We start from the raw sequence: 56,962 nt of genomic DNA, 5'->3' as shown, positions 1-56,962 counted from the left end.
TAGATCACCTTGAGGGTGCCATGGTCGTCCGGCAGGTTCTCGACCACGTTGCCGGGGACGGTGCGCATGATCAGGTCGCCGTAGCCGTCCTTGTCGACGTCGCCGATCGTGGTGGTGGCGGCGTCGGTGAGCTTGGTGGGCGTCTTTCCGAGCCCGTCCGTGCCACCCTTCCAGACGAGGGTGTCCTCGGACATCTCCTCGAAGGCGTGGGTGCTGACGAGTTCGTCCTTGCCGTCGCCGTTGAGGTCGCCCGCGGTCAGGCTGGTCGGCCGGTCGATCTTGTCGGTGTCGACGGTGGCACTGCCCGCCGCCTCGCCCGCGCGGTCGAACGGTCCGAACCGGACGCGCAGCCCGGTCCTCTCGTCGAAGTCCGAGCCCTTGTTGACGATGACCTGATCGACCAGGTCGGCGTGGCCGTCGCCGTTGAAGTCGCCACCGGCGATGATGCTGGAGCCGAAGTTGTCGCCGTCGCCCTCGGGCAGCTGGGTGCCGCCGGTCAGGCCGTTCGCCGAGCCCCACAGGACGGTGATGGCCGCTTTGTCGCCGGTCTCGCTGGCCAGGTCGGTGTAGCCGTCGCCGTCCAGGTCGCGGGCGACGGTCCGGGCTCCGAAGTACGCCGAGGCGGCGGGGTCACCGGGGACGCCCTCGGTGGCCTGGCTGACGATCTGCCGGTGGGCGGTGTCCGTACCGGAGGCCGATCCGTAGACGACGGCGACATAACCGGCCTTGGCCTTGCCGCCCACGGTGCCGGTCGGCGCGGAGATGGCGAGGTCGGCGTATCCGTCCTTGTTGAAGTCGGCCCGCGGCGCGGAAGCCGCGGCGGCGGGGCGGGCCTCGGCGGCACCCGCGGAGGGGGCGACGAGTAAGGCGGGGGTGGTCACGAGCGCGACGACCGTCGCGCAGCGCGCGACGGTGGAAAGGGAACGGGGCCGCACATATCCTCCAGCTCGCTGGTGAGCGTTGATGAGCGTTTACCTCTTGTACACCCACCAGGACACCCGGAGTCGCCGAAGGGTTGCGCACCCCGGCAGAGGAAATCCCCTAGACAGAGGAACCGTCGGCGCGCGTGGCCGCCGGGTCGCGTTGCGGCCAGGAGGTACCGAGATCCCGGCGCATGGCCGTCTGCGCGGTCTCGGCCGCCGCGAGGTAGTCGCGAAGATGATTCCCGAAGGCGGGATCCCGCGTGGTGGCGCCGGTTGCCACCAGGTCACGGAGGTCGCGAACCTTCCAGAAGACCTGGTTGGCCGGTTCCATCACTTCCCAGGGAGCGATCAGCGCCAGCTCATAGCGCAGCGGATACAGCTTGCTGGACGTGAACGCGTCGTGGGCCGCCCGCTCCGCCTCCGGTGCCGGGCCTCCCTCGCGAGCGACCGCGTGGAGGCGCGTGTACACCTCCGAGAGGGCGGCCATGAACGACGCGTACGCCTGCCGACGCGTGTCCTGGCGGAGCGCTTCACGGTCACGGCGCCAGCGGAGCCGGTCGGCGAGGAGGGTCGCTCCGACGCCGACCCCCGCGCCGATCAGCGTGTTCACCGGCCCCAACCAGTCCATGACGTGGACCCTATGGTGATCCGATGCGGCGGTAAAGTCCGCCAACCGCGCTCAGGGAAGGATGGAGTCGACGTAACCGCCGTCGACGCGCACGGCGCCGCCCGTGGTGGCGGAGGCGTACGGCGAGGCGAGGTAGACGACGAGGTTGGCGATCTCCTCGGGCTCGATGAGGCGCTGGATCAGTGACTGCGGGCGGTGCTTGAACATGAACTCGTGCTGCGCCTCCTCCCAGGGCAGCTCGTCGCCGACCAGCTCGCGGACGAATCCTTCGACGCCGCCGGTGTGAGTCGGTCCGGCGATCACGGAGTTGACGGTGACACCGGTACCGGCGGCGTCCTTGGCGAACCCGCGGCTGACGGCGAGCAGCGAGGTCTTCGTCATGCCGTAGTGGATCATCTCCGCCGGGATCACCACGGCCGAGTCGCTGGCGAGGCTGAGCACGCGCCCCCAGCCCTGCTCCTTCATGCCGGGCAGGTAGGCGCGGATGAGGCGTACGGCGGAGAGGACGTTGACCTCGAAGTAGCGACGCCACTCGGCGTCGTCGATCTCCAGCGGGGGCGCGGAGCCGAAGATGCCGAGGTTGTTGACGAGGATGTCCACCCGGGGGACGGCGTCGAGGACGGCGCGGGTGCCGTCCTCGGTCGCCAGGTCCCCCACGGCGCCCGTGACGTGCCCGTTGCCGGTCTCGGTGCGGATGGCCCGGATCGTCTGCTCGACCCGCTCCTCGCTGCGGCCGTTGACGACGACGTGGGCGCCGGAGCGGGCGAGGCCGGTGGCGATGGCCGCTCCGATGCCCTGGGTGGAGCCGGTGACCAGGGCGGTCCGGCCGGAGAGATCGATCTGCATGGGGTGACGGCCCTTCTCGGTGCGGGTCTTGAGGGTTGCGAGAAGCAAAAGTCGCCGCAGGGCGACTACACGCTTGGACAATAATTGCACACGCTCGTTAATTGCAAGCGCGGGTACAGTGGGCCCGACGACAAGGGCAGGTGGCCCCGGCCCGACACCTCAGAGCCCGACATCCCAGAGCCCGACATCCGGAAAGAGAGCGACGCTGATCATGACTGCCACCGATCCGGCGATGACCGCCCTGGCGCACAGCTGGTCGGCCCTGTCGCTGCTGCACGGCCGCATCGAAGGGCGCGTCGAGCGCGCCCTGCTGGCCTCCCACGGCCTCAGCGCGCGCGAGTACTCCCTGCTGGACGTGCTCAGCCGCCAGCACGACGGGGAGGGCGGGCATCTGCAGATGCGCCAGGTCGCCGAATCCGTCGTCCTCAGCCAGAGCGCGACCACGCGGCTGGTGACCCGGCTGGAGGACCGCGGTCTGCTCTCTCGCTACCTCTGCCCCACCGACCGCCGCGGCATCTACGTCGACGTCAGCGACAAGGGACTGCGTCTGCTCGAAGAGGCCCGCCCCACCCACAACACCGCCCTGCGCGAAGCCCTCGACCAGGCATCCTCCGTAGCGGAGCTGGCACCCCTCGTTCAGGCCGTCAAGCAGCTTCAGGGCACTACCCCGACGACGTGAGCGCCCCCTCGCGCCTCAGGTGTCCATCGGGGCGGCGTAGTGCCGGAAGTCGCCGCGCCGCTGGTGGATGGCCCACAGGGTGTCGGCGAGGATGACGGGGTCGGTGTGCGGATCGCCGGGCGTGATGGCACCGGGGACGACCAGCTGGGCGACATGGATACCGTCACTCGCGAGCGTGTCGTGGAGCATGCGGCCCCAGGCGCCTTCGGCGGCGAACGCGATCGAGGTACCCGCCCGCTCGGGATGCGGCTGGACGGCACTGCCGCCGTTGACCAGCAGCACGGTGCCCCGGCCCTGTCGGCGCATGTCCGGCAGCACCCGTTCGAGGGCCGTCATCGGCCCGAACAGCGAGAACTCCAGCGGGCCACGCACGTCGTCCACTCCGGTCCCGAGGACGGGCTTCATGAAGTCCTGGTGGGGGACGGGGCTGTACTGCAGCACCTCGATCGGCCCGAGCGAGGAAGCGGCGGCGTCCAGCGCCGCGGCCAGCGCCTGCCGGTCACGGACATCGGCGGCGAACCCGCGTGCGTTCAGTCCCTCCTTTCCCAGTTCGGCGGCGAGGGTATCCAGGCGCTCGGGGCTACGGGAGATCAGGGCGATGTCCAGGCCCTCCCGGCCGAAGCGGCGGGCGACAGCCGCGCCCAGGCCGGGCCCGGCACCGATGATGGCGATGGTGGTCATGAGAGAGGCTCCGATGGGGGCTGAGGATGAGTGACGGCCGAGGGTATTACCGCTGCGGGGCAAGCCGCGGTGTGCTGTCCGGATACTTCCCCTTCGCTCCGGTCCAAAGTGGGACGTGGTGCGGGGCCGACCGGGTGGACCTCGGCGGGGGCGCGCCATGACCGGCCCGGGGTGATGCGGCCGGACAGGGCCCGGTCGATCAGGTCGGGCAGGAACTCCCGGACGGGGGCCGGGCCGCCGCGGACACCGACGTGCGAGAAGAACAGCTCACCGCCGTCGATCCGCACACCGTGGGGGACGCCGACGAAGCCGACGCTGCCGCCGGGTCCAGCCGCAGAGCGTTCGCGACGGAGGCCGGAACGGCGTCCGAAGGCCGTATCGTGAGCGCATGGAGCAGCGCATCACGTTGGTCACGCTGGGCGTTTCCGATCTCGCCCGCGCCAAGGTCTTCTACGAGGCCCTGGGCTGGCGGGGGCAGGAAGTCGAGGAGACCGTGTTCTTCCAGGCAGGCGGCCTGGGGGTGGTCCTGTGGGACCGCGACAAGCTCGCGCGGGACTGCGGGCTGGAGCCCGGGCCCGCGGCCGGGTTCGGCGGGATCGCCCTGGCGCACAACGTTCGGTCCGAGGCGGAGGTCGACGCTCTGCTCGCGGCGGCCGAGCGGGCCGGTGGGACGATCACCAAGCCCGCGGCCGTGAACGCGATCGGCTTCTACTCCAGCGCCTTCGTCGACCCCGACGGTCACGCCTGGGAGGTCGCGTACAACCCCGGGTTCCCCCTCGCCGAGGACGGCTCGGTCACCCTTCCCGATTTCGGGAGCCGGTAGCCGCGCTCACGCCTGGCCGGGCGCGCCCTGCTCCGCCGCCTGGTCCACGTAGCGCAGCACCCCCATCATGTGCCGCTCGTCGGCCTCCTCCGGGCCGGTCGCGACGCAGTCGGTCAGCCGCTTGGTGAGGGTGTCGGCGTCGATGCCAGTGCCGATCATCACCAGCTGGGTGGTGCGGGGTTCCCCGCGCTCCCAGGGCACCGGCTCGAACCGGAGGTACGCGCCGACGGTGTGCAGTCCGTATTTCCGCTGCGGGTCGGCGCCCGCGAAGTGGACGAAGCCCTTGAGGCGGTAGAGGCCCGCGGGCCGGGCGTCGAGGAATTCCATGAAGCGGCGCGGGTCCAGCGGCTCGGCCGAGGTGAACTCGACGCTCTCGTACGCGGCGTGGAGATGGCGGCCGTGGTCGTGCTCGTCGGCGCACACATCGGCGAACGAGAGCTGCTGGAAGCGCGCTTCGGGAGTCTCCCGGGGCTCGTGGTCGAAGAGGAGGCCGGGGTCGACGCGGCCGTGTTCGGCGGTGAGGACGGGCAGGCCCGGGGCGATCTCGGCGACGGTTTCCGCCACGCGCCACCGTTCGTCCTCCCCCACCCGGTCGGTCTTGTTGAGCACGATCAGATCGGCGTCGCGCACATGGCGGTCCAGCTCGGGATGGCGGTCGCGGGTGCTCGCGAACTCGGCGGCGTCCACGACCTCCACCAGTCCCCCGTAGCGGATGCGCTCGTTGCCGCTGGACAGCAGCGTGCGGATCATGCTCTGCGGTTCGGCCAGGCCGCTCGCCTCGATCACGATGACGTCGATGCGCAGCTCGGGATCGGTGAGCCGGTCGAGCATCTCGTCCATCTCGGAGGCGTCCGCGGCGCAGCACAGACAGCCGTTCTCGATGGGGATCATCGAGTCGACCTGTCCGGCGACGGCCATGGCGTCGATGTTGATGCTGCCGAAGTCGTTGACGATGACCCCGATCCGGGTGTCCACGCTGTCGCGCATCAGATGGTTGAGCATCGTGGTTTTTCCGGAACCCAGGAAACCCGTGAGGAGAACGACCGGGATCCGTTGTGTGGCCAAGGCTGTCGTCTCCGTGCGGCGGTGTGTGGGCGGTACGGGCGGGCCGTTCATGCTATCCGGGCGGCGGCCCGGGGCGGATCTCGGCCATCGGCGAATGGGCTGACGTACTGTCAGTTTCGGTGGCGCCGCCCCGCTTCGGCCGCTACCAGGTTCGGCATCAAGGCCACAAGGCATACTTTTCCGCGCGGGCGCACTCTAGTGGGATCCTGGCCAACTTGCGCCCGTCGCCCGTCTTCCGTGCGCACCGCACAGGTCCTTAAGCTCTCAAGCAAGCGAGATGGCTGGTGACCACGTGCCACACGATACGCATGTGAACCGGTCGGCGGCGGCCTGATCTCCTCGCCGCAGTGCCACCACCGCACCTCATACGGCTCATCACTTTCACCCTTCACCCCCGCACTGGGCTCCTTCATGCCCGCACCCGGCTCCACCAGCCGAACGATGACCGACTTGTCGAACGAGAGTGGGCGACATATGCGGATACACACCATGCTTCATGACGCACGACCGGCCGATCCCCTCCGGCATCTCTCCGGCACGGACCGGCGGCTGTTCCAGCGGTTCGGCCAGGGGCCGGTGGCCACCCTGCCCTGTGCCCTGATCCACCGGGCCGTCGAGCGGCACGCCGCCGCGTCCCCGCGCGCCGTCGCGGCCGAGCACCTCGGCGAGACGATCACGTACGGGGAGCTGGACCGGCAGGCCGGGCGGCTGGCGGCCCGCCTCGCCCACCTGGGCGTACGCCCCGGTGACAGCGTCGCGCTGTTCGTCCGGCGCTCCATCCCCATGCTCGTCGGCCTGCTGGCCACTCTGAAGGCGGGTGCGGCCTATGTGCCGCAGGACGCGGGGCTGGCGCCCCCGGCCCAGCTCGGCCATGTCATCCGCACGGCGTCGACCCGGGTGATCCTGACGACGTCCGGCTACGCGGACCGCATACCGGCGCCACCCGGCCACACCGTCGTCCCGCTCGACACCGCGATGGCCGAACCCTTCAACGCCGGGGCGGGCGAACCGCCCTTCGTCCCCGCCCGGCCCGTGACACCGGACGACGGCTGCTATGTGCTCTTCACCTCCGGCACCACGGGGGCGCCCAACGGGGTCACCGTCACCCATCGCAATGTGTGCAACCTCCTGCTCACCGAGCCGGGGAACTTGGGGATGCGGCCCGGGATGCGCGTGTCCCAGATCCTCAACGTGGCCTTCGACATGGCCGCGTGGGAGATCCTCGGCTGCCTGAGCCACGGCGCCACCCTCGTCATCCGCGGCGCCGACATCGCCGAGACCGTACGCCGGGTGGACGTGGTCATCGCGACCCCCACCGTGCTCAGCGCGGTCGACCCGGAGCTATGCGGACGGATCAAGGTCGCGGCCGTCGCCGGGGAGCCATGTCCGCGCCCGCTCGCCGACCGCTGGGCCCGGGTCTGCGCCTTCTACAACGCGTGCGGGCCGACCGAGACCACCATCGTCAACACCATGCAGCGCCATGACCCGGCGGCGCTGCGGCTGACCATCGGACGGCCGACGCCCAACAACACCGTGTACGTCCTGGACGCCGAGCGGCGCCCGTGCGCCATCGGCGAGACCGGCGAGATGTGGGCCGGTGGCGACTGTGTGTCGGCGGGCTATCTGCACAATCCGCGGCTCACCGCGGAGCGGTACGCGCCCGACCCGTTCCTCGGCGGCGGGCGGCTGATGTTCCGTACCCGCGACCTGGGCCGCTGGACGCCCGACGGCGAGCTGGAACATCTGGGCCGCACCGACGACCAGGTCAAGGTGCGGGGCTTCCGGGTCGAACTGGACTCGGTGTCGGCCGTCCTCGAAGCGGTCCCCGGCTGCGTCCGCGCGGTCACGCTCAAGCTGGACGACCGGAGCCTGGTGTCCTTCGCCGCCCCGCTGCGGGTCGACCCCGAGGCGGCGCGGCAGGCCGTGGCCCGAGCGCTCCCCTACTACTGCGTGCCGGTCGCCGTCCACACCCTCCCCGCGCTGCCGCTCACCAGCCGCGGCAAGGTCGACAAATCGGCCCTGCTGTCGCTGGCCGCCGAGCGCCGCACGGCCGGTGAGGTGGCGTCGTGACCACACCTCGCATCGTGACCACACCCCGCGCCGAAGCACCGCCGCGCACCGCGGAGCTGCCACTGCCGCCCCGGACACCGGGGGTGCGCGGGCTGCTGAAGCATCCGCGCCTGATGCACTACAACCGTCTCATCGCCCTGGTCCTGGCGGTCAACCTGGCCTTCCTGCTGTCCCGTTCGGGCGAGGATCTCCCGCCTCGTACGCTCTCCGACGCGGCGCTCGTCAACTTCGCGGTCGCCATCGTCATCCGCCAGCAGTACGTCATCAATCTGCTCTTCCGCATCGCCACCGCGCCGCCCGTCAACTGGCCGCTGAGGATCCGGTGGTCGCTGGCGAAGGTCTACCACTTCGGCGGGGTGCACGTCGGCGGGGCCGTCGCGGGCACGCTCTGGTTCCTCGCCCTGGTGGGCTCGCTGACCCGGCACGCCACCCCGGCCGCGACACTCGCCGTCTCGTACGCCCTGGTCGTCCTGCTGCTGGGGATCACGGCCACGGCGCTGCCGCCCTTCCGGGCGCGGTTCCACGACCGCTTCGAGAGGGTGCACCGCTTCGGCGGCTGGGCGGCGCTCGCGCTCTTCTGGGCGCAGACCGTGCTGACCACGCTCGACGGGCGGGGCGAGGAGTCCGCCGCCGGGCGGCTGCTGACGGCGCCGGGCGTCTGGGTGCTGGCCGTGATCACCTTCAGTGTCGCGCTGCCGTGGCTGCGGCTGCGCCGGGTGACGGTGGCCGTCGAACGGCCGTCCCCTCATGTGGCGCTCGCCCGTTTCCACCACGGGGTGACGCCGTTCGCCGGATCCTCGACGGCGATCAGCCGCAGCCCGCTGCGGGAATGGCACTCGTTCGCCAATGTGCCCGCGCCCGGTGAGCCGGGGTTCCGGCTCACCATCTCCCGCGCCGGGGACTGGACCGGGAAGTTCATCGACGACGCCCCGTCCCGGGTGTGGGTGAAGGGCATCACCACCGCGGGCGTGGCCAACATCGAGACGCTGTTCCGCAAGGTGATCTACGTGGCCACCGGCAGCGGCATCGGTCCGTGTCTACCCCATCTGCTGGCCCAGGAGGTCCCGGCGCGGCTGGTGTGGGCGACCCGCACGCCCCGTACGACCTACGGCGACGCCCTGGTGGACGAGATCCTGGCCGTCCAGCCCGACGCCGTCATCTGGGACACCTCCGAACACGGCAAGCCCGACATGGTCCGGCTCGCCTACGCCGCGTACGCGGACTTCGGGGCCGAGGCCGTCATCTGCATCTCCAACAAGAAGCTCACCTGGCAGGTGGTCCACGGCATGGAGTGCCGCGGGATCCCCGCGTACGGCGCCATCTGGGACTCGTAGAGCGATCACTTCCGAAAGCGAGGCACCGTGAACTTCATCAAGATCGAGCGACACGACCGGGTCGTCACCGTGACGCTGCACCGCCCCGAGGTGCTGAACGCGCTCAGCAGCAGGCTACTGGCCGAACTGGTCGAGGCGCTGCGGCCGCTGGACCGCGATCCCGGGACCGGCTGCTTCGTGATCCGCGGCTCGGAGCGGGCGTTCGCGGCGGGCGCCGACATCAAGGAGATGGAGCCCAAGACCTCCGTCGAGATGTTCGCCGAGGACTACTTCGCGGGCTGGGACGCCTTCGCCGCGCTGCGCACCCCCAAGATCGCGGCGGTCTCCGGCTACGCGCTGGGCGGCGGCTGCGAGCTGGCGATGATGTGCGACATCATCCTGGCCGCCGAATCGGCCACCTTCGGTCAGCCAGAGATCAAATTAGGTGTCATACCGGGCATCGGCGGCACCCAGCGGCTGACGAAACTGGTCGGAAAGGCCAAGGCCATGGACCTGATCCTGACCGGGCGCACCATGGGCGCGCAGGAGGCGGAGCGCGCCGGGCTGGTCTCCCGGGTGGTCCCCGACGACCGGCTGACGGCGGAGGCGGCGGCCGTGGCCGCGACGGTCGCCGCCTACGGCAAACCGGCCGTCATGGCGGCGCGCGAGGCGGTGGAACGGGCGCTCGAGGTGGGGCTGCGCGAGGGGCTGCTGTTCGAACGGCGCTCCTTCCACGCGCTGTTCGCCACCGAGGACCAGTCCGAGGGGATGGCCGCGTTCCGTGAGAAGCGCGCTCCGCGCTTCACCGGCCGCTGACGCAAGGGCGCGCTGGGTCCCCGCCCCCGGTGCCGGGAGCGGGGACACGGCGGTCGATCAGGGGATCTCGACGCCCGCCTCGGCGGAGAGGCGGTCGATCTCGGCCAGCTCGGCGTCGCTGAAGCCGGGCGAGTCCAGGACCGCGATGTTCTGCTCCAGCTGGCCGACGCTGCTCGCGCCGATCAGCACGGAGACCACCCGCGGATCCCGCAGCACCCAGGCGAGCGCCAGCTGGGCGAGGGTCTGGCCGCGCTCCCCGGCGATCTTGTTGAGGGCGTGCAGCAGCGTCAGGCGCTCCTCGGTGAGCGCGTCGCGCTTGAGGAAGTGGCCGAGCGCCATGCGGGAGTCGGCGGGCACACCGTTCAGATAGCGGTCGGTGAGCTGGCCCTGGGCGAGCGGCGAGAAGGCGATGACACCGGCACCGGCCGCGGCGGACGCCTCCAGCACCCCGCCCTCGACCCCGCGCTGGAGCATCGAGTACGGATGCTGGTTGATCAGATACGGGGTGCGCAGCTCCTTCAGGATCGCGGCCGCCTCCGCGATGGCCTCCGGCGGGTAGTTCGACAGCCCGGCGTAGAGGGCCTTGCCCTGCCGTACGGCGCTGTCGAGCGCGCCCATCGTCTCCTCGAGCGGAGTGTCCGGGTCGAAGCGGTGGGAATAGAACACGTCGACGTAGTCCAGACCCATACGGGTCAGCGACTGGTCGAGGCTGGCCAGCACGTACTTGCGCGAGCCCCACTCGCCGTACGGGCCGGGCCACATCAGATATCCGGCCTTGCTCGCGATGAACAGCTCGTCGCGGTAGGGGCGGAAGTCCTGGGCGAAGACCGTGCCGAAGTTGCTCTCGGCGCTGCCGGGCGGGGGCCCGTAGTTGTTGGCCAGGTCGATGTGGGTGACGCCGAGGTCGAAGGCGCGGCGCAGCACGGCGCGCTGGGTCTCGAGCGGATGGGTGTCGCCGAAGTTGTGCCACAGGCCGAGCGAGACCTTCGGCAGCAGCACGCCGCTGCGCCCGCAGCGCTGGTACTGCATGGAGTCGTAGCGGTTCTCCGCCGCGAGGTGGGCCATGTACGTCGTCCTTGTCCATGCCGGTCGGTACGGGGGCGGGCGGGCCGTGGCCCGCCCGCCCGAGCTAATCAGCTTTCGGCGAGCGTGGCGACCTCATTCGCGCTGAGTGTCCGGCCGTACACGCGGAAGTCGTCGAACGCGGCCCTGAGGTACGGGTCGGGGTACTGCGACTTGCCGAGGTAGGCGGCGCGGATGTGGTTGCCGAAGTCGCTGGGCTCGACGGTGACGGCGGTGTTGCGGCCGGCCTCGCGTCCGCCGACGTAGAGGACGGCGGTGCCGCTGCCGTAGGCGACGGCGACATGGGCCCACTGGCCGGTGGGCAGCGGCGCGGCCTCGATGCGCTGCTCCGCGCCGCCTCCGCCCGCGGTGATGGCGAAGCGCAGCTTTCCGGAGTCGGCGACCGGGGTGAGGAACATGTTGGCGGTGACGCCGGTGCCGATGTCGAAGATCCGGGTCCACTGGGCGGGGGTGCCGTCCAGCCGGACCCAGGTGGCGACGGTGTACGCGGTGGCGCCCGCGAGAAGGTCGTCGGCGAGGGTCACATAGCCGTCGGTGCCGTTCAGCGCGACGGCGCCGCCGGTCCGGCCCGTGGTCCAGGTGGTGCCGCCGGTGAGCCGGGCGGTCTTGCCGCGGCCGGTGGCGTCGGCGGCGGTGGTGCCGGAGGCGTCGTCGAAGCGGTACCAGGCGGCGAAGGCGGGCGGCGGGGTGGGCGGCTGCCCCGTCATCCAGTACACGTTGTAGCGCTGGTGGTGGACCCGGGCGACGGGCAGCAGGCTGACGCTCTGCCCGTCCGCGGTGGCGGTGAAGCGCATCGGGCTGGTGGCCTGCTGGACGACGGAGTCCTGCTTGAGGCGCGGCATGGTCATGCCGCTGGCGTTGCCGTACGCCCCGGCCAGCACGACGGGCCCGTACAGCACGGCCCGGATGTCGGGGTCGTCAGGAGTGGGGTCGAGCCGCAGCTTCATCGGCAGGGTCACCTCGACCCGGTCGCCGGTCTTCCACTGCCGATCGATGATCAGCCAGCTCCCGGGTTTCGGCTGGTCGGGGAGGGCGGTGCCGTTGAGGGCGGCGCGCGCCCCGGACGCCCATGAGGGGATCCGCACCCGCAGCTCCAGGGAGGCCGCGCCGGAGGCGACCGTGAGGGTGGTGGTCTGCTGGTCGGGGAAGCCGGTGGTCTGGCGCCAGGTGATGCCCTTCCCCTGCCAGCGCAGCTCGGAGGGGATGAAGAGGTTCACCAGGAGGCTGCGGTCGCCGTAGGTGTAGATGGTGTCGGCGAACTTGGCGTGGGTCTCCATGCCGCTGCCGTGGTCGCAGGAGAAGTTGTCGTAGTCGGTGGAGTACTGGTTGGGGTCGGGGCCCATGAAGGACGGCTGCTGTTTGAAGGAGCCGGGGGCGAGGCCCGTGTAGTAGATGTTGAAGCCGTGGGCCGAGTCGGGGTCCTGTTCGCCGAGCATCTGGTTGAAGAGCGTGCGCTCGTAGTAGTCGAGCAGGTCGGTGCGCTCGGGCGCGTGGAAGTGGATCAGGCGGGTGAGCTTGAGCATGTTGTAGCTGTTGCAGTTCTCGCAACAGCTCCCGCTGAGCTGGGCGGCGATGGCGTCGGGTTCGTGGAAGGCCTCGCCGTTGCTGTTCCCGCCGATGACGTAGGTGTGGTGATCGGTGACGATCTTCCAGAAGTTCTCGCCGATGGTGCGGTAGCGGCTGGTCAGCCCCTCCTCCCACAGCCGCAGGGCGCCGACCATCTTCGGGATCTGGGTGTTGGCGTGGAGTCCGGCGAGCCGGTCCTCGTTCCGGCTGAGCGGGTCGAAGACGCGGGCGTGGGTGAAGCGTTCGGCGGCCTTCAGCCACCGGCTGTCGCCGGTGATCGTGTGCAGATCGGCGAGGACGTCGTTCATGCCGCCGTACTCGGTCTCCAGCACGCGCTGCATCTGGTCGTAGCTGAGCTTCGCGGTGCGGGTGTCGACCCAGGCGGCCTGGCGCAGCACGGTCTCCAGGGCCTGGTCGTTGTCCGCGAGCAGGTACTGGTCGACGAGCCCGGCCATGATCTTGTGGATGGTGTAGTACGGGGCCCATACCCCGCTCCCGGCCTCCAGCCGGTCGAAGAAACTCTCCGGAAACGCCGACAGATAGCCCGTCCCGTACCCGGCGGCCGGGGATTTCGCCTGGCAGGCGGTGAGGGCGGAGACGAGGCTCCGGCTCTTGTCGAGCAGCGCGGCGTCGCCGGTGTTGGCGTAGGTCAGGGCGAGGCCGGACAGGAGGTGGCCGGTGCTGTGGCCGCGCAGCTCGGTGGTCGGGCTCTCCCAGCCGCCGCAGGGCCGGGCGCTGCTGGCGATGCCGACGTTGAGGCGGAAGGTGTGCAGCAGCCGGTCGATGTCGACGAAGCGCAGATAGGCGGTGTTGCGGGACTGGTTGTCCTTGAAGGCGCCGGGGAGCAGGGTCACGGCGGTGAGCGGGAAGGGCCGGACGCTGGTCAGCGCCCGGCCCGTTCGCGGGGCCGCTGCCGGGGCGGCGGCGGGCGTGGCCGCCGCCGCGGTGCCACCGGCGGCCGCGCTGAGCATCACGGCCGCGGCACCTGTGGCGGTGGTGGCGATGAAGTGCCGTCTGTCGACTGGTTCGTCCATGTCTTCCCTCACTGGGGTTCGAAATTACGAACAATGTCCGACATCGTGCGCACCGTGAAGCTACCGGCCCTTCCGGGGAAGTCAACAGCCCCGCGCGTACCGGCCGGTGAGGACCGTCAGCCGCGCTGCCACTGCTGGTTGGTGCCGCCCGTGCAGTTCCACTGGATGAGGGCGGCCTTGTCCGCCGTGGAGGAGTCGGCCACGTCCAGGCACTTACCGCTGGAGCGGGCGGTGAGCCGCACGTACCCGCTGCCGGTGTCCGTGACCTGCCACTGCTGGTGCGCGCCCGTGCCGCAGGCCGACTGGACGACCGCCGCGCCGTCGGCGGTGGAGCCCCCGGCCACGGTCAGGCACTGGGAGCTGTGCCGGGCGATCAGCTGGACGTATCCGTCCCCCGCGCTCCGGGACCAGAACAACTGGTTGCCGCCGCCGTTGCAGGTGTACTGCACGACCGCGGTGCCGTCGGTCTGCGCGGCGGAGACGACGTCGGCGCACTTGCCGCTGTGCCGGGCCTTCAGCGTGGTGTACGGGCCGCCGGAGCCGGTCACAGTGCCCGCCTCGGTGTCGATGGTGAGCTGCGGATACCAGTCCATGGTCATGGTCGTCGCGGTGGGGAAGGCCAGCGGCAGCCAGACGTAGCGCGAGTCGTTGACCTTGCCGCCGAAGGAGTTGCCCCAGCGGTCGCCCAGGTACAGGTACGAGGTCGTCCGGGCGCCCTGCACCGGCAGGACGTACGCGGTCTGCGAACCGTAGGCGGTGGAGTCGCCCACGTTGCGCATCGCGCTCCAGGGACCGGCCAGGCTGGTGGCGGTGGCGTACTGCTGCTGGTTGGGGTTCCAGCCGGTGGCGCCGGAGGTCAGCATGAAGTACACGTTCCCGCGCTTGAAGAGCGCCGGGGCCTCGCGATGGCCGCCGGGCCAGGGGTTGGCCACCAGGCTCGCCACACCGGTGTAGTCGTCGGTCAGCCGGTAGATCTGCAGGTCGTAGTTCTCCCGGGCGGCCGAGATCATGTAGCCGGTGCCGTCGCTGTCCTTGAACAGGGTGATGTCGCGCGACATGTGCTGGTCCAGCGGGCGGAAGCTGCCCCGCCAGGTGTAGTCGCCGTCGACGGTGGCGGAGGTGGCGACGGCCGCGCGCGCCTCGCTGTAGTCGCTGCCGTTCTCCTTGTGCATCCACATCACGAACTGCCTGGTCCGCTCGTTGTAGAGCACCTTGGGCCGTTCGATGTTGGCGGTGGCCAGCTCGGGATCCGTGGCCTGGGTGAGGACGTGGCGGCGGAACTCCCAGCTCTTGAGGTCCGTGGAGCGGTAGGCGGACACGTACCGGAAGGTGTTGTCCGCGTTGCGGTTCTCGCCGAACCAGTAGTAGTACGCGCCGACTTTGATGACTCCGCCGCCGTGCGCGTGCACCGCCTCGCCCGAAGTGGTGGTGAACTGTGTCGCGTTGACGACGGTGGCGGGGGCCGCCTGCGCCGTACCGGCGCCTGCCAGCAGGGCGGGCAGCGCCAGGACGGCGGCCACGACGAGGGCCCACAGACGTCCGCGCATCACACGCTCTCCTTCACTACGGTGAAGTGGCGGGCGACGCCGGAGAGCCGGGGCAGCTCCCGGATGGGGGTCCAGGTCCGGAAACCGTCGAGGCTGTCGCTGTAGTAGTACTTCTTCTCCGCGTAGCCGTCGAAGTAGATCCGCCAGCCGCCGTTGTCCAGCCGTACCAGCGCCGGTCCCTCGCGCCAGCTGCCCCAGCCCGCCCAGTCGCCGGTGCCGCGGAAGGTGTAGGGGCCGCCGAGGCTGGTGGCCGTCGCGTACTCGATGTACTTCGTCGTCTCCTGCTTGGTGAAGGCGTGGTACTGCCCGCCGTGCCGGACCACGAAGGTGTCGATGTAGTTCGCCTTGTCCAGGCCGGTGAGCGGCTTCGGGGTGGTCCAGGACGAGAGCGAGGCGTTGGTGGCGGTGAGCAGATGCGGGCGGAAGATGTAATCGGGAGTGGCCGTGGTGTCCAGCGACACGATGATGTGGACGCTGCCGCCTTCGTCGACGAAGAACTCGGGCGCCCAGGTGCGTTCGACTCCCGGGAGCGGCAGGGTGTGGTTGCGGACGAAGGTCCAGTTGACCCGGTCCCGGCTGCGCGCGAAACCGATGGTGTTCCCGGTCCAGTTGGTGGTGTAGACGATGTAGTAGTAGCCGTCGGTGTGCTTGATGACGCTGGGGTCGCGGATCAGCTCCGCGGGCGGGGTGAACGCCGGCCCCTTGAGCAGCGTGTAGGTGAGCGCGTCCGGCGACTCGTACACGTACATGTTGGATTCGCTGCTGTTGGTGAAGGCGGTCATGGTGTAGCGGGTGGTGGCCTTGGTGTCGGGGGCGGGCCCGTCGGCCACGGGGACACCGAAGTCCGGGGTGCCGTCCGCCTTCCAGCCGAGGGACTGGATACGGGTGTGCCGGTTGGGGTCGTTGAGCGGGTCGCCGGTGATGTCCTTGTACTGGCGGGCGTGGTAGACGAGGACATCGGTGCGGCCGTCCTCGGCGACGGTGAAGGAGTTGTGGCCCGGGCCGTACTGCTTGGTGGTGTCGTTGCTGGTGAAGACCGGCTGCGGGCTCTTCTTCCAGGAGGCGGCGGCCAGCGGGTCGCTGTCCGCGGAGGCGGTGAGCAGCCCCATGCAGTAGTTGGCGTCGGTGGCGCTCGCGGAGTACGTGAGGAAGAGCCGCCCGTTCTTCTGGAGCACGGACGGGCCCTCGTTGACCTTGTAGCCGCGGGTCTCCCAGTCGTAGGTCGGGCGGGAGATCTCCACCTGCGGCCCGGTGATGGTCCAGGGGTTGGCCATCTTGGCGAGGTAGATGCTCGAGTTGTTGCCGATGTCCGGGTTGCTCTGGGCCCAGATGAGATAGCGGGTGCCGCGGTGGACGAAGGTGGAGGCGTCCAGCGAGAACGAGTCGATGGGGGTGGCGATGCGGCCCTTCTCGGTCCAGGTCCCGGCGAAGGGGTTGGCGCTGCCGTTCTCCAGCACCCACATCCGGATCTTCCAGACGTCGTTCGCTGGCGCGGAAGCGAAGTAGACGTACCACTTGCCGTCGATGAAGTGGATTTCCGGGGCCCAGATGTGGGCGCCCATGTCGCCGCTGGTGTGCTTCTTCCAGATCACCGATTCGGGCGCGGTGGTGAGGCCCGCCAGGGTTCTGGAGCGGCGCAGGATGATGCGGTCGTACTCAGGGGCGGTGGCGGTGAAGTAGTAGTAGCCGTCGGTGTGCTTGAAGATGTGCGGATCGGCGCGCTGGCGGACCAGCGGATTGGTGTACCGGGGGGCCCTGGCGGCCGTCTCCCGCGCGGAGGGGGTGGCGGCCTCGGCGAGGCCGGGGGTTCCTGCGGCCGCCCCCAGGACCAGGGCACCCATCAGTACCCGTCGGCGGCTGGGCTGTCCGTCGCTGCGGCTCTCTCCTGCTGTGGGCATGCGGGGGCTCCTGCGCTCTCCGTCGATCAACCTCTGTGATGATCGAATTTGTTCGGAGATTAAGGGTTCTGATGACTTCCGACAGCCCCTGAAGCAGGTGCGAAAGTTTCGAAAACCGTGGAGCCCCCGGGACCCCGCTCAGACGAACGTCTGGCGCTGCAGCCAGAGGTCCCTGACGACCCCGTTGCCCTGCAGGAACACGTACAGCAGGTTCTCCTCATTGGCGATGGGGACGCTGATACCGGCGGAGCCGATGACCCCGCCGAGGGACTGGAAGCCGGTGTAGGTGTTGCCGTTCTCCGTGTTCTGGACGGCGACCCACAGGGCATTGTCGGTGGCCCTGATGAACACGTTGACCCGGCCGTCCTGGCCCAGGCCGCAGGTGGGCCGCCACACGATCTGGGCGCCCAGGCTCACGGGGGCGCCGAAGGTCTCGTAATCGTCGCTCTGCCCGACTCGGCGGACGGAGCCGTCGACGCCCCGGAAGAAGATCTGCACCCTGCCCGCCGCGTCCAGACACACCGACGGGCGACTGGTCACGTTGGGGGCGTTCAGCGAGAAGGGCTCCCAGACGACGGAGTTCGCGGCCAGCTGCTGGATGGTGTAGAGCGTTTCGCCGCTGCCCTTGACCGCCACCACGATCCGCCCTCCCCCGTCGAGGATGGGCGACGGGGTGGCGAAGATGGCGCCGCCCAGCGACGCCGCGGCGGTGTACGTCTCGTACTGCAGGTCCTGGTTGTGCAGGTACCACAGGGCGTTGTCGGTGCCGGGGAAGAACACGTAGATGCGGCCGTCGGCGCCGAGCGCCGCTGCCGGATCGTCCCCGATGCCGGTGGCCAGCGTCTGGGGTGCCCCGTACCCGGAGTTGATGGAGGTCTGGGTGATGACCTCCAGATTGTTGCCCGGGGTGCGGTAGAAGACCCGCACCTTGCCGTCCTTGCCGCGGATCGGTGCGGGGATGCCGTCGACGGACAGGCCCGCGTACTGCTGCCAGGGTCCCCACCCCCCGTCGCGGGTTTCGAGTCTGCTCCAGAGGACGTTCGACCCGCCCCGGATGAAGACTTGGATCCGGTCGTCGGCCTGGGCCACGGGCGCGGGCTCGGAGTGGATGCCGCCTTGCAGATTGATCCAGGTGCCCCACACGGTTCCGGGCGTGGTGGAAACGGACATGGGTCCTCCCTCGCCTCGTGGCTCACCACGAGTCTGTGCGGATGCCCCGTCATTTCCCGTGCCAAGCACAACGAATACCTAAAGAAGACCGAATGAAAGTATATGACCGATAAATATAAATGAGTGAGATATACAGCTGTGAATGTGATCTCTGATTGTTCTTCATTGGCCTTGATTGACGCCGGTTGACCTTCTCCGTAGGGGAAGCTCCAGCATCGTGGTGGCCGGGCGAGGCGCCCGGCGCGAGGAGGGTGACCATGGGACTGCTGACGATCGGCGCGTTCGCGAGGGCATCGAAGCTGTCCCCCAAGGCGCTGCGCCTGTACGACGAACTCGGGCTGCTGCCGCCCGCCCGCGTCGACCCGCACTCCGGCTACCGGCTCTACGACCCGGCGCAGCTGGAGCGGGCCCGGCTGGTGGCCTGGCTGCGGCGGCTGGGGATGCCGCTGGCCCGGATCCGTACCGTGTGCGAGCTGGACCCGGGCGCGGCGGCGCGGGAGGTCCGCGCGTACTGGGCGCGAGTCGAGGCCGACACGGCGGCCCGGCGCGACCTGGCCGCCTTCCTCGTCAACGAGCTGTCACAGCTGTCGCAGCTGTCCGGAAAGGACGTCGCCATGTCTTCTGCCCACCGCACCCTGGGAGTCCGCTACGCGGTGCTCTCCGACCGCGGCTCGGTCCGGGAACGCAACGAGGACTCCGGATACGCCGGTCCGCGGCTGCTCGCCGTCGCCGACGGCTTCGGCGGCGGCCGCCACGCGAGCGAGGCGGCGATCGAGGCGCTCAAGCCGCTGGAGGCCGAGGTTCCGGGGGCCGAGCTGCTGAGTGCCCTGGAGGAGGCGGCGCGCCGGGCGCACGCCTCGGTGCGCGAACTGGCCGCGTCCGACCCCGCGCTGCGCGACGTCGGGACGACGCTGACCGCGATGGTGTGGTCCGGTTCCCGGCTGGGGCTGGTGCACATCGGCGATTCGCGGGCGTATCTGCTGCGCGGCGGCGAGCTGTTCCAGATCACCCACGACCACACGGTGGTGCAGTCGCTGATCGACGAGGGGCGCATGTCCGTAGCGGAGGCCGCGTCCCACCCCCAGCGGGCGCTGCTGCTGCGGGCCGTGGGCGGCGGGGCGGCGTTCGAACCCGATCTGGCGCTGCGGGACGCCCTCGCCGGTGACCGGTATCTGCTGTGCTCGGACGGGCTCAGCGGGGTGGTGGCCGCGGAGGAGATCCGGCGCGTGCTGGGCTCGGTGGCCGATCCGGGAAAGGCGGCGCTCGAACTCATCGCCCTCGCCAACCGCGCGGGCGGGCCCGACAACGTCACGTGCGGCGTGGCCCATGTGGTGGACGGGACGGAGCTGCCCGCCGCCTGACGTTCCGTCGCCTCTTCGCAGGGACCTCGGTCGCCCCTCCTGACTCCGGCGCCGAAGTGCAGTGGAATGGGCCACATGGCGCGTGCGGCTCACCAGGTCGTGGAAGGCATGGCCGCCACGGAACGTACGGGTAAGGGGTAGGCAGATGTCCGTAGGACCGATCCGGCTCTCGCAGGATGCGCACACCGCTCTCCGGCCGCCCGTCAAGGCCCGCATCACCGGAGGGTTCTGGGCCGCGAAGCGGCGCGTCAACGCCGAGGTCAGCGTGGCGCAGGGGCCGGGGAGACTGGAGGAGGCGGGCAACCTGGCCAATCTGCGGGCCGCCGCCGGGACGGCGGAGGAGGGGTTCACGGGGGACTTTCCGTTCCAGGACTCCGATGTGCACAAGTGGCTAGAGGCCGCGTCCTGGCAGCTCGCCGAGGAGCCCGGCGGCCCGGCCGCCGGGGAGCTGGCCGGGCAGGTGGCGCGGCTGGCGGCCCTGGTGTCGGACGCTCAGGACGCGGATGGCTATCTGCAGACGTACTACCAGGCCAGGCCGGATGCCCGGCGGTGGACGGAGCTGCACTGGGGGCACGAGCTGTACTGCGCGGGCCATCTCCTCCAGGCCGCCGTCGCGCATCGGCGGGCCACCGGCGAGGACGGACTGCTCGGCGTGGCGGTGCGGTTCGCCGATCACATCGACGCGGTCTTCGGCCCGGGCAAGGCCGTGGACGCGGTGTGCGGGCATCCGGAGATCGAGACGGCGCTGGTCGAGCTGTACCGGGAGACCGGCGAGCGGCGCTATCTCGATCTGGCCGGGTACTTCGTGGACCGGCGCGGTGCGGGCACCCTCGGCGACGGCCCGCCGGAGGGCGCGACGGGCCCCCGCCCCGGGGCGCCCTACTGGCAGGACCACGTCCCGGTGCGGGACGCGAGGGCGGTCGCCGGGCATGCGGTGCGCCAGCTGTATCTGCTGGCCGGGGCCGCGGACCTGGCGGCCGAGACCGGCGACCGGGAGCTTGTGGAGGCGCTGGTGCGGCTGTGGGAGGACATGGCCGCCACCAAGACCTATGTGACGGGCGGGGTGGGCTCCCGGCACGATCTGGAGTCCTTCGGCGACGCTCACGAACTCCCGCCGGACCGGGCGTACGCGGAGACCTGCGCGGCCATCGCCGCCATCCAGTTCAGCTGGCGGATGGCGCTGCTCACGGGGGACGCCCGCTACAGCGACCTGATCGAACGGACCCTGTTCAACGGCTTCGCGTCCGGGGTCTCGCTGGACGGTGAGCGCTGGCTGTACGTGAATCCGCTTCAGGTCAGGGACGGCCGTACGCAGACGCACAGCGACCAGGAGGCGCGGCGGACGCCCTGGTTCCGCTGCGCCTGCTGCCCGCCCAATGTGATGCGGCTGCTGGCCTCGCTGCCGCACTACATGGCGAGCGGTGACGCCGGGGGCCTGCAGCTGCACCAGTACGCGTCGGGGGTGTACGCGGCGGGCGGCGGGGCGGTGCGCGTGGGCACCGGCTACCCGTGGGAGGGCCGGATCGCGGTCGTCGTGGACGAGGCTCCCGCAGAGGCGGACTGGACGCTGTCGCTGCGCATCCCGCAGTGGGCCGAACGGTACGAGGCGACGGTCGGCGGCGAGCCGGTGACGGCCCGCACGGAGGGAGGCTGGCTGCGGCTGCGGCGCCGCTGGCGGCCGGGCGAGACCGTGGTCCTGACGCTGCCGATGGCGCCCCGGCTGACCCGCCCCGATCCGCGGGTGGACGCGGTGCGCGGCTGCGCCGCGATCGAGCACGGACCGCTGGTGTACTGCCTGGAACAGCCGGATCAGCCCGCCGGGCTGCGGCTGGACGGCATCACGCTCGACACGGGCACCGGGCTGATCGCCGAGCACCGGCCGCGGCTGCTGGGCGGAGTGACCGTGATCATGGCCCGGGCGCTGTGCCGGACGGCCACGCCCGACGGCTGGTGGCCGTACCCGCGCACCGGGGGCCACGCCGGAAGCGTGGGCGACCCGGTGCGCGTCACCGCGATCCCCTATTACGCCTGGGCGAACCGGGAGGCCGGACCGATGCGCGTCTGGATCCCCGCGTAGCGCCCGCCGGAACTCGGCGGGCGTCCTGCGCGTTTTCCGCTGCAGGAACACGCTTCGTGCCCGAGCGGCACACCGGCGGACGGGAGGTGCCCCTTGAGCACCGGCTCCACAGACCGGGGGGACGACGCGGGCGGCACGGACGGCGCGGACGACTGGGACGACGTCGTTCTCGACGAGGACTTCGTCCGGGGCGCCGACGTCACCGAGCCTGCCGCGCGCACGCGCGTGCTGACCGCGCGCTGGCGGCGGCGCGGTGCGCCCGAGCCCCAGCCCTGGCGGGCGGACGAGCCGCCGGCGGGCTGGTTCTGGAGCAAGCGCCGCAGGCGGCGACGGCGGCGCTAGCGGATCTCTCCCGGGGCGGGGCGGCGACCGGCTTCCCGGCCGTTATGCGCTCGCAACGCACCCGGCGGGGTCACGGTGGCACGGAGAGTGGCAGGATGCGGGCCGACGTACTGATCACGTGTCCCGTGGGGTCGTTCGCCGACCACGTCCCGGAGGTGCCGTGTCCGCTCGCTCCGCGCTGCCCGCCTTAGCCACCGCCACCGCTGCCGTGCTGCTCATCGGCGGCTGTACCAGCACCGAACCGTCGGCCTCCGGCGGCCAGGACATCAGCCTGGTGACGTCCGGGAAGCTGACCACCTGCACGCATCTGCCCTATCCGCCCTTCCAGTCACGGCAGGGCAAGAAGATCGTCGGCTTCGACGTGGATCTGGTCGATCTCGTCGCCTCGGAGCTGAAGGTGAAGCAGGAGATCGTGGACACGCCCTTCGAGGGCATCCAGTCCGGTGAGGACCTCAACACCAGCACCTGCGATGTCGCCGCGGCCGGGATGACGATCAACGCCGTCCGCGAGAAGAACCTGGACTTCTCCCGCCCCTACTTCGAGGCCACGCAGGCGCTGCTCACCCGGAAGGGCAAGCCGTACCGGGCCCTCGGCGACCTCAAGGGCAAGCGGCTGGCGGTCCAGCAGGGGACCACCGGGGAGACCTACGCCCAGAAGCGGGCCGTGGGCGCCACCCTGGTCCAGTTCGAGGACCTCGGGCTGCTGGTGTCCGCGGTCAAGACCGGACAGGTCGCGGCGGGGATCAACGACAACGGAGTGCTGTACGACTTCGTCAAGGACAACCCGGACACCGAGGTGACGGCCGAGTTCAGCACCGGCGAGAAGTACGGCATCGCCGTACGCACCGGCAACGACGCCCTGCGCAAGAAGATCAACAAGGTGCTGGGGGACGCCAGGGCGGACGGCCGCTACAGCAAGATCTACCGGAAGTGGTTCGGCACCGCGCCCAGGAAGTGAGCTATGGCCATCACCCGTCGGCAGCGGGCGCGGGCGGTACGGACGGTGCAGTACGCCGTGCTCGCCGCCGTGCTGCTCGTCATCGTCCTGGCCGCGGACTGGGGTGAACTGCGCCGCGCGTTCTTCGACGCGGGCGTCGCCCGGTCCCTGTTCCCCGACATCATCACCACCGCCCTGGTCAACACCGTCGTCTACACGCTGCTCGGCTTCGGTTTCGGGCTCGTGGCCGGGCTGGTGCTCGCGCTGATGCGGCTCTCGCGGGTGCCGCCGTACCGATGGCTGTCGGTGGCGTACATCGAGTTCTTCCGCGGCGTACCGGCGCTGCTGGTCTTCATCGCGCTGGGCTTCGGGGTGCCGCTCGCCTTCCAGGTGGCGCTGGACCGGTATGTCACGGTCATGCTGGCGCTCGGTCTGGTCGGGGCCGCGTACATGGCGGAGACGATCCGGGCGGGCATCCGGGCCGTGCCCAAGGGGCAGATGGAGGCGGCGCGTTCACTGGGCATGTCCCATGGCCGGGCGATGGTCTCGATCATCATCCCGCAGGCGTTCCGGATCGTGCTGCCGCCGCTGACCAACGAACTGATCCTGCTGACCAAGGACTCGTCCCTGGTCTATCTGCTCGGGCTCTCCCTGGACCAGTACGAACTGTCCAAGTTCGGCCGGGACGCGCTCAATCAGCACCGCAGTCTCACCCCGATCCTGGTCGCCGGGCTGTGCTACCTGCTCATCACGGTTCCGCTGGGCCAGTTGGTCCGGTGGCTCGAAGCCCGTACCGCGAAGGCGAGGTGAGGACCCGTGATCCGGATCCGGGGGCTGCACAAGTCCTTCGGCGGGCTGGAGGTGCTGAAGGGCATCGACCTCGCGGTGGAACGGGGCGAAGTGGTCTGTGTCATCGGGCCGTCCGGCTCCGGCAAGTCGACCCTGCTGCGCTGTGTGAACCTGCTGGAGGAGCCGACGTCGGGCTCGGTGACCGTGGGCGGGAGCGAGGTCACCGATCCGGACGTGGACATCGACCGGATGCGGCGGCGGATCGGCATGGTGTTCCAGGCGTTCAACCTCTTCCCGCATCTGACGGCGCTGGAGAATCTGACCGTCCCCCAGCGGCGGGTGCTGCGCCGCGACAAAGCCGAGGCGGCGCGGATCGGCCGGGACACGCTGCGCCGCGTGGGCCTGACCGGCAAGGAGACCGCCTATCCGGCGCAGCTGTCGGGCGGACAGCAGCAGCGGGTGGCGATCGCGCGGGCGCTGGTGATGGATCCGGAGCTGATGCTGTTCGACGAGCCGACGTCGGCCCTCGACCCCGAGCTGGTCGGGGATGTGCTCGCCGTCATGCGGGCGCTGGCCGACGAGGGGATGACGATGCTGGTCGTCACGCATGAGATGAGCTTCGCGCGGGAGGTCGCGGACCGGGTGGTGTTCATGGACGACGGGGCGATCGTGGAGGAGGGCGGTCCGGAGCAGGTGGTGGGCGCGCCACGGCATCCCCGGACCCAGGCGTTCCTCACCCGGGTGCTGGACCCGGCCGCGGCCCGGGTGGTCCCGGACGACGGTCCGCGGGACGCCCGTACCGGCCGCTGAGCACACCGCGTTTTGTCAGTCCGCGCGTATTCGGGGCGGGACGGCAACTTTCCGGGCCCCGGGGGCCACTGGAGGGTGCGGGCGGCGTTCCCGTACGGCCACTCCCTGGCGCGAGCGCCGCCCGCTCCCGTTCCCCACACGGAAGAGAGCCGCCATGCGCGCACGAAGACTTCGCGGATTACGCGCCCTCCTGACCGCCACCGCGGCCGGGGCGCTGTCCCTCATCGGATTCACCGCACCCGCCGACGCCGCCGGGACGGGCGCGTCGGACACCTGGAATCCGCCGAGCAATCTCGTCCAGCCGCTGAACGAGGTCTGGCGGCACGTCGAGTCCACCTATCCCGACCTGTACGGCTTCAAGAACTACGGCTGGGATCAGGTGATGGCCAACAAGGGCAGCCTGAACTACTGCGTCCGCTGGGAATCCGACCAGCCGGTCACGGCGCAGCTACGCGACCAGATCCACACGGCGCTCAAGCGCCAGTCGAAGAAGTGGATCGACCAGGTCGCGGGATTCGAGAACTTCCCGTACAAGGAGGTCCCGGTCAAGATCGTCGGCTGGGCGGTCAAGAACCGCTCCACGCTGCAGTGGAGTGACAACTCGGTCGACATCTACACCGGTCTGGACGGCGGCGGCGCTCCGCAGTGCGCCCCGGACTGCGGCCGCTTCTTCCACCAGGACGGCAACTACTCCAAGTGCCCCGGTGGCGCGGCGCGCCACTACGACCAGTCGCTGTGGCTGACCAAGGGCTTCGGCGGCGGCGCGGGCGGCGACTGGGGACAGCGCATCGGCAGTGAATACATGCTGGGCACGCTGAACCAGGACAACATCCACATCCTGCTCCACGAGATCGGGCACACCTACGGTCTGGACGACTTCTACGACTGGACCCCGACCGGCGTGGGCGGATTCCTCATGCAGGCGGGAACCGCCGATCACATCACGGAATTCGACAAGTGGATGTACCGGGACTTCTGGCGCCATCTGAAGAACCGCTACGGCCTGTAGCCGCCGCGGACTCAAGGGTTGGGTGCGCCGCCGCCTCAATTCCCGGGTCTTCCCGTCGGAGTTGAGGCGGCCTTACTGTAGTAACCGGTTTCTGCCCGGTCGGTATCGCGCTTGGGCGGGTTCGGGAAGGGGTATCTCGATGGCGCGTTCCCCGGGATCGACGGGTCCTACGCTGGCGGTCATCGCCCGCGAGGCAGGGGTTTCGGTGCCGACCGCTTCGAAGGTGGTCAACGGCCGCGAGGATGTGGCGCCCGACACCCGCCGCCGGGTCAGCGAGGTCCTGGACCGCCTGGGGTACGTCCGCAAACCGCGCCCGGAGGCGCCCCGGCCGCCCGCCCTGGTCGATCTGGTGGTGCGTTCGCTGGACGGCGCACGGTCGGGCGCGGTGCTGCACGGTGTGGAGGCGGCGGCGCACGACGCGGGGCTCGAGGTGGTGGTGTCGGCCGGGCTGCCGCGCGCCCGCGACGGGCAGCCCGAGCGGGGCTGGCTGGACAAGCTGTGCGCCCGGGGCAGTTCCGGGGTGCTGTTCCATCTCGCGGAGCTGACGTCCGCCCAGTACGCCTGGCTCGATGAGCACCGGGTTCCGTTCGTGCTGATCGATCCCGGGCCGGTGCCGCCGCCGGGCGTGCCGTCCGTGGGCGCCGCCGACTGGCAGGGCGGGGTGAGCGCGACCGAGCATCTGCTCGGGCTGGGGCACCGGCGGATCGCGGTGATCGGCGGATACCGGAGTCATGTGGGCAACGGTGGGCGGGTGGCCGGGTTCCGCTCGGCGATGGCCGCGGCCGGGCTGCGGGTGCCGCCCTCGTACGTACGCCACGGCGACTTCCGGGAGGCCGGTGCGTACCAGCGGATGACGGAGCTGCTGGAGCTGCCCGAACCACCGACGGCGGTGTTCGTGTGCTCCGACCCGATGGCGCTCGGCGCGTACCGGGCGCTGCGGGAGCGGGGGTTGCGGATGCCGGAGGACGTCAGCGTGGTGGGCTTCGACGATCTGCCGCAGGCCCGCTGGACCACACCGGCGCTCACCACGGTCCGTCAGCCGCTGTCGGAGATGGCGGCGACGGCGCTGCGGACCCTGCTGCGGCTGCGGGCGGGCGAGGTTCCGGAGGGGATGCGGACCGAGCTGTCCACCCGGCTGATCGTCCGTTCCAGTACCGCTCCCCCGGCCCCTTCTTCCTCTTGACCGAGAAGTCGAACGCTGATCGGATGTCCGAACGACCCATAGGGTCCGCGCATCACTCGTACCACGTTGCCCCTGGCCGTCGCCGTACCGATTCTCCGGAGGTCTTCGCCCCGTGTTCGTCGATCTGCCCCTGGACCAGCTGCGCACGTACCAGCCCCCGCTGCCCGAGCCGGACGGCTTCGACGCCTTCTGGGAGCGCACCCTCGCCGAGGCCCGCACCACGGACCTGGACGCGGTCTTCACCGAGACCGACGCGGGCCTGGCCCGGCTGCACACCTACGACGTGGAGTTCTCCGGGTTCGGCGGGCACCGGATACGCGGCTGGCTGCTGGCCCCGCGCGAGGCCGCGGGCCCGCTGCCGTGCGTGGTGCAGTACATCGGCTACAGCGGCGGCCGGGCGTTGCCGCACAACTGGCTGCTGTGGCCGTCGGTGGGCTACGCGGTCTTCGTCATGGACACCCGCGGGCAGGGCTGGGGCCAGCACTCCCCCGGCGCCACCCCCGATCCGGCGGGCGGCACCGGGCCCGAGGCGCCGGGCAAGATGACGCAGGGAATCCTCTCCCCGGACGACTACTACTACCGGCGGCTGTACACCGACGCCGTGCGCGCGGTGGAGGCCGCCCGCACGCATCCGCTGGTCGACTCGGGCCGGATCGTCGTCAGCGGCGGCAGCCAGGGCGGCGGCATGGCGCTGGCGGCTGCCGGACTGGTGCCGGATCTGACCGCGGCGCTGGTGGACGTGCCGTTCATGACGCACATCCGGCGGGCCGTCGAGATCACCGACGCCGATCCGTACGGCGAGCTGGTCCGCTTCTGCGCCGGTCAGCGCGATCTCACCGAGCGGGTCTTCGCGACCCTCGACCACTTCGACGGCCTCAACTTCGCGGCCCGGGCCACCGCGCCCGCGCTCTTCTCGACCGCCCTGCGCGACCCCGTCACCCCGACCTCGTGCGGCTTCGCCGCGTACCACCACTACGCGGGAGAGAAGGAGCTGAAGGTGTGGACCTTCAACGGCCACGAGGGCGGCGGCCCCCACCAGCAGGCCGAGCAGATCGCCTACCTGCGCGGGCTCCTCGGCTGACGCCGGAGCCGCTCGGCTGAACCCGGCGCGGTGAGCGGCGTTCGGCAGCCGCTCACCGCGGGGAAGACAGGGGCTACCCGTACCGAAGGAGTCGCCCATGCCCGCACAGCCCCTGAACGGCATCACCGTCGTCGCCCTCGAACAGGCCGTCGCCGCCCCGTTCGCCACCCGCCAGCTCGCCGATCTCGGCGCGCGGGTCATCAAGGTGGAGCGGCCGGGGCGGGGCGACTTCGCCCGGGAGTACGACCGTGAGGTCAAGGGCATGTCGGCGTACTTCGTCTGGGTCAACCGCGGCAAGGAGAGCGTCGTCCTCGACGTGAAGGACGCCGCGGACCGGGCCCTGCTCGACCGACTCCTGGCCCGTAGCGACGTGTTCGTGCACAACCTCGGCCCCGGTGCGGTGGACCGGCTCGGGCTCTCGGCGGACGCGCTGCGGGCCGGGCATCCCCGCCTGATCAACTGCGCGATCACCGGCTACGGGGGCCACGGGCCGTACCGGGACAAGAAGGCGTACGACCTGCTCGTCCAGTGCGAGGCGGGGCTGCTGTCGATCACCGGCAGCCCCGAGGAACCCGCCCGCCCCGGTATCTCGATCGCCGATATCGCGGGCGGGATGTACGCGTACACCGGCATCCTCACCGCGCTGTACGAGCGGGAGCGCACCGGCGCGGGGACGGACCTGAGCGTCAGCCTCCTCGACGCGCTGGGCGAGTGGATGGGCCATCCGTACTTCGCGCAGGCCTACGGCGGAGACGGGGTGGTGCGCAGCGGGGCCCGCCATCCGTCGATCTCCCCGTACGGGGCCTACGCTTGCGGCGACGGCGCCCAGGTGTTTCTGAGCGTGCAGAACGACCGCGAGTGGATCGCCTTGTGCGAACGCGTCGTGGGCCGTCCGGAGCTGATCCGCGATCCGCGCTTCGCCGACAACCCGCTGCGCCGCACCCACGACGAGGAGCTCACGGCCGAGCTGGAGCGGACCTTCGCCGACCATACGGCCGACGGCCTGGTGGCCCTGCTGGATGGGGCGGGCATCGCCAATGCCCGGCTGCGGGATGTGGCGGGGCTGGCCGACCATCCGCAGCTGGCCGCCCGGGAGCGATGGGGCGAGTTCGGCTCGCCCGTCGGGCCGCTGCGCGGCCTGCTGCCGCCGGTCGAGGTGGCGGGGCGTCAGGCGGCGCTGCGGCCGGTGCCCGGGCTGGGCGCGCACACGGAGTCGGTGCGCGCCGAGTTCTCCTGACGCCCCCGCACGGGCCGGTGCGCCGGGAGACTCGCTGTGACAGGGGCCTTACGCGGCAGGGACGACGGGCGGCAGCTCGGAGTCGCGCCGCACCAGGGCGGCGTAGCGGCCGTCCTGGACGAGCAGTTCCTCATGGGTGCCCTGCTCGGCGATGCGGCCGCCGTCGAGGACGACGATCCGGTCGGCGTCGCGCACGGTGGAGAGCCGGTGGGCGATGGTGATGGTGGTACGACCGGCCGTCAGGCCGTCGATGGCCTTCTGCACGGCCTGCTCGGTGCGGGTGTCGAGGGCGCTGGTGGCCTCGTCGAGGACGAGGACGGGCGGGTCGCGCAGAATCGTCCGGGCTATGGCCAGCCGCTGCTTCTCACCGCCGGAGAAACGGTATCCCCGCTCCCCCACCAGGGTGTCGTAGCCGTCGGGGAGGGCGGCGATGTGGTCGTGGATCTGGGCTGCCTCGGCCGCCGCGACGATCTCCGCCTCGGTCGCGTCGGGCTTGGCGAAGCGCAGGTTGTCGGCGATCGAGGCATGGAAGAGATAGGTCTCCTGGGAGACGACGCCGACCGCGCGGGCAAGGCTGTCGAAGTCGAGATCCCGGACGTCGACCCCGTCGATCAGCACCCGGCCGCCGGTCACGTCGTACAGCCGGGGCACCAGGTAGCTGAGGGTCGTCTTGCCGGAGCCGGTCGACCCGACGACGGCCAGGCTGCCGCCCGCCGGGATGGTCAGGTCGATGGCGCGCAGGGTCCCCTGCGGCGAGGCCGGGTCCCGGGCGTCGTAGTCGAAGTCGACGCCGTCGAAGCGGACTTCGCCGCGCACCTTCTCCAGCCGCACCGGCCGGTCGGGCTCGGTGATGTCGATCGGCAGGTCGAGGTATTCGAAGATGCGGGCGAAGAGGGCGAGGGAGGTCTGCATGTCCACCCCGGTGGACAGCAGGCTGACGGTGGGCCGGAACAGCCCCTGCTGGAGCGAGACGAAGGCGACCAGGGTGCCGATGGAGACGGCCGGGCCCCCGGTCTGGAGGGCGATTCCGGCGGCCCAGTAGATGACGGCGGGCATGGCCGCCATCACGACGCCGATGGTGGACATGCGCCAGCGGCCCGCCATGCTGGCGCGCACCTCGAGGCCGACCAGGCGCTCGGACTCCCGGGTGAAATCCTGGGTGAGCGAGTCGGAGCGGCCCATGGTGCGGCCGAGCAGGATGCCGCTCACCGACAGCGACTCGGTGACCATCGCGGACATGGCCGCCATCTGCTTCTGGCGCTGTGAAGTGATCTTCTTGCGCTCGTTGCCGACCCGGCGGCTGATCCAGACGAACACCGGCAGCAGGAGCAGCGAGACGACGGTCAGCCGCCAGTCGAGGGCGAGCATGGCGACCACCGTGGCCACGACGCTGGTGAGGTTGGAGACCAGCGAGGTCGCGGTGGAGGTGACGGTGGCCTGCATACTGCCGATGTCATTGGCGATCCGGGACTGCACCTCGCCGGTGCGGGTGCGGGTGAAGAACGCGAGCGGCATGCGCTGCAGCCGGTCGTAGACCGCGGCCCGCAGGTCGTGCATGACGCGCTGGCCGACGGTGGTGGAGATGAGGGTCTGCAGGACGCCGAAGACGCTGTTGACGACGGCGGCCGCGATCATGCCGAGGGCGAGCAGGGTCAGCAGACCGGTGCGCCGCTCGGGGATGGCGTCGTCGAGGATCTCGCGGAGCAGGAACGGCGAGGCGACCGAGACCAGCGCGGAGGCGGCGACCAGCAGCCCGACCAGGGCGAGCCGACCACGGTAGGGACGGAAGAGCCGGAGGATGCGCCGCACTTGCGCGGGCCGCTCCGGATCGGGGACGGATGGCGTCGATGGTGGTGTGTCGTGACGCATGGGCTCCTTCTGATGGCAGACGGCACGGACTTATCGAGGATAGCTCACTGTTACCTATACTCACAATGAACAGGGTCCGATAGACTGCGATCATGTCCACCCCCGAGACATCCGGCCGCCTCGCGGAGCAGCTGCTGCGCCTGACCCGCCGACTGCAGCGTGCCCAGAAGCGCCATATGGAGCCGCTCGGCATCACCCCGGCCCAGGCCCGGCTGCTGCGCACCGTGGCACACCACGACGCGCCGCCGCGGATGGCGGACCTCGCCGAGCGCCTGGAGGTGGTCCCGCGGGCGGTGACCTCGCTGGTGGACGCGCTGGAGGCGCACGGCTCGGTGCGCCGTGCGCCGGATCCGTCCAACCGCCGGGTGGTGCGGATCGAGCTGACCGAGACCGGCCAGTCGACGTTGCGTGCCCTGCGCGAAGCGCGCCGGGCCGCCGCCGAGGACGTGCTGGCACCGCTGAACGATCAGCAGCGGGACGCCCTGGGCGATCTGCTCGACAACCTCTCCGGGCCCCCCGGCAGCCGCTGCTGACGCGGGGGCCCGGAGCGGTCAGCCGTGTGAGGCGGGACCGGCCACGGGCTCGGCCGGGACCGACGCCGGGACGGCCTTCTCAGCGGCCTTCTCACCGGACTCCTCACCCGGCTCGCCGCCCGGCTCGTCACCTGGCTTCTCCCCGGCGAGGACCCGCTTGGCCCGTTCGGTGTCCAGCGCGCCCTCCCACCGTGCGACGGCGAAGACCGCCACACAGTTGCCGAGCAGGTTGGTGGCGACCCGCATCGAGTCCATGATCCGGTCCACCCCGAGCAGCAGCGCGACGGCGGCGGCCGGGATCACCCCGAGGGCCGAGGCCGTCGCCGACAGGGCGAGAAAGGCCGATCCGGGCACGCCCGCCATGCCCTTGCTGGTGAGCATCAGCACGAGGATGACGGTGATCTGCTGGCCGAGGCTCAGGTCGACGCCGACCGCCTGGGCGATGAACAGCGTGCCGATCGACAGATAGATCGACGCACCGTCCAGGTTGAAGGAGTAGCCGGTGGGCAGCACCAGCCCGACCGCGTCCTCGCGGCATCCGGCCGCGCGCAGCTTCTGCATCATGCGCGGCAGCACGCTCTCGCTGGAGGCGGTGCCGAGCGCGAGCAGCATCTCCTCGCGGGTGTACCTGACGAACTTCCACAGGCTCAGCCCGGTGACCAGCTTGAGGGCCACGGCGAGCAGGGCGAGGAAGAGCAGTGCGACGCCGTAGCAGAGCGCGATCAGCTTGCCGTACGTCGACAGGGCGCCCAGCCCGTACTGCCCGACGAGATGGGCCATGGCGCCGAAGACCGCGAGCGGCGCGAGCCTCATGAGGAAGCCGACGACGGTGAAGACGACCTGCTGCGCCTGCTCGATGGCCGGGAGGATCGCGGGCACCTTGGTCTTGCCGAGGTGCAGCACGGCCGCGCCCACCAGGCAGGCCAGCACCAGGACTTGGAGCAGGGAGTTCTCGGCGAAGGCGCCGACGGCGCTGTCCGGCAGCGCGTCCAGCACGAACTGGGACGCCGACGGCAGATGGCCACCGGCGGTCTGGCCGTCCACGGCCGAGCCGTCCAGGGAGGCGGGGTCGACGTGCATACCGGTGCCGGGCCCGACCAGGTTGGCGGCGAGCAGACCGAGGATCAGCGCCGCCGTCGTGGCCACCTCGAACCAGATCAGCGCCTTCAGCCCGATCCGCCCGAACGCCTTCAGATCACCGGCCTTCGCGATGCCCGCGACGACCACACAGAAGACGAGCGGCGCGATGACCGCCTTGATCAGGCGCACAAAGCCGTCACCGAGCGGCTGGACGGCCGTGCCCACGTCCGGCCACAGCTTCCCGACCGCGACTCCGAGCACGAGCGCGCAGGCGACCTGCGTGAACAGCGAGGTGCGCAGCACTCGGCTTGCGCGCCGGACGACAGAGGGTGAGGGGTACGGCACGGAGACTCCTCGGCAGGGATGCCCGGGGACATCCAGAGACTTCTGAGATGCGGAAAATTACTTCCGCGCAGCGCCGATATTGCCGAGTGCACGTTTCCGCCGATGAGTTCCGTGTAACAGCCGCGAAAACCCTGCTGTCGTTGTGTTACGCCCGCGCCCCGCCGGGGCTCAGGCGGCCAGGTGCGCCTTGTCCCCCATCACCACTGCCGGGTGCCGCTCGGGGTCGAGGTTCCGCAGCAGATACTCCATACCGGACTTGGGCAGGCTCACACAGGCCGACGTGCCGCTGCCGTGGTCCATGTGCAGCCAGATGCTCCCGCCCTTGCGCTGCCCCTCGGGCCGGGTCGAGTCGAGCGGCGAGGTGCCCTTGACGCGGTTGTAGTCGATGGCGATGACGTAGTTGAAGTCCGTCCAGTGCGACTTGGGCCAGTAATGGGGAGCGGCGAAGGCCGACGTTTCGGTGTACGGCAGCCGGGCGCCGGGGTCCGGGAGCACTCCGCCCGCGTCGCTGAGCGTGTAGACACCGACCGGACTGCGCTTGTCGCCCTCGTGATGACGTGTCGTCCAGCCGCGCTTGCCGTTATGACCGGCCCAACTACGGGTGCGCTTCCAGTCCTTGCCTTCCTTGGTGTACAGCACCACGGTCGCGTCGGCGGAGTTCACTCCTTTGCCGTAGACCGCTACAACCTGCCGTGCATTTCCGGGGATTTTGGCCTGGAGGGCGTTTCCCACCTCCGGGATGCGGGTGGGGTCCGACGCCGGGGCCTTGCTGCTCATCGCGTGCTTTCCCTGGCCGCCGCCCTTGTCGCCACCGCTGTCGCCGCCTCCGCCGCAGGCGGTGAGGAGGGTGAGGGCAGCGGCGGTCGCGACCGCCGTACGCATGGACACCGTGCCGGAAATTCGCATGTGCCCCATCGTCCCACTCCGGTGTGGGCCCGGCGCGCCCGGGATTGGCGTGTTCCGCCCCTCTGCGGAAAAACCAGTTGAAATTCGCACCCGTGAAGGGCCAACCTTTCACGTCTCTTTGCCTTCGCGGCCGCCGCCACTCACCCAGGAACGTCATGCGCATTCGCGATCTTCCGTATTCCGATCCCGGTCTACCCGACGTACGGTCAGGTACCCGGTTCCTCGTCTGGCTGGGCCGGAACCAGCTGGGCGGGCAGATCAAGGCCGCTCTGTGGGGGCTGCTGCACATGGCGGCCCTGGTGTGCTTCCCACTCGCGATCGGCTTCGGCGTGCAAGCGGTCGTCGACCGTTCCGGTTCGCGGCTCGCCCTGGCCGGGGCGCTGATGGTGGGGCTCACCGTGCTCACCGCGCTCGGCGACGCCATGCTGCACCGGGCGGCGGTCACCAACTGGATCACGGCGGCGGCCCGGGTGCAGCAGCTGCTGGCCCGTAAGACGGTCGAGCTGGGTTCGGCGCTGACCCGGCGGGTGGCGGCGGGCGAGGTCGTCGCCGTGTCCACGGGCGATGTCGAGAAGATCGGCTGGTTCGTGGAGGCGCTGTCCCGCTTCACCGCGGCCGCCCTCACGACCGTCGGGCTGTGCGTGGGGCTGGTGATCTACCAGCCCGCGCTCGGCGCGGTGGTGGCGCTCGGCGTACCCGCGCTGGCGCTGGCGGTGCTGCCGCTGCTGCCGAGGGCCGCGCGCCGGGCCGATGAGCAGCGGGAGAAGGCGGGCCGGGCGACCGAGCTGGCGTCGGACACCGTGGCCGGGCTGCGGGTGCTGCGCGGTATCGGCGGCGAGGACCTGTTCCTGAGCCGCTACCGGCGGGTCTCCCAGGAGGTGCGGAGCGCGGCGGTGCGCAGCGCTCGCATGTGGTCGCTGATCGCGGCGGTGCAGGTCGCGCTGCCGGGGATGCTGCTGATCGGGGTCGTCTGGTACGGGGTGGTACTGGCCGGGAGCGGGCGGATCACGGTGGGCGAGCTGGTCACCGTCTACAGCGCGGTGACGTTTCTGCTGTTTCCTCTGCGGCACTTCGAGGAGATCGCGATGGCCTACTCCTTCTCCCGGCCCTCGGCCCGCCGCGCGGCCCGGGTGCTGGCGCTGCGGCGCCCCTCGGCCGAGATCAAGGACACACGGGCGGCCGGGTCCGGCGAGAAGCTGCCGACCGGCGATCTGTACGACCCGGCCACCGGCATGCTGGCACCGAGCGGGCAGCTCACCGCGGTGGTGTGCGGCGATCCTGACACGGCGGGACGGATGGCGGACCGGCTCGGCGGCCACCCCACCGAGGACGGCGCGGATTCCGTGGACGGTACGGATTCCGTGGACGGTACGGATTCCGTGGACGGTACGGATTCCGTGGACGCTGACGGGGCGCCCTCGGCGCTGCTGGGCGGCGTCGCGCTGGACGAGATGCCGCTGGCCGCCGCGCGCGCCGCGGTACTCGTGCAGGACAAGGACCCGGTGCTGCTGTCGGGGACGCTCACCGAGCTGCTGGATGTGCCGCAGTCGGGCGCGGTACCGGCCCGGAAGGCGCTGGAGGCGGCGCAGTGCGGGGATGTGCTGGAGGCGCTGGAGCAGGCGTCGATGGCCGACTCCGGCGACGGGGACCCGATGGGCGCCCGGATCACCGAACGCGGCCGCTCGCTGTCGGGCGGCCAGCGGCAGCGGCTGGCGCTGGCCCGCTCGCTGGTGACCGACCCTGAGGTGCTGGTGCTGGACGAACCCACGTCCGCCGTGGACTCGCACACCGAGGCACGGATCGGCGAGGGGGTGAAGCGGCTCCGGGCGGACCGGACCACGGTCGTGTTCACCTCCAGCCCGCTGCTGCTGGACCAGGCCGACCGGGTGGTGTTCGTGCACGACGGCGTGGCGGCGGGCGTGGGAAGCCACCGCGAGCTGCTGAGCACCGATCCCGCGTATCGCGCGGTGGTCACCCGGGAGCCGGACGACGTCCGGGAGCAGGGCGACGGCCGCGGCGGGATCACGGAACTGGAACGCATCGAAGAACAGATCGAGGAGTCGGCATGATCGGCGTGGCGCCACCCGCCTACGACCCGGCCGCACCGGAGTCGGCGACGACACTGCCGGTCGGCACGGCCGCCACCGTGCGGGATTATGTGCGCGAGCTGCTGCGGCGGCATCGGAGGGCCTTCATCGTGCTGATGGCGGTGAACGCCACCGCCGTGCTCGCCTCGATGGTCGGCCCTCAGCTGCTGGGCGGTGTCGTCGAGGACCTGTCGCAGGGCAAGGACGACCTCCATATCGAGCGCACCGTGGCACTGTTCGCGGTGGCGCTCGTGGTGCAGACCGTGTTCGTGCGGATGGTGCGGCTGCGCGGTGCGGTGCTGGGCGAACAGATGCTCGCCGATCTGCGGGAGGACTTCCTCGTACGGTCGGTGGGACTGCCGCCGGGCGTGCTGGAGCGGGCCGGGACCGGTGATCTGCTGTCCCGGATCACCACCGACATCGACCGACTGGCGAACGCGATGCGCGAGGCGGTCCCGCAGCTCTCCATCGGAGTGGTCTGGACGGGCCTGCTGCTGGGCGCGCTGACCGTGACGGCTCCGCCGCTGGGGCTCTCGGTGCTGGTGGCGCTCCCGGTGCTGGTGATCGGCTGCCGCTGGTACTTCAAGCGGGCGCCGAGCGCCTATCGCTCGGAGGCGGCCGGGTACGCGGCGGTGTCCGCGTCCCTGACCGAGAGCGTGGACGCGGGCCGGACCATCGAGGCCCACCGGCTGGGCGACCGGCGCATCGCCCAGTCCGAGCTACGTATCCGCCAATGGACCTCGTGGGAGCGATACACGCTCTGGCTGCGCTCGGTGCTCTTCCCCGTGATCAACGTGAGCTACACCCTGATCACCGGCTCGGTGCTGATGATCGGCGGCGTCTGTGTGATGCGGGGCTGGATGACGGTCGGCGAGCTGACGACGGGGGCGCTGCTGTCGCAGATGCTGGTCGAGCCGATCGGGCTGATCCTGCGCTGGTACGACGAGCTTCAGGTCGCCCAGGTGTCGCTGGCCCGGCTGGTGGGGGTGCGGGAGATCGAGCCGGGCCCGGGCGATGCCGGGGTGGCGCCCGTCGGCCGTGAGATGCGGGCGGACGAGGTGCGGTTCGGCTACCGGGAGGGCAGCGATGTGCTGCACGAGGTGTCCATGACGGTGTCGCCGGGGACGCGGCTTGCGCTGGTGGGCCCGTCCGGCGCGGGCAAGTCCACGCTGGGCCGGCTGCTGGCCGGGATCTACGGTCCGCGGACCGGCCGGGTGACCCTGGGCGACGCGGAGCTGGCGCGGATGCCCGCCGAGCAGGTGCGCACCCATGTCGCCCTGGTCAACCAGGAGCACCATGTGTTCGTGGGTTCGCTGCGCGACAATCTACTGCTGGCCCGGACCTCCGCGCAGGATGCCGAGCTGTGGGCGGCACTCGCCGCGGTGGACGCGGACGGCTGGGCGCAGGCGCTGAAGGAGGGCCTGGACACGGAGGTCGGCTCGGGCGGGCTGGCGCTGACCCCGGCGCAGGCGCAGCAGATCGCGCTGGCCCGGCTGGTGCTCGCCGATCCGCACACCCTCGTGCTGGACGAGGCCACCTCGCTGCTGGACCCGCGGGCGGCCCGCCATCTGGAGCGGTCGCTGAGCCAGGTGCTGAAGGGGCGGACGGTGGTCGCGATCGCGCACCGGCTGCACACCGCTCATGACGCGGATGTGATCGCCGTGGTCGAGGCGGGCCGGATCACCGAGCTGGGCAGCCACGACGAGCTGGTGGCGGCCGATGGCGCCTACGCGGCGCTCTGGCGCTCCTGGCACCAGTGACACCCGGGGGTCGTCGGGGCTCCGGCGCCCCGGCGGTCCCGGTACCGGCATCGCCCGGACCGGGACCGCCGTGGGTCCAGGGCTCAGATGATGCCGAGGGCGCCCAGCCCGCCGATTCCGCCGAGCACCATGAAGACGGGCATCAGCACCTTCAGCTCGACCCAGCTGCCCGCCCGGAAACGCATGGCCTCCGGCGGCCCGAGCGGATACCAGCGCTTGCGGCCGATCGGTATGGGCCACAGGATCGGGCAGCCCGAGACGGTGAGCGCGTCGCCGATGTCGTGCACGAGGGCGCCGAGGACGATCGGCAGCCCCAGCCACAGGTATTCCTGGCCCGGCGCGGTGAACAGCCAGTCCGCGCCGTTGCCCGGCTTGTTCAGGATCTCGGCGAGTATCCAGGCGCTGGTGGCTCCGAGGAGCCACACCAGGACGTCGCTGGAGACCCGCGCCGCGCGCCACAGCAGCCCCTCGACCGCCAGCACCATGTGGACGAAGAGGATGCCGAGCACCGCCCAGCGGCCGCCGACCACGGCGAGCGCCGAGGATCCGGCGCCGATGAGGACAGCCCAGACCCAGGTGTGGGTCAGGGTGCGGTGGCCGCCCGAGCGACGGGGGTCGCCCGGTTTCCTGGTCGACTTGTACGCCGCGTACGACAACTTGTCGATCACTTCGCACAGCACCCGGGAGATCGGCCCGAAGGCGCGGGATATGGTCGCCGCCTTGTGGTCGAGGTCGGGGGCGAGCGCCGCTCCGGCGCAGATCAGCGCGCCTACGACGAGCACCGGCCAGGGCATCTCGTGGCCAGCCGCGGCGGCCGCCGCGCCCACCCCCAGCCAGGCAGCCGCTCCGGACAGCGAATGCGCCGGTCCCATCATGGTCGTACCCCGCCCCTGTTCTTGCCCGCTTAGGTGCGGGAGTTGATTGCATAGACTCACCACACCCTAGCGACGGACGATCTTCGTCCGCACAGCCGGTTCCCGCCCCGCCAGGGAAACCAGGCAGTATAGGTCCGTGACTCTTATCGATCAGCTGCCGAGCGAAGCCGACCCCGACACTCTCTTCGAGAGGTTCTCGACCTGGGTCGAGGAGCGGGGCATCTCGCTCTATCCCGCCCAGGAGGAGGCGCTGATCGAAGTGGTGTCCGGGGCGAACGTCGTCCTGTCGACGCCCACCGGATCGGGAAAGAGCCTGGTGGCCGCGGGCGCCCACTTCGCCGCGCTGGCCCGGGACGAGGTCACCTTCTACACCGCGCCGATCAAGGCTCTGGTCTCGGAGAAGTTCTTCGAGCTGTGCAAGATGTTCGGCACCGAGAACGTCGGGATGCTCACCGGGGACGCGTCGGTCAACGCGGACGCGCCCATCATCTGCTGTACGGCCGAGGTACTGGCGTCCATCGCCCTGCGGGACGGCAGGGACGCCGACGTCGGCCAGGTGGTGATGGACGAGTTCCACTTCTATGCGGAGCCGGACCGGGGCTGGGCATGGCAGATCCCGCTGCTGGAACTGCCGCAGGCGCAGTTCGTCCTGATGTCGGCGACGCTCGGCGATGTGACGCGCTTCGAGGAGGATCTGAAGCGGCGCACCGGGCGGCCCACCGCGGTCGTGCGGTCGGCGACCCGGCCGGTGCCGCTGAGCTACGAATACCGCACGACGCCGCTCACCGAGACGCTCACCGAGCTGCTGGAGACCCGGCAGGCCCCCGTCTACATCGTGCACTTCACCCAGGCCGCCGCGGTCGAACGGGCGCAGGCGCTGATGAGCATCAACATGTGCACGCGCGCCGAGAAGGACGAGATCGCCTCTCTGATCGGCAATTTCCGCTTCACCACCAAGTTCGGCCGGAACCTGTCCCGTTATGTACGGCACGGGATCGGGGTGCATCACGCGGGCATGCTGCCGAAGTACCGCCGGCTGGTGGAGAAGCTGGCCCAGGCCGGACTGCTGAAGGTCATCTGCGGTACGGACACGCTCGGGGTGGGCGTCAACGTACCGATCCGGACCGTGCTGTTCACCGCGCTGACGAAGTACGACGGCCAGCGGGTGCGGACGCTGCGGGCGCGGGAGTTCCACCAGATCGCGGGCCGGGCCGGGCGCGCCGGATTCGACACCGCCGGGTTCGTGGTGGCGCAGGCGCCCGAGCATGTCGTCGAGAACGAGAAGGCGCTCGCGAAGGCGGGTGACGATCCCAAGAAGCGCCGCAAGGTGGTCCGCAAGAAGGCCCCGGAGGGCTTCGTCAACTGGGGCCAGAACACCTTCGAAAAGCTCATCGCCTCCGAACCCGAGCCGCTCACCTCCCGGTTCCGGGTCACCCACGCGATGCTGCTGTCCGTCATCGCGCGCCCCGGCGACGCGTTCAAGGCGATGCGCCGACTCCTGGAGGACAACCATGAGCCGCGCAAGAACCAGCTCCGGCACATCCGCCGGGCGATCGCGATCTACCGCTCGCTGCTGGACGGCGGGATCGTCGAGCAGCTGGAGGCTCCCGACGCGGAGGGGCGGCAGGTCCGGCTCACGGTGGACCTCCAGCAGGACTTCGCGCTCAACCAGCCGCTGTCCACCTTCGCGCTTGCCGCGTTCGAGCTGCTGGACCCCGAATCCCCTTCCTACGCCCTGGACATGGTCTCGGTGGTGGAGTCGACGCTGGACGACCCCCGGCAGATCCTGGCGGCCCAGCAGAACAAGGCGCGGGGCGAGGCGGTCGCCGCGATGAAGGCGGACGGGGTCGAGTACGAGGACCGCATGGAGCGGCTCCAGGACGTCTCCTACCCCAAGCCGCTGGAAGAGCTGCTCTTCCACGCCTACGGGCTCTACCGCAAGAGCCACCCCTGGGTCGGCGACCACCCGCTGTCGCCCAAGTCGGTGATCCGCGACATGTACGAGCGGGCGATGACCTTCACCGAGTTCACCGCGCTCTACGACCTGGCGCGGACCGAGGGCATCGTGCTGCGCTACCTGGCCAGCGCCTTCAAGGCCCTGGACCACACCGTGCCGGACGACCTGAAGTCGGACGACTTCGAGGACATCATCGCCTGGCTCGGCGAGATGGTGCGGCAGGTCGACTCCAGCCTTCTGGACGAGTGGGAACAGCTCGCCAATCCGGAGGAGGAGTCCGCGGAGGAGGCGCAGGAGCGTGCCGACCAGGTCCGGCCGGTCACCGCGAACGCCCGCGCCTTCCGCGTGCTGGTGCGCAACGCGATGTTCCGCCGGGTCGAGCTGGCCGCGCTCGACAAGGCGGCGGAGCTGGGCGAGATGGACGCCGAGTCCGGCTGGGGCGAGGACGCCTGGGGCGAGGCGCTGGACGCGTACTGGGATGAGTACGACGAGCTGGGCACCGGTCCGCAGGCCCGCGGTCCGAAGCTGCTGCAGATCGAGGAGGAGCCCGAGCACGGGCTGTGGCGGGTGCGGCAGACCTTCGACGACCCGAACGGCGACCACGACTGGGGCATCTCGGCCGAGGTCGACCTGGCCGCCTCGGACGAGGAGGGCCGGGCCGTGGTCCGGGTCACCGACGTGGGCCAGCTGTAGCCTCCCGGGCAACCGGCCCCGGAACCACCTCAGCGAAGGAGCACCACCGATGACCAACCCCGCCGAACGCCTGGTCGATCTGCTCGATCTGGAACGGATCGAGGTGGACATCTTCCGTGGGCTGAGCCCCGACGAATCGCTGCAGCGGGTGTTCGGCGGACAGGTGGCGGGGCAGGCGCTGGTGGCCGCCGGGCGCACCACCGACGGGGAGCGCCCGGTGCACTCGCTGCACGCGTACTTCCTGCGCCCGGGTCGGCCGGGTGTGCCCATCGTGTACCAGGTGGAGCGGATCCGGGACGGACGCTCCTTCACCACCCGCCGGGTCATCGCCGTCCAGCAAGGTCGGACGATCTTCAATCTGACGGCCTCCTTCCATCGTCCGGAGCCGGGCATCGAACAGCAGTTGCCGATGCCCGAGGTACCTGAGCCGGAGAGCCTGCCGAAGCTCTCCGATGAGATCCGCGAGCACTTGGGGGCCCTCCCCGAGTCGCTTGCGCGGATGGAGCGCCGCCAGCCCTTCGACATCCGGTACGTCGAACGGCTGCGCTGGACCGATGAGGAGCTGAGGGAAGCGGAACCCCGCAGCGCGGTGTGGATGCGCGCGGTCGGACCGCTCGGGGACGACCCGCTCGTCCACACCTGCGCACTCACGTACGCGAGCGACATGATGCTGCTGGACGCGGTGCGGATGCCCGTCGAGCCGCTGTGGGGACCGCGGGGCTTCGACATGGCCTCGCTGGATCACGCCATGTGGTTCCACCGGCCCTTCCGTACCGATGAGTGGTTCCTCTACGACCAGGAGTCGCCCGTGGCGACCGGCGGCCGGGGCCTGGCGCGCGGCCGGATCTACGACCGCGCGGGCCGACTTCTCGTATCAGTGGTGCAAGAGGGGCTGTTCCGCCCGCTTTCCCCGACGCAGGAGGCCACGGACAGCGACAAGGCCACGGACGGCGGCAGGGGCACGGACAGCGGCGAGACCGCGGAGAACAGCTGAGCCTCAGAGCGGCGCGCCCCGCCCTGGTTCAGCGCTTGCCGACCAGCCTGCGCCACAGACCGCGCGGCCGTCCCGGCGCGGACCGGCCCGGGGGCCGGGTGCGGCAGGTGGGAAGCGGCGCCACCGCGGCGTCCGGCCGAGGCGCGGGGCGGACCCGGCGCGCCGCCCGCACAGCTTCGGCGAGCGCCACCCGGCACCGCAGGATCTCCTCGGGGCCCTCCGCCGTCTGCACTCTGTCGATCACCTTGCGCGCCGCGGCCGCGGCGGGGCGCACCGGGACGAGCGCGGGGCGCAGCTCCCGCACATGATCCCGGTCGTGCGGATCGCCGACAGCCACCGCCAGCTCGTCGGGGTCCAGCACCGCGGCCAGCACCCCGGCACGCTCCCAGGGGTCCCGGGTCCGGGAGAGCAGCTGGCCGATCCGCCGCGTCCGCCACTCCTCGGCCCGTGCGTCCTCTCCGGCGGCCAGCGACGCGCTCAGCCCCGGTGGCGTGCGGCCGGTCAGCAGGCTCGGCTCGCGGGTGGCGAACTCCTCCAGCTCGGTCGCCAGATAGAGCCACACCACACGCCGGTACTGGTTGACATAGAACTGGGCAGGGGCGAAGAAACCACCGCGCGCCAGGCGGGTGAGCCGGCCGGGACTGATGTCCAGCAGCTCGGCCCCCTCCGCCGTGCCGACCACCCGCAGCCGCATGCGCAGCGCCTCCGGGAATCCCTCGGCGCCCGTCAGCCGCGCCAGCTCCTCCCGAGCCACCCGCCGCCCGGCGGGGGTGGTGATGGTGCGCACCTCCCCCAGCTGCTCGGCCAGCTCGAACTCGCGCGGCATGAGGCCCAGCATCCGGGCCGCGGTGCGGAACGCGACGCCCGTCGGCTGCCCCGGTCCGGCCGGGGCCGACGGCTTCCGGCGCTCCCGCGCCTCCCCCGTCTGCTGCGCCTTCCGCGCCTCCTGCTCCACTCGTACCACTGCCATGGCGAAGCCCTCCCCCGCGATCCATCAATCACTGACAGTGACGACGATAGCGTCGCGGCACGACGGTCCGTCAGGCCTGTGGACAACCGCCTGTGGATAACCGCCCGGACTCCCGGCCCCGACCGTCAGCTCGGGGCGCCGCTCTCCTGCCGGGCCTCGACGCCCAGATGCTCCCCCACCCTGTTCACCAGCAGCGTCATCTCGTAGGCGACCTGTCCGACATCGGCGTCCGGGCCGCTGAGGACGCAGAGACAGCTGCCGTCACCCGCGGCCGTCACGAAGAGGACGCCCTCCTCGAATTCGACCATGGTCTGTCGCACCCGGCCCGTCCGGAAGTGGTTGCCCGAGCCCTTGGCGAGGCTGTGCAGCCCGGAGGCGACCGCCGCGAGGTGCTCGGCGTCCTGGCGTTCGAGCGTCGCGCTCGCCCCCGTCACCAGCCCGTCGTTCGACAGCACCAGCACATGCCGCACTTGCGCGATCCGGTTGGTCAGGTCGTCCAGTAACCAGTCGAGGCCCTTGCTGAGTGCCATTTGGCGTTCCTCCCCGATTCCCCTTCAGCTGCGTGCCAGCCTTTCTCACCGCCGCCGTCTGGGCAACCCGCCCTGCCTGTTCCTCCGGCCGTTCTGCGCTGCTTGACGCAAGATGAGGACATGGCACAGAACATGTCGAAGGATCAGTGGCAGAAATTCCTTTCCGAGGGCACCCACACCGGCAAACTGGCGACCGTACGGGCCGATGGAAGCCCGCACCTCGCGCCCATCTGGTTCCTGCTCGACGGGGACGACCTGGTCTTCAACACCGGGCAGGACACGGTCAAGGGCCGCAACCTGGCCCGGGATCCCCGGGTCAGCCTCTGCGTGGACGACGAGCGCCCTCCGTTCTCCTTCGTCACGGTGCGCGGCAGGGCCGAGCTCAGCGACGACCTGGCGGAGGTCCGGGAGTGGGCCACCCGGATCGCCGCCCGCTATGTCGGCGATGACCTCGCAGAACAGTTCGGGGCCCGCAACGGCGTCCCGGGCGAGCTGCTGGTACGGGTCCGCATCGAGAAGGTCTCCGCCCTCGCCGATATCGCCGACTAGCCGAGGAACGGGCTGAGTAGACCGAGAGTGGCCTGATTCGACCGAAATCAATCGCTCGCGGCAGTCTCGGCACGCTGCGCCGGTTACCCGGCGGGGAACCCCGCGTTCCACGGTCAGCCGAGAGCGCGCCGCAGATGTTCACCCACCCGGTCCACGAGCCGGGCCGTCTCGGCGGCGGCCGTTGCCGGGTCGGCGCCCGCGGCGCTCAGCACGGCCAGGCAGGTGCCGCCGCCCGCCGCCGCGACGAAGAGCGTGCCGCTCTCCGTCTCGACCATCGTCCGGCGCGCCGGGCCGGGGCGCGCACGGCGCCCCGCGCTCCTGGCCAGGCCCTGGAATCCGGACGCGACCTCGGCCAGGTGGTTCGCGTCCCGGCGGGAGAGCCCGCGGGACGCGCTGAGAGTGGTCCCGTCCGGCCCGAGCAGCACGGCATGGCGGACACCCCCGGCGCGGGCCGCCCCGGCGTCCAGGATCCGGTCGAGCAGGCCCGGGTCCAGCAAGCCCGGGGCGAGCAGGCTCCGGTCGGGAGCGGCCGAAGAGCGGACTGCGGCTGCGCGGCGCTTGATCACGACGGTCTCCCTCGGTCGGCACGCGCCGCGAGCGGGCGGCGCGCTCGGGGTCCCCCCATGAGCCAGGGACGCTAGCCCCCATGGGGGCGCATTGGGGGGCGCATTTCGAACCTGCTGGAATTTGACAGAGACAGTTTCTTGAATGACCGTTCAATGCTCGAATCTGTTCTCAGGACTACACAGGACTGCGAACCGAGGAGCCCGCATGCCCCACGAGCGCCCCTGCCGAGACACCACGGCCGACGTGAGGGACTTCTTCACGCCCCGGGCGGCCGACTGGGACAGCCGCTTCCCCGACGACGGCCCGGCCTACGCCGCCGCCGTCGCCGACCTGGGCCTGCACGCCGGGGACGCGGTGCTCGACGCGGGCTGCGGTACGGGCCGCGCCCTGCCCGCGCTGCGCGGCGCGGTCGGCCCCCGCGGGACCGTGCTGGGCTTCGACCTCACGCCCGCCATGCTGGCGGCGGCCGTACGCGCCGGGCGGGACCGGGACGGGGTGCTCGCCCTCGCGGATGTCGCCCGGCTGCCGCTGCGCGACGGCTGTCTCGACGCGGTCTTCGGCGCCGGACTGATCTCGCATCTCACCGACCCCCGGGCCGGGCTGCGCGAGCTGGCCCGAGTGGTGCGCCCCGGCGGATCGTTCGCGCTGTTCCACCCGGTGGGGCGGGCCGCGCTCGCCGCCCGCCACGGACGACCGCTCACCCCGGACGATCTGCGGGCCGAGCCCAATCTGCGGCCGCTGCTGGCCCGTTGCGGCTGGCGACTGGACGCGTACACGGACGAGGACACACGCTTCCTGGCCCTCGCGGTCCGTCAGGACTGACGCTCGGGCGGGCTCATCGTCATGGACGCACCGCGCCGTCGAGGTGCGCAGCGGTGCGCCACAATGCGGGCATGCTCGAACTCGCCATCCTCGGCTTCCTCCATGACGCGCCGCTGCACGGCTACGAGCTGCGCAAACGCATCACCGCGCTGACCGGGCACGTCAGGCCGGTGGCCGAGAGCACCCTCTACCCGGCGATCAAGCGGCTGGAGAAGGCGGGGCTGCTGGCCCGGGAGACCCGGCCGGGCGCGGGGGCCGCACCCCGACACGTCCTGACCCTGACGGTCGAGGGGCGAACGGAGCTGCGCCGCCGTCTCGCGGATCCGGCCGAGGTGGACATCACGGACGAGAACCGCTGGTTCGTCCTGCTGTCGTTCCTGCGGCATCTGGACGACCCGGCGCGCCAGTCGGCCGTGCTCGAACGCCGCCTGGCCCATCTGCGCCGTCCCTCCTCCTTCTTCTACGAGGACGACCGACCGCTGCGCGCGGAGGAGGTGGAGGATCCCTTCCGGCGCGGCGTCCTCACCCTCGCGCGCGCCGCCGGACAGGCCGAACTGTCCTGGCTGCGGCGCACCCTGGACGCACTGCGGGCCAGGGACGAAAGCTGACGCCGACCGCGGTACGGAGTCTCGACGCCGCGCCTACCGGCTGGTTAGGGTGCGCCCGACGAAGAACAGCAAGAGGAGGCTGCCGTGTCCGCCACGGAGGAGTCGGGCGAGGACGCGCTGTATGTGCTGACCGCCGTGCTGCTGACGCCCGCACAGTTCCCGAGTGTGCTCGGCGACGACTATCCCGAGGCGTGCGCCGCGCTCGGGCTGGAGCCCTACGAGCCGGGCTACGGCCTGGTGCTGGGCCAGGACGGCAAGGGCGCCCGCTGGACGGTGGTCACCGACGATGTGTCGCTCGTGGCGTGCGCCATCGCGACCTGGGACTGCGGCATGGAGTACGAGCTGTCGCTCGACGACCGGTCCATGCTCGCCTCCCTGCCCGGCTGGCCGCTCGCGGTGGCGGTGGCCGCTCCGGGCGTCCCGGCACCCCACGACCCCGCACCCGACACCCAGGCCGGAGACACGGCCCGGCCGCCGCTCGCACCGCCGGACTCCGGGCAGTGGGGTCCGCCGCAGCGGCGGCTCGGCGCGGACGAGATCGCGCTCCAGTGGGCGATCTGGCGCGAACAGGTGGACGGCGAGGTGACGTTCGTGGCCCCGGGCGAGAAGCCGCACGGGGGCGTGCGGCGCGTCCTGGAGGAGGCGCGCGGCTATCTGGACACGCCTCCGCCGCTGGGCCGGATCCGTTCCGCGTTCGCCGCGGGTGACGCGCGGACGCTGCGGGCGGACGGGCCGGGCTGGAGCATGGTGGCGCGGACCGACGACATCGCGTTCGTGCTGCTGGACGAGGCGCCGGGCGAGGTGCTGCCGGTCGGCCGCGGCCCGGAGCTGCCGGGGCTGCTGACGGCACTGGACGAGCTGGCCGTACGACCGCACTGAGCCAGAGTGCGGGAACAGCTCGCAGACACCCCGTGGACGGCCTCCCGACCGACGGCCGCGGGGTGCTGCGGACGGGTGGCTACGGACGCCCTGCGAAGCGCCGCGGACGGACCACGAGGGCCCGGCCGGGCGCGACTGTGACCGGCCGGGGTGGGGAGCCGGGACGATCCGCGATCGGTATTGCGCGGTCACTCCCAGGCGCGCGTCGCCCCCGCTCCCGAACCCGGCCGGCGATCCGACACCTCACCCGGGCGCCGGGGCGGCCGGTCGGCGCCGGGCCGCCGGGTCAGCGCCCCAGCTGCTTGCGGGAGACGCCGCGCAGCCTGCGCCGCTGCGACGGGTCCAGCAGCAGATAGGCGGCCACCGGCACACCGACCATCACCAGCAGCGCGGCCCAGAAGGGCAGCAGCCACAGCAGGATCACACCGGCCACCACACCTCCGGTGGCGACCTTCGCGCGCGTGGACATCGCACCCGCCTCCTTCACCCGGCCCATAGCCGTATTCACTCCTCACAACGGACACCGGCGGCCGCCGGTTCCACATCCGCGCCGCCGTCCTGTACCCTCGGCCGCCCACTCCGGTAGTCAAATTTGAGGAATGCGTCAGAGCTGTGACCCCACCCTCCGCGACCACGCCCTCCGAGATCGCCGAACTCTGCCGCTCCACCGCCGTCTTCCTGCAGGCCGACCCCTCGCGCGCCGGGCGCATCGCCTTCTGGCGGCCGGACGGACCGCCGCCCGGCGGGCCATCCGGCTCCACCGAGGAGCTGACCGTCGTCGTCCCGGACGGCCCCGGTGTCCGTACCCGTGCCGTACACGCGCGGGTGCTGCCGCTGTCCGACGCGCTGCCCGTGCTCACCCGGGCCCGGGCACGGGCCGCCGCGCAGGGCGGAGATCCGTCGGACCGGGGAGGCACCGACCCGGCGACGGCCTTCTGGGGTGCCGCCGCCGTCCTCGCCCTGCAACTCGCCGCCCGCGGCCGCCTGCTGCCCGGGCTCACCGCCACCGACCACGACGCCTGGCGCGTCGGCCCGCTCGACGGGGACGACCTGGAACGGGTGCGGGAGCTGGCCGCCGCCATGCCCGCCGCCGCCCACGCGGTGCCGCTGCCCGGCACCGACCCCCCGCTGCTGCCCGACCCCGAACGGCAGCTGCGCGCGTTCCTCGACGCCGTCGCGGACGGGCTGCCGCGCTCCCCCGCCGCTTCCGTGGCCGCGGGCGGCCCCGCCTTCGCCGCCACCGCCCCGCGGCGGATGCCCGAACAGCGCGCCTGGGCGGCCGACGTGGCCGCCGGGCACGACGCGGGCGTACGGCTGTCGCTCCGTATCGAACTGCTCCACGGAATCGGCCCCGGCGGCGGCCCCCGCTTCCGCGCCGTCCTCCAGCTGCACAGCCTCACCGACCCGTCCCTGGTCGCGGACGCCGCGGAGGTGTGGGCGGGCACCGCGCCCGCCGGTGCGGCGCTCGGCCCCCGGGCCCGGATGGACGCCCTGCTCACCCTGCGGCGCGCGGCCCGCGCCTGGGCGCCGCTCGCCCCGCTGCTGTCCGCCGCCGTACCCGAGGCGGTCGACCTCGCCGACGAGGAGGTCACCGAGCTGCTGGGCCCGGCGACCGGGGCGCTGGACGCCGCGGGGGTGAAGGTGCACTGGCCCAAGGAGCTGGTGCGCGGGCTCACCGCGCGCGCCGTCGTCGGCCCGGACGAGGAGGACGACCCCGAGCGGGCCCAGGGGCCCCGCCCGCCCTCCTTCCTCTCCGCCGACGCGCTGCTCCGCTTCAGCTGGCGGTTCGCCGTCGGCGACCAGGAGCTGACCCGGGAGGAGCTGGACCGGCTCGCCGAGGCCGGGCGCCCGGTGGTGCGGCTGCGCGACCAGTGGGTGGTCCTGGACCCCGAGTCGGCGCGGCGCGCCCGCGACCGTCAGGACCGCAAGCTCGTCCCCGTGGACGCGCTCGGCGCCGTCCTCACCGGCCGCGCGGAGGCGGACGGCGCCGAGGTCGAGGTGCGGGCCACCGGCTGGCTGGCCGCGCTGCGCGACCGCCTCGCCCGGCCCGGGGAGGACGCCCGGCCCGGGGAGTACGACGGCGGGCCGCCCGTCGCCCAGCCCGCGGCCCTGGCCGCCACCCTGCGCGACTACCAGCTGCGCGGTCTGGACTGGCTGGTCCGGATGACGTCGCTCGGCCTCGGCGGCTGTCTCGCCGACGACATGGGGCTCGGCAAGACCATCACCCTGATCGCGCTGCATCTGCACCGGCAGGACGTGCCCGAGGCCGCCGGGCCCACCCTGGTGGTCTGCCCGACGTCGCTGATGGGGAACTGGCGGCGCGAGATCGAGCGGTTCGCGCCGGGTACTCCGGTGCGCCGCTTCCACGGCACGGCGCGCAGCCTGGACGGCCTCGCGGACGGGGAGTTCGTCCTGACCACATACGGCACGATGCGGCTCGACGCGCAACGGCTGGCCGAGGCGGGCCCCTGGGGAATGGTCGTCGCCGACGAGGCGCAGCACGTCAAGAACCCGTTCTCGGCGACGGCCAAGCGGCTGCGCACCATCGGCGCCCACGCGCGCGTCGCGCTCTCCGGCACCCCCATCGAGAACAACCTCTCCGAGCTGTGGGCGATCCTCGACTGGACCACGCCCGGGGTGCTGGGCACCCATGACGCGTTCCGCAGGCGCTACGCCCAGGCGGTGGAGAGCGGCAGCGACCCGGCCGCCGCCGCGCGGCTGGCGAAGCTGGTCCGGCCCTTTCTGCTGCGACGCCGCAAGTCCGACCCGGGTATCGCGCCCGAACTTCCCCCCAAGACCGAGACGGACCGGGCCGTCGCGCTCACCAAGGAGCAAGCCGGGCTGTACGAGGCGGTGGTGCGGGAGATCCTCGCGGAGATCGAGGGCACCGGCGGGCTCGAACGACGCGGGCTCATCGTCAAGCTGCTGACCGGGCTGAAGCAGATCTGCAACCACCCCGCGCAGTATCTGAAGGAGGACCGGCCCGTGGTCCCCGGCCGGTCCGGGAAGCTGGAACTGCTCGACGAGCTGCTGGACACCATCCTCGCCGAGGGCGCGAGCGTCCTGGTCTTCACCCAGTACGTGCAGATGGCCCGGATCCTCGAAGGCCACCTGGCCGCGCGCGGCGTACCGGCCCAGCTGCTGCACGGCGGTACGCCGGTGGCACGCCGCGAGGAGATGGTGCGGCGCTTCCAGGACGGCGAGGCGCCGGTGTTCCTGCTGTCGCTGAAGGCGGCGGGCACCGGGCTGAACCTCACCCGCGCGGGCCACGTCGTGCACTACGACCGCTGGTGGAACCCGGCCGTCGAGGCCCAGGCCACCGACCGCGCGTACCGCATCGGCCAGACCCAGCCGGTGCAGGTCCACCGCCTCATCGCGGAGGGCACCGTGGAGGACCGGATCGCCGCGATGCTGGAGCGCAAACGGGAGCTGGCCGACGCGGTGCTGGGCTCCGGCGAGAGCGCGCTGACCGAACTGACCGACGCCCAGCTCGCGGAGCTGGTGGAGCTGAGGGGGAGCGAGCGATGAACCGAACCGGGGACACCGAGGAGAGCGGGTACGCCGAGGACGCGCCCGGCGCACGCCCCGAGCGCACTCTCGCCGCCCTGCCGCCCGCCCACGGCCGCGGCTTCGCCCTCACCTGGTGGGGCCGGGCATGGCTGAAGGCCCTGGAGGACACCGCACTGGACAACGGGCATCTGAAGCGCGGCCGCAAGCACGCGCGCGACGGCGCGGTCGGCGCGGTGTGCGTACGTCCGGGGCGGATCACCGCGGTGGTACGGGACCGGGACCGCACCCCGTACCGCTCCGACGTGCTGCTGCAGGAGCTGGACGATGACGAGTGGGACCGGCTGCTGGGGGTGGTCGCGGAGCGCTCGGGGCACATCGCCGCGCTGCTCGACCGCGACATGCCGCCGCAGCTCGTCGAGGACGCGGCCGCCGTGGGCGTCGATCTGCTGCCGGGGATAGGCGATCTGGAGCCGGAGTGCGCGTGCGAGGCGTGGGACCACTGCCCGCACACCGCCGCGCTGTGCTACCAGGTCGCCCGGCTGCTGGACGAGGACCCGTATCTGCTGCTGCTGATGCGCGGGCGCGGGGAGCGGGAGCTGCTGGACGAGCTGCAGGTGCGCAGCGTCGCGCACGCCGCCCGGCACGCCCCGCGGACCGGGGAGGAGACGCCCGCCGCGGCCCCGGAGGGCGTACCGGCCCGGGAGGCGTTCGCCGCGCCCGGTCCGGCCGCGCTGCCCGCTCCCCCGCCGCCCGTCGCCGCGCCCGGCCGGTCCCCGGCGCTCGCCGGTGGTACGGACCCGGCGCCCGGGCTGGACGTCGCCGCGCTGGAGTTCCTCGCGGCGGACGCCGCCGTACGCGCCCAGCGGCTGCTGGCCGAGGCGCTGGCGCCCGGCCATGCCGCCTCCCCCGTCCCGGCCGCGCTGACGCGGTGGCAGGACACGGTGCGGCTGACCGCGGCCGGTCCCCCGGCCGCGATCGCCGCCCGGCTCGCCGCGGACTGCGGACGCGACCGCGTCGATCTGGCCCGCGCCGTACGGGCCTGGGAGCACGGCGGGGCGGCCGCGGTCACCGTGCTGGAGGAGGAGTGGACGCCGGAAGCCGAGGCCCTGGCCCGCGCCCGCGCCCAGCTGGCCGCCGCCTGGGAGGAGGGCGAGCGGGCGCCCAGGCTGCGCGCGGCGGGCAACCGCTGGACGGCGGTGGGGGCCGATGCCCAGGTGCGCTACGGACGCGACGGGCGCTGGTGGCCGTATCGCAAGGACCGGGGCCGCTGGTGGCCCGCCGGTCCCTCGGCGCAGGATCCGGAGGCCGCCCTGGCGATGGTCGTGCCGGACTGACGCGACACCGGATCGGAGCGGGGCGGCGTCCGGCGGTCGGGCGGCGTCCGGGGGTACGGACGCTGCCCCGCCGTCGGGTTCCACCGTCGGCGGGGCGGCAACCTTTCGCGGGGGCGCGGCAACCGTAGGGCGTCAGAACACCCCCCGCACACGCCTTCACGGGACGGAGATCCCCCATGCCCCCATCGCGTCCGCGCTCCCGGCGCCGCCGCCCCGGTCCGCTCATCGGCCCGCTGGCCTTCGCCGCCGGCGCCACGCTGATCGCCGTTCCGGCCACCGGCTGGCTCGGCGACAGCGGCCGGGCCCACGCGGCCGGTTCCGCCGCGGCGGCGACCCTCGTCGTCGCCAAGGACGGCAGCGGTCAATACACGACCGTCCAGGCGGCCGTCAACGCGGTCCCGGCGAACAACTCCTCCGCGGTCACCATCTCCGTCAAGCCCGGTACGTACCGGGAGACCGTGAAGATCCCCTCCAACAAGCCGCACATCCGGCTGGTGGGCAGCACCGGCAACAAGGGCGACGTGACGATCGTCTACAACAACGCCTCCGGCACCCCCAAGCCCGGCGGCGGGACCTACGGAACCGGCGGCAGTGCGACCGTCGCCGTCGAGGCGGACGACTTCCAGGCGCGCCATCTGCAGTTCGTGAACGACTTCAACGAGGCCAACACGAGCATCACCGACAAGCAGGCGGTCGCGCTGCGCACCGCGGCCGACAAGATCGTGCTGGACGACATCGGTGCGGTCGGCGACCAGGACACCCTGCTGCTCGACTCCGCGAGCAAGGACAAGACCGGCCGGGTGTACGTCAACAACGCCGTGATCCAGGGCAATGTCGACTTCGTCTTCGGCCGCGCCTCCGCCGTCATCGACAAGTCGACGATCCGGCTCGTCAAGCGGTACGACGGCAGCTCCGGCGGCTATGTCGCGGCGCCCTCGACCGCGGCCGGGAAGAAGGGCTTCCTGTTCATCAACAGCACCATCAGCGGGGACGTCACCAGCCGGTCCTTCTACCTCGGCCGCCCCTGGCACGCGGGCGGGGACGCGAGCCTCGATCCGCAGACGGTCGTCCGCAACACCTCCCTGTCGGCGGCGGTCAAAACCACGCCGTGGACGGACATGAGCGGCTTCTCCTGGAAGGACGACCGCTTCGCGGAGTACAAGAACACGGGCTCCGGTTCCGGTACGGCCAGCGGCGACCGGCCGCAGCTGACCGACGCGCAGGCCGCCGACTACGAGATCGCGGACTGGCTCGCCGGATGGCAGCCGTCCTGATCCGGCGGGTCCGGCAGGCCCTGTCGGTCCGTCGGGTCCGGTGAACTCCGGCCGCCGGTCCCGTCGGGGGGCGGGACCGGCGGCCGGTCATGGTCAGCCGCGCGCGGCCAGCAGATGGTCCATGGCGAGCTGGTCCAGGCGCTCGAAGGCCATGCCGCGTCCGGCGGCGGCCTCGACGTCGAACCCCTCGAAGGCGGTGCGGTCGGCGAGCAGCGCGGCCGGGGTCTCGCCCTCGTCCAGGGTGGGCCGGGCCAGCTCGTCCAGGCGCGAGGCGCGCAGCGCCTCCCGGACCTCCGGGTCGGCGCGGAAGGCCGCCGCCCGCTCCTTGAGGATGAGGTAGTTGCGCATGCACCCCGCGGCGGACGCCCAGACGCCCGCGAAGTCCTCGGTGCGCGGCGGCTTGAAGTCGAAGTGGCGCGGGCCCTCGTAGCCCGCCGTCTCCAGCAGGTCGACGAGCCAGAAGGCGGCCCGCAGATCGCCCGCCCCGAACCGCAGGTCCTGGTCGTACTTGATGCCGGACTGGCCGTTGAGGTCGATGTGGAAGAGTTTGCCCGCCCACAGCGCCTGGGCGATGCCGTGCGGGAAGTTCAACCCGGCCATCTGCTCGTGGCCGACCTCGGGGTTCACCCCGTACAGCTCGGGCCGCTCCAGCCGCTCGATGAAGGCGAGGGCGTGGCCGACGGTGGGCAGCAGGATGTCACCGCGCGGCTCGTTGGGCTTGGGCTCGATGGCGAAGCGCAGATCGTAGCCCTGCTCGGTGACGTACGCGCCGAGCAGGTCGAACGCCTCCTTCATCCGGTCGAGCGCGGCGCGCACGTCCTTGGCGCCACCGGATTCCGCGCCCTCGCGGCCGCCCCAGGCCACATAGGTCTTCGCGCCCAGCTCGACGGCGAGGTCGATGTTGCGCAGGGTCTTGCGGAGGGCGTAGCGGCGGACGTCCCGGTCGTTGGCGGTGAAGGCGCCGTCCTTGAAGACCGGATGGGTGAACAGATTGGTGGTGGCCATGGGCACGGTCATGCCGGTGGCGTCCAGGGCCTGCCGGAAGCGCTTGATGTGCGACTCGCGCTCGGTCTCCGAGGCACCGAACGGGATGAGGTCGTCGTCGTGGAAGGTGACGCCGTACGCGCCGAGTTCGGCGAGCCGGGTGACGGACTCGACGGGGTCGAGCGCCGGGCGGGTGGCGTCCCCGAACGGGTCCCGGCCCTGCCAGCCGACCGTCCACAGGCCGAAGGTGAACCTGTCCTCAGGGGTGGGGTTGTAGCTCATCGCAGCTCCCTCGCCTATTTCGTCATGGCGCTTTACAAATTAGTATGCGCGAGCATTCCGGGGAAGCCCCACTCAGGCCGCGAAAGACTCGTCGCAGCACACAGGGACGCAAGGGAGAGCGCGAGATGGCAGCAGCAGCCATGCCCGAGCCGGAAGGACCGCTCGTCGTCGGCGTGGACAGCTCCACGCAGTCGACCAAGGCACTGGTCGTCGACGCCGCGACCGGCCGGGTCGTCGCACGCGGTCAAGGTCCGCACACGGTCGGCGGCGGAAGCGGCGGCGAGGGCAAGGAGAGCGATCCCGAACAGTGGTGGGAGGCGCTGGCGGAGGCGCTGCGGCAGTGCGGTCCGCACGCCCGGCGGGCGGCCGCGGTCTCCGTCGGCGGCCAGCAGCACGGGCTGGTGACGCTGGACTCCTCGGGCCGTCCGGTGCGCCCCGCGCTGCTGTGGAACGACGTGCGCTCGGCGCCGCAGCGCGACCGGCTGGTCGAGGAGCTGGGCGGCCCCAAGGCGTGGGCGGAGCGGGTCGGCAGCGTGCCCGCGGCGTCGTTCACCGTCACCAAATGGGCCTGGCTCAGGGAAAACGAGCCGGAGGCGGCCCGCGCCACCGCGGCCGTCCGGCTCCCCCACGACTACCTCACCGAACGGCTCACCGGATACGGCACGACCGACCGCGGCGACGCCTCGGGAACCGGCTGGTGGGCGTCCGGCACCGAAACGTACGACGAGGAGATCCTCGGCCGGGTCGGGCTCTCCACCGGCCTGCTGCCGCGTGTGCTGCGGCACGGCGAGGCGGCCGGGACGGTACGGGACCTGCCGGACCTGCCGCTGCCCACCGGCGCCCTGGTGGCCACCGGCACCGGCGACAACATGGCCGCGGCCCTCGGGCTCGGGCTGCGCCCGGGGCAGCCGGTGCTCAGCCTCGGCACCTCCGGCACCGTCTACGCGGTCTCGGAGCACCGGCCCACCGACCCCACCGGGATGGTCGCCGGGTTCGCCGACGCCCGTGACGCCTGGCTTCCGCTGGCCTGCACCCTCAACTGCACGCTCGCCGTCGACAAGGTCGCGGCGCTGCTGGGCCGGGACCGGGAGGCGGTGGAGCCGGGCGGCCAGGCCGTGCTGCTCCCGTTCCTCGACGGCGAGCGCACCCCGAACCTGCCCCATGCCTCCGGGCTGCTGCACGGGCTGCGCCACGACACCACGCCGGGCGGGCTCCTCCAGGCCGCCTACGACGGCGCCGTCTTCACCCTGCTGACCGCCCTCGACCAGGTGCTGGACGCGGACGCGGCCCCCGACACGCCGCTTCTGCTCATCGGCGGCGGCGCCAAGGGGACGGCCTGGCGCGAGACGGTACGGCGGCTGAGCGGCCGCCCCGTCCAGGTGCCGCGCGCCCAGGAGCTGGTCGCCCTCGGCGCCGCCGCCCAGGCCGCGGGGCTGGCGCTGGGCGAGGACCCGGCGGCGGTGGCGCGCCGCTGGGCGACGGCGGAGGGGCCGTCGTACGAGGCGGTGGAGCGCGACGAGGAGGCGCGGGAGCGCATCGCACGGGTGCTGTCCGACGCGGACGGACTGCTGCGCCGGGCCTGACCCCTCCGCTGTACGAGACGGACCGTACGAGGCAAGCCGCACGAGAGGAGACGACGACGGTGGCAGCGCCACTGCCCAACACCCAGCAGGCGATGCGCCGCCGCAATCTCTCCCTCGCGCTGCACGCCGTGGCCGCGCACGGACCGCTCTCCCGCGCGTCCGTCGCGACCCGGGTGGGACTGACCCGGGCCGCGGTCTCCACGCTGGTGGACGAGCTGATCCGGGACGGGCTGCTGGTCGAGCTGGGCCCGTCCCGGCCCGGCACGGTCGGCCGCCCCGGCAGCGCGCTGCAGCTCAACGAGCGCGGTCCGGCCGGGATCGGCGCGGAGATAGGCGTGGACCATCTGGCCGTCTGCGCGGTGGACCTCGGCGGCCGGGTGCGGGCCCGTACGGAGGTGGCGTCGGCGAACCGGGACCGCGCCGTGGGCCCGGCGCTCGCCCGGCTCGCCGATCTGGTCCGGCAGGTGGCGGCGGAGGCGGCGCGCGAGGGGCTGCGACCGGCCGGGCTCGCGGTGGCGGTGCCCGGCCTGGTGGCGCGCGACTCGTCGCTGGTCGTACGCGCCCCCAACCTCGGCTGGGACGGGGTGGACATCGGCCCGGTCCTGCGCGCCGCGCTGCCCGGGCTGCCGCTGACCGTCGACAACGAGGCCAACCTCGGGGCGCTCGCCGAGCTGTGGCGGGGCGGCCATGACCCGGCGCCGCGCGACTTCGTCCATGTCTCGGCCGAAATCGGCATCGGTGCCGCGGTCGTGCTCGACGGGCGGCTGCTGCGCGGCACGCACGGCTTCGCGGGCGAGCTGGGCCATGTGCCGGTGCGGCCCGAAGGGCCCGCGTGCGCGTGCGGCGGGCGCGGCTGTCTGGAGCAGTACGCGGGCGAGGAGGCGGTGCTGCGGGCGAGGGGGGGGGGGGTCGGGGGCGGGGAGAGAGACAACACACAACACAAAAACAACAGCGACCCCCCTCCCCCGACCTCGGGGGGCAGACGACGAAAAGGGGGTCGATC

General features: G+C 71.7%; 47 protein-coding genes and 2 pseudogenes (1 of these 49 only partly in view). 29 read left to right on the top strand and 20 right to left on the bottom strand.

From position 1 onward, the window contains the following. The 3 genes from ACZ59A_RS30445 to ACZ59A_RS30435 form a co-directional block, all read right to left on the bottom strand. Positions 1–935 carry the 5' portion of an FG-GAP and VCBS repeat-containing protein gene (locus ACZ59A_RS30445; protein WP_470965070.1) on the bottom strand. Its footprint begins 523 nt before the window's first position, so only the first 935 of its 1,458 coding nucleotides appear in the window; the start codon lies at positions 933–935; the stop codon falls past the left edge of the window. A 106-nt stretch (positions 936–1,041) separates the two neighbouring features. Beyond that, a complete protein-coding gene (locus ACZ59A_RS30440; RefSeq protein WP_470965067.1) occupies positions 1,042–1,551 on the bottom strand; it encodes a hypothetical protein in 510 nt (169 codons plus the stop codon). 51 nt (positions 1,552–1,602) lie between these two features. Then, a complete protein-coding gene (locus ACZ59A_RS30435) occupies positions 1,603–2,397 on the bottom strand; it encodes an SDR family NAD(P)-dependent oxidoreductase (RefSeq protein WP_470965063.1) in 795 nt (264 codons plus the stop codon). Between the two features lie 211 nt (positions 2,398–2,608). Here ACZ59A_RS30435 and ACZ59A_RS30430 point away from each other — a divergent pair, with 211 nt between their 5' ends. After that, positions 2,609–3,076, top strand: coding sequence for a MarR family winged helix-turn-helix transcriptional regulator (locus ACZ59A_RS30430; protein ID WP_470965060.1), 468 nt, complete (start codon positions 2,609–2,611; stop codon positions 3,074–3,076). Between the two features lie 15 nt (positions 3,077–3,091). On the opposite strand, the gene ACZ59A_RS30425 is transcribed toward ACZ59A_RS30430, so the two are convergent. Both ACZ59A_RS30425 and ACZ59A_RS30420 read right to left on the bottom strand, forming a co-directional pair. Further along, positions 3,092–3,757, bottom strand: a complete 666-nt coding sequence (locus ACZ59A_RS30425; RefSeq protein WP_470965057.1) for an SDR family NAD(P)-dependent oxidoreductase — start codon at positions 3,755–3,757, stop codon at positions 3,092–3,094. A gap of 161 nt (positions 3,758–3,918) precedes the next feature. Continuing rightward, positions 3,919–4,089: pseudogene (locus ACZ59A_RS30420) on the bottom strand (IMP dehydrogenase); the annotation flags it as partial. Between the two features lie 56 nt (positions 4,090–4,145). On the opposite strand from ACZ59A_RS30420, the gene ACZ59A_RS30415 reads away from it, so the two are divergent. After that, positions 4,146–4,580 (top strand): VOC family protein, encoded by a 435-nt coding sequence (locus ACZ59A_RS30415; RefSeq protein WP_470965054.1) that lies wholly within the window; start codon positions 4,146–4,148, stop codon positions 4,578–4,580. Between the two features lie 6 nt (positions 4,581–4,586). On the opposite strand, the gene ACZ59A_RS30410 is transcribed toward ACZ59A_RS30415, so the two are convergent. Then, entirely contained in the window at positions 4,587–5,645 is a 1,059-nt protein-coding gene (locus ACZ59A_RS30410; protein ID WP_470965051.1) for a CobW family GTP-binding protein, read from the bottom strand. Between the two features lie 489 nt (positions 5,646–6,134). Here ACZ59A_RS30410 and ACZ59A_RS30405 point away from each other — a divergent pair, with 489 nt between their 5' ends. From ACZ59A_RS30405 to ACZ59A_RS30395, 3 genes are read left to right on the top strand one after another with little or no spacing between them, the layout of a single operon-like run. Beyond that, on the top strand, positions 6,135–7,715 hold the full coding sequence (locus ACZ59A_RS30405) for an amino acid adenylation domain-containing protein (protein ID WP_470965048.1): 1,581 nt from the start codon (positions 6,135–6,137) through the stop codon (positions 7,713–7,715). Next, on the top strand, positions 7,712–9,049 hold the full coding sequence (locus tag ACZ59A_RS30400) for a ferredoxin reductase domain-containing protein (RefSeq protein ID WP_470965045.1): 1,338 nt from the start codon (positions 7,712–7,714) through the stop codon (positions 9,047–9,049). The genes ACZ59A_RS30405 and ACZ59A_RS30400 overlap by 4 nt, the downstream gene beginning before the upstream one ends. Positions 9,050–9,076: 27 nt before the next feature. After that, the gene (locus ACZ59A_RS30395) at positions 9,077–9,844 is read left to right on the top strand and encodes an enoyl-CoA hydratase-related protein (RefSeq protein WP_470965042.1); all 768 of its coding nucleotides are present in this window, start codon (positions 9,077–9,079) and stop codon (positions 9,842–9,844) included. 57 nt (positions 9,845–9,901) lie between these two features. Here the strand turns inward: ACZ59A_RS30395 and ACZ59A_RS30390 are convergent, their stop codons facing one another. From ACZ59A_RS30390 to ACZ59A_RS30370, 5 genes are all read right to left on the bottom strand, one after another. Next, a complete protein-coding gene (locus ACZ59A_RS30390) occupies positions 9,902–10,909 on the bottom strand; it encodes an aldo/keto reductase (protein WP_470965039.1) in 1,008 nt (335 codons plus the stop codon). Between the two features lie 68 nt (positions 10,910–10,977). Beyond that, positions 10,978–13,527, bottom strand: a complete 2,550-nt coding sequence (locus ACZ59A_RS30385) for a glycoside hydrolase family 127 protein (RefSeq protein ID WP_470965036.1) — start codon at positions 13,525–13,527, stop codon at positions 10,978–10,980. Positions 13,528–13,643: 116 nt separating this feature from the next. Beyond that, positions 13,644–15,074: an RICIN domain-containing protein gene (locus ACZ59A_RS30380; protein WP_470965032.1), complete on the bottom strand. Its 1,431-nt coding sequence runs from the start codon at positions 15,072–15,074 to the stop codon at positions 13,644–13,646. Continuing rightward, a complete protein-coding gene (locus ACZ59A_RS30375) occupies positions 15,074–16,972 on the bottom strand; it encodes a family 43 glycosylhydrolase (RefSeq protein WP_470965029.1) in 1,899 nt (632 codons plus the stop codon). The genes ACZ59A_RS30380 and ACZ59A_RS30375 overlap by 1 nt, the downstream gene beginning before the upstream one ends. Positions 16,973–17,110: 138 nt before the next feature. After that, positions 17,111–18,142, bottom strand: a complete 1,032-nt coding sequence (locus ACZ59A_RS30370) for a DUF8189 domain-containing protein (protein WP_470965026.1) — start codon at positions 18,140–18,142, stop codon at positions 17,111–17,113. 257 nt (positions 18,143–18,399) lie between these two features. Between ACZ59A_RS30370 and ACZ59A_RS30365 the strand changes: the two genes are divergently transcribed. From ACZ59A_RS30365 to ACZ59A_RS30320, 10 genes are all read left to right on the top strand, one after another. Continuing rightward, positions 18,400–19,503 carry a MerR family transcriptional regulator gene (locus ACZ59A_RS30365; protein ID WP_470965023.1) on the top strand — a complete coding sequence of 368 codons (1,104 nt, stop codon included), beginning with the start codon at positions 18,400–18,402 and terminating at the stop codon, positions 19,501–19,503. Positions 19,504–19,648: 145 nt separating this feature from the next. Continuing rightward, positions 19,649–21,580, top strand: coding sequence for a glycoside hydrolase family 127 protein (locus tag ACZ59A_RS30360; RefSeq protein ID WP_470965020.1), 1,932 nt, complete (start codon positions 19,649–19,651; stop codon positions 21,578–21,580). Positions 21,581–21,673: 93 nt separating this feature from the next. Further along, positions 21,674–21,922, top strand: coding sequence for an SGM_3592 family protein (locus tag ACZ59A_RS30355; RefSeq protein ID WP_470965017.1), 249 nt, complete (start codon positions 21,674–21,676; stop codon positions 21,920–21,922). 160 nt (positions 21,923–22,082) lie between these two features. Beyond that, entirely contained in the window at positions 22,083–22,880 is a 798-nt protein-coding gene (locus tag ACZ59A_RS30350) for an ABC transporter substrate-binding protein (RefSeq protein ID WP_470965014.1), read from the top strand. Between the two features lie 3 nt (positions 22,881–22,883). After that, complete coding sequence (locus tag ACZ59A_RS30345) at positions 22,884–23,669, top strand: amino acid ABC transporter permease (protein WP_470965011.1); 786 nt, start codon at positions 22,884–22,886, stop codon at positions 23,667–23,669. A 6-nt stretch (positions 23,670–23,675) separates the two neighbouring features. Next, entirely contained in the window at positions 23,676–24,458 is a 783-nt protein-coding gene (locus ACZ59A_RS30340; RefSeq protein ID WP_470965008.1) for an amino acid ABC transporter ATP-binding protein, read from the top strand. Positions 24,459–24,612: 154 nt separating this feature from the next. Beyond that, a complete protein-coding gene (locus tag ACZ59A_RS30335; RefSeq protein WP_470965005.1) occupies positions 24,613–25,467 on the top strand; it encodes a hypothetical protein in 855 nt (284 codons plus the stop codon). A 139-nt stretch (positions 25,468–25,606) separates the two neighbouring features. After that, positions 25,607–26,650 (top strand): LacI family DNA-binding transcriptional regulator, encoded by a 1,044-nt coding sequence (locus tag ACZ59A_RS30330; RefSeq protein WP_470965002.1) that lies wholly within the window; start codon positions 25,607–25,609, stop codon positions 26,648–26,650. Positions 26,651–26,762: 112 nt separating this feature from the next. Beyond that, positions 26,763–27,731: an acetylxylan esterase gene (locus tag ACZ59A_RS30325; RefSeq protein WP_470964999.1), complete on the top strand. Its 969-nt coding sequence runs from the start codon at positions 26,763–26,765 to the stop codon at positions 27,729–27,731. 97 nt (positions 27,732–27,828) lie between these two features. Continuing rightward, positions 27,829–28,968, top strand: a complete 1,140-nt coding sequence (locus ACZ59A_RS30320) for a CaiB/BaiF CoA transferase family protein (protein ID WP_470964996.1) — start codon at positions 27,829–27,831, stop codon at positions 28,966–28,968. A gap of 48 nt (positions 28,969–29,016) precedes the next feature. Here ACZ59A_RS30320 and ACZ59A_RS30315 read toward each other — a convergent pair whose 3' ends face one another. Then, the gene (locus tag ACZ59A_RS30315) at positions 29,017–30,837 is read right to left on the bottom strand and encodes an ABC transporter ATP-binding protein (protein WP_470964993.1); all 1,821 of its coding nucleotides are present in this window, start codon (positions 30,835–30,837) and stop codon (positions 29,017–29,019) included. A 92-nt stretch (positions 30,838–30,929) separates the two neighbouring features. On the opposite strand from ACZ59A_RS30315, the gene ACZ59A_RS30310 reads away from it, so the two are divergent. Continuing rightward, positions 30,930–31,370: a MarR family winged helix-turn-helix transcriptional regulator gene (locus tag ACZ59A_RS30310; protein WP_468050181.1), complete on the top strand. Its 441-nt coding sequence runs from the start codon at positions 30,930–30,932 to the stop codon at positions 31,368–31,370. 18 nt (positions 31,371–31,388) lie between these two features. Here the strand turns inward: ACZ59A_RS30310 and ACZ59A_RS30305 are convergent, their stop codons facing one another. Both ACZ59A_RS30305 and ACZ59A_RS30300 read right to left on the bottom strand, forming a co-directional pair. Further along, entirely contained in the window at positions 31,389–32,795 is a 1,407-nt protein-coding gene (locus ACZ59A_RS30305) for a cation:dicarboxylate symporter family transporter (protein WP_470964990.1), read from the bottom strand. 168 nt (positions 32,796–32,963) lie between these two features. Beyond that, a complete protein-coding gene (locus ACZ59A_RS30300; protein WP_470964988.1) occupies positions 32,964–33,710 on the bottom strand; it encodes a hypothetical protein in 747 nt (248 codons plus the stop codon). Positions 33,711–33,856: 146 nt separating this feature from the next. On the opposite strand from ACZ59A_RS30300, the gene ACZ59A_RS30295 reads away from it, so the two are divergent. Both ACZ59A_RS30295 and ACZ59A_RS30290 read left to right on the top strand, forming a co-directional pair. Continuing rightward, a complete protein-coding gene (locus ACZ59A_RS30295) occupies positions 33,857–35,770 on the top strand; it encodes an ABC transporter transmembrane domain-containing protein (RefSeq protein WP_470964985.1) in 1,914 nt (637 codons plus the stop codon). Then, complete coding sequence (locus tag ACZ59A_RS30290; protein WP_470964982.1) at positions 35,767–37,548, top strand: ABC transporter ATP-binding protein; 1,782 nt, start codon at positions 35,767–35,769, stop codon at positions 37,546–37,548. Before ACZ59A_RS30295 ends, ACZ59A_RS30290 begins: the two co-directional genes overlap by 4 nt. Before the next feature lie 83 nt (positions 37,549–37,631). Here ACZ59A_RS30290 and ACZ59A_RS30285 read toward each other — a convergent pair whose 3' ends face one another. After that, positions 37,632–38,423: a metal-dependent hydrolase gene (locus ACZ59A_RS30285; RefSeq protein WP_468050186.1), complete on the bottom strand. Its 792-nt coding sequence runs from the start codon at positions 38,421–38,423 to the stop codon at positions 37,632–37,634. A gap of 136 nt (positions 38,424–38,559) precedes the next feature. On the opposite strand from ACZ59A_RS30285, the gene ACZ59A_RS30280 reads away from it, so the two are divergent. Both ACZ59A_RS30280 and ACZ59A_RS30275 read left to right on the top strand, forming a co-directional pair. After that, a complete protein-coding gene (locus tag ACZ59A_RS30280) occupies positions 38,560–41,073 on the top strand; it encodes a DEAD/DEAH box helicase (RefSeq protein ID WP_470964978.1) in 2,514 nt (837 codons plus the stop codon). 49 nt (positions 41,074–41,122) lie between these two features. After that, complete coding sequence (locus ACZ59A_RS30275; RefSeq protein WP_470964975.1) at positions 41,123–42,067, top strand: acyl-CoA thioesterase; 945 nt, start codon at positions 41,123–41,125, stop codon at positions 42,065–42,067. A gap of 28 nt (positions 42,068–42,095) precedes the next feature. Here the strand turns inward: ACZ59A_RS30275 and ACZ59A_RS30270 are convergent, their stop codons facing one another. Together ACZ59A_RS30270 and ACZ59A_RS30265 are read right to left on the bottom strand one after the other, a co-directional pair. Continuing rightward, a complete protein-coding gene (locus ACZ59A_RS30270; RefSeq protein WP_470964973.1) occupies positions 42,096–43,037 on the bottom strand; it encodes a DUF6397 family protein in 942 nt (313 codons plus the stop codon). A 125-nt stretch (positions 43,038–43,162) separates the two neighbouring features. Then, the gene (locus ACZ59A_RS30265; protein WP_179939323.1) at positions 43,163–43,567 is read right to left on the bottom strand and encodes a roadblock/LC7 domain-containing protein; all 405 of its coding nucleotides are present in this window, start codon (positions 43,565–43,567) and stop codon (positions 43,163–43,165) included. A 120-nt stretch (positions 43,568–43,687) separates the two neighbouring features. Here ACZ59A_RS30265 and ACZ59A_RS30260 point away from each other — a divergent pair, with 120 nt between their 5' ends. Then, on the top strand, positions 43,688–44,116 hold the full coding sequence (locus ACZ59A_RS30260; protein ID WP_470964969.1) for a PPOX class F420-dependent oxidoreductase: 429 nt from the start codon (positions 43,688–43,690) through the stop codon (positions 44,114–44,116). 113 nt (positions 44,117–44,229) lie between these two features. On the opposite strand, the gene ACZ59A_RS30255 is transcribed toward ACZ59A_RS30260, so the two are convergent. Then, positions 44,230–44,628 carry a roadblock/LC7 domain-containing protein gene (locus tag ACZ59A_RS30255; protein WP_470965582.1) on the bottom strand — a complete coding sequence of 133 codons (399 nt, stop codon included), beginning with the start codon at positions 44,626–44,628 and terminating at the stop codon, positions 44,230–44,232. Positions 44,629–44,887: 259 nt separating this feature from the next. On the opposite strand from ACZ59A_RS30255, the gene ACZ59A_RS30250 reads away from it, so the two are divergent. The 3 genes from ACZ59A_RS30250 (at position 44,888) to ACZ59A_RS30240 (ending at position 46,992) form a co-directional block, all read left to right on the top strand. Beyond that, positions 44,888–45,505 carry a class I SAM-dependent methyltransferase gene (locus tag ACZ59A_RS30250; protein ID WP_470964966.1) on the top strand — a complete coding sequence of 206 codons (618 nt, stop codon included), beginning with the start codon at positions 44,888–44,890 and terminating at the stop codon, positions 45,503–45,505. 71 nt (positions 45,506–45,576) lie between these two features. After that, positions 45,577–46,113, top strand: coding sequence for a PadR family transcriptional regulator (locus ACZ59A_RS30245; RefSeq protein ID WP_470964963.1), 537 nt, complete (start codon positions 45,577–45,579; stop codon positions 46,111–46,113). An 84-nt stretch (positions 46,114–46,197) separates the two neighbouring features. Then, positions 46,198–46,992, top strand: a complete 795-nt coding sequence (locus ACZ59A_RS30240; protein ID WP_470964960.1) for a hypothetical protein — start codon at positions 46,198–46,200, stop codon at positions 46,990–46,992. Between the two features lie 286 nt (positions 46,993–47,278). Here the strand turns inward: ACZ59A_RS30240 and ACZ59A_RS30235 are convergent, their stop codons facing one another. Then, positions 47,279–47,461 carry a hypothetical protein gene (locus ACZ59A_RS30235; RefSeq protein WP_398298528.1) on the bottom strand — a complete coding sequence of 61 codons (183 nt, stop codon included), beginning with the start codon at positions 47,459–47,461 and terminating at the stop codon, positions 47,279–47,281. Between the two features lie 143 nt (positions 47,462–47,604). On the opposite strand from ACZ59A_RS30235, the gene ACZ59A_RS30230 reads away from it, so the two are divergent. From ACZ59A_RS30230 to ACZ59A_RS30220, 3 genes and pseudogenes are all read left to right on the top strand, one after another. After that, on the top strand, positions 47,605–50,520 hold the full coding sequence (locus ACZ59A_RS30230) for a DEAD/DEAH box helicase (RefSeq protein ID WP_470964957.1): 2,916 nt from the start codon (positions 47,605–47,607) through the stop codon (positions 50,518–50,520). Continuing rightward, complete coding sequence (locus ACZ59A_RS30225; protein ID WP_470964954.1) at positions 50,517–51,836, top strand: SWIM zinc finger family protein; 1,320 nt, start codon at positions 50,517–50,519, stop codon at positions 51,834–51,836. The genes ACZ59A_RS30230 and ACZ59A_RS30225 overlap by 4 nt, the downstream gene beginning before the upstream one ends. Positions 51,837–52,153: 317 nt before the next feature. After that, a pseudogene (locus ACZ59A_RS30220) lies at positions 52,154–53,110 on the top strand (pectinesterase family protein); the annotation flags it as partial. 93 nt (positions 53,111–53,203) lie between these two features. Here ACZ59A_RS30220 and xylA read toward each other — a convergent pair. Continuing rightward, positions 53,204–54,376, bottom strand: a complete 1,173-nt coding sequence (gene xylA / locus ACZ59A_RS30215; protein ID WP_470964951.1) for a xylose isomerase — start codon at positions 54,374–54,376, stop codon at positions 53,204–53,206. Positions 54,377–54,516: 140 nt separating this feature from the next. On the opposite strand from xylA, the gene xylB reads away from it, so the two are divergent. Further along, positions 54,517–55,959, top strand: coding sequence for a xylulokinase (gene xylB, locus ACZ59A_RS30210; protein ID WP_470965579.1), 1,443 nt, complete (start codon positions 54,517–54,519; stop codon positions 55,957–55,959). Positions 55,960–56,018: 59 nt separating this feature from the next. Continuing rightward, a partial coding sequence (locus ACZ59A_RS30205; RefSeq protein WP_470964948.1) for an ROK family transcriptional regulator occupies positions 56,019–56,962 on the top strand: 944 nt, incomplete at its 3' end.

This window comes from Streptomyces sp. NPDC040405, from assembly GCF_055595765.1.
Note: the sequence above shows the minus strand (reverse complement) of the source record. Positions and strands in the feature narration are given on the sequence as shown.

What these genes read in the sequence shown, in the direction of transcription:
- ACZ59A_RS30300 (WP_470964988.1), bottom strand. Translation starts at nt 33,710, where the DNA reads ATGGGGCACATGCGAATTTCCGGCACGGTGTCCATGCGTACGGCGGTC.
- xylA (WP_470964951.1), bottom strand. Translation starts at nt 54,376, where the DNA reads ATGAGCTACAACCCCACCCCTGAGGACAGGTTCACCTTCGGCCTGTGG.
- ACZ59A_RS30380 (WP_470965032.1), bottom strand. Translation starts at nt 15,074, where the DNA reads ATGCGCGGACGTCTGTGGGCCCTCGTCGTGGCCGCCGTCCTGGCGCTG.
- ACZ59A_RS30235 (WP_398298528.1), bottom strand. Translation starts at nt 47,461, where the DNA reads ATGTCCACGCGCGCGAAGGTCGCCACCGGAGGTGTGGTGGCCGGTGTG.
- ACZ59A_RS30275 (WP_470964975.1), top strand. Translation starts at nt 41,123, where the DNA reads ATGACCAACCCCGCCGAACGCCTGGTCGATCTGCTCGATCTGGAACGG.
- ACZ59A_RS30360 (WP_470965020.1), top strand. Translation starts at nt 19,649, where the DNA reads ATGTCCGTAGGACCGATCCGGCTCTCGCAGGATGCGCACACCGCTCTC.
- ACZ59A_RS30270 (WP_470964973.1), bottom strand. Translation starts at nt 43,037, where the DNA reads ATGGCAGTGGTACGAGTGGAGCAGGAGGCGCGGAAGGCGCAGCAGACG.
- ACZ59A_RS30385 (WP_470965036.1), bottom strand. Translation starts at nt 13,527, where the DNA reads ATGGACGAACCAGTCGACAGACGGCACTTCATCGCCACCACCGCCACA.
- ACZ59A_RS30440 (WP_470965067.1), bottom strand. Translation starts at nt 1,551, where the DNA reads ATGGACTGGTTGGGGCCGGTGAACACGCTGATCGGCGCGGGGGTCGGC.
- ACZ59A_RS30365 (WP_470965023.1), top strand. Translation starts at nt 18,400, where the DNA reads ATGGGACTGCTGACGATCGGCGCGTTCGCGAGGGCATCGAAGCTGTCC.
- ACZ59A_RS30330 (WP_470965002.1), top strand. Translation starts at nt 25,607, where the DNA reads ATGGCGCGTTCCCCGGGATCGACGGGTCCTACGCTGGCGGTCATCGCC.
- ACZ59A_RS30345 (WP_470965011.1), top strand. Translation starts at nt 22,884, where the DNA reads ATGGCCATCACCCGTCGGCAGCGGGCGCGGGCGGTACGGACGGTGCAG.
- ACZ59A_RS30250 (WP_470964966.1), top strand. Translation starts at nt 44,888, where the DNA reads ATGCCCCACGAGCGCCCCTGCCGAGACACCACGGCCGACGTGAGGGAC.
- ACZ59A_RS30295 (WP_470964985.1), top strand. Translation starts at nt 33,857, where the DNA reads ATGCGCATTCGCGATCTTCCGTATTCCGATCCCGGTCTACCCGACGTA.
- ACZ59A_RS30310 (WP_468050181.1), top strand. Translation starts at nt 30,930, where the DNA reads ATGTCCACCCCCGAGACATCCGGCCGCCTCGCGGAGCAGCTGCTGCGC.
- xylB (WP_470965579.1), top strand. Translation starts at nt 54,517, where the DNA reads ATGCCCGAGCCGGAAGGACCGCTCGTCGTCGGCGTGGACAGCTCCACG.
- ACZ59A_RS30320 (WP_470964996.1), top strand. Translation starts at nt 27,829, where the DNA reads ATGCCCGCACAGCCCCTGAACGGCATCACCGTCGTCGCCCTCGAACAG.
- ACZ59A_RS30390 (WP_470965039.1), bottom strand. Translation starts at nt 10,909, where the DNA reads ATGGCCCACCTCGCGGCGGAGAACCGCTACGACTCCATGCAGTACCAG.
- ACZ59A_RS30245 (WP_470964963.1), top strand. Translation starts at nt 45,577, where the DNA reads ATGCTCGAACTCGCCATCCTCGGCTTCCTCCATGACGCGCCGCTGCAC.
- ACZ59A_RS30435 (WP_470965063.1), bottom strand. Translation starts at nt 2,397, where the DNA reads ATGCAGATCGATCTCTCCGGCCGGACCGCCCTGGTCACCGGCTCCACC.
- ACZ59A_RS30415 (WP_470965054.1), top strand. Translation starts at nt 4,146, where the DNA reads ATGGAGCAGCGCATCACGTTGGTCACGCTGGGCGTTTCCGATCTCGCC.
- ACZ59A_RS30260 (WP_470964969.1), top strand. Translation starts at nt 43,688, where the DNA reads ATGGCACAGAACATGTCGAAGGATCAGTGGCAGAAATTCCTTTCCGAG.
- ACZ59A_RS30375 (WP_470965029.1), bottom strand. Translation starts at nt 16,972, where the DNA reads ATGCCCACAGCAGGAGAGAGCCGCAGCGACGGACAGCCCAGCCGCCGA.
- ACZ59A_RS30265 (WP_179939323.1), bottom strand. Translation starts at nt 43,567, where the DNA reads ATGGCACTCAGCAAGGGCCTCGACTGGTTACTGGACGACCTGACCAAC.
- ACZ59A_RS30225 (WP_470964954.1), top strand. Translation starts at nt 50,517, where the DNA reads ATGAACCGAACCGGGGACACCGAGGAGAGCGGGTACGCCGAGGACGCG.
- ACZ59A_RS30405 (WP_470965048.1), top strand. Translation starts at nt 6,135, where the DNA reads ATGCTTCATGACGCACGACCGGCCGATCCCCTCCGGCATCTCTCCGGC.
- ACZ59A_RS30290 (WP_470964982.1), top strand. Translation starts at nt 35,767, where the DNA reads ATGATCGGCGTGGCGCCACCCGCCTACGACCCGGCCGCACCGGAGTCG.
- ACZ59A_RS30425 (WP_470965057.1), bottom strand. Translation starts at nt 3,757, where the DNA reads ATGACCACCATCGCCATCATCGGTGCCGGGCCCGGCCTGGGCGCGGCT.
- ACZ59A_RS30370 (WP_470965026.1), bottom strand. Translation starts at nt 18,142, where the DNA reads ATGTCCGTTTCCACCACGCCCGGAACCGTGTGGGGCACCTGGATCAAT.
- ACZ59A_RS30315 (WP_470964993.1), bottom strand. Translation starts at nt 30,837, where the DNA reads ATGCGTCACGACACACCACCATCGACGCCATCCGTCCCCGATCCGGAG.
- ACZ59A_RS30430 (WP_470965060.1), top strand. Translation starts at nt 2,609, where the DNA reads ATGACTGCCACCGATCCGGCGATGACCGCCCTGGCGCACAGCTGGTCG.
- ACZ59A_RS30335 (WP_470965005.1), top strand. Translation starts at nt 24,613, where the DNA reads ATGCGCGCACGAAGACTTCGCGGATTACGCGCCCTCCTGACCGCCACC.
- ACZ59A_RS30285 (WP_468050186.1), bottom strand. Translation starts at nt 38,423, where the DNA reads ATGATGGGACCGGCGCATTCGCTGTCCGGAGCGGCTGCCTGGCTGGGG.